Raw genomic sequence first — 57,671 nt, 5'->3', positions numbered from 1 at the left:
GAATCGTTCCCGCAGGGCTATGAGACGCAAATTGGCGAGCGCGGCGTGAAGCTGTCAGGCGGGCAGAAGCAGCGGCTTTCCATTGCGCGGGCGATTTTAAAAAATCCGCGGATTATTATTTTGGATGAGGCTACTGCATCACTTGATACCGAATCAGAGCAGCATATTCAAGACGCGCTCGCACAATTATTGCAAGGCCGCACTTGTCTCGTCATCGCGCATCGTCTGTCTACGATTCAGAAGGCGGATCGGATTTACGTGCTGGAGCAAGGAGAAATCGTCGAGCATGGAACGCATGATGAACTGCTAAATCATCAAAGCCGGTACAGTCAGCTCTATGAGCTGCAATTCCCGCAAAAGGATGTTTCGGAACAATAATTTTGAAAAATAGGAAGTGGTCGCTTCTTGAGATCAAAAAGGCTGTTGGCCGATTTTTTTCGGAGTACGTGGCATATTTACCTGTTCTCTCTCTTTTTCCATTTGATTTCTAACCTGATCAACGTTTTTTTTCCAAAGGTACTGGGACAATTCACGGATAAGCTGCAAATTGGCGGATTAACAAGCAAGCTTATTGTGGATTACAGCTTATTGCTGCTGCTTATTGGCGTTGGACAGGTGCTGTTTAACGGCATCGCAATGTATTTGGTTATGTATGTAGGAAGAAAATTTGAATTTGTTGTTCGAAGAGGGCTATTCAAACATTTTACACAAATGGGCGAACGGTTTTATTCGAAAAATGGTGTAGGCAAGCTGCTCAGCTACTTTATGAATGACGTTACAGCTGTAAGGGAATCGATCTCGATGGGGGTCAATTCAACAGCGAATGCGTCGATGCTGCTCGTGGCTTCCATAACGATGATGCTTGTCAGCCATATTCCTTATTATTTGATATTGGCTTCGATATTTCCACTGCTGCTTATCCCTTTTATCGTCGTATATCTCGGACCTATTATTAGAAAAAGGTCGCTTGAGGTGCAGGAATCTCTAGGCCTCATGACAGAGACGGCAGAGGAGCAATTCGGCGGCATTCGCGTAACGAAAAAATTTGCGGTAGAAGACATTATGAATGAACGCTTCGGCAAAACGGTCGACCAGATCAGGCTGAAGCAATTGCGGCTAGTGCGCGTTTCTTCTTTTTTCCAAGCGTTGATTCCGTTTCTAGGAGCAATTTCTTTAATCGTCGCGCTTGCTTTTGGCGGTTACATGACGATCACGAAGCAAATTACGCTGGGCAACTTCGTTGCATTGACGCTTTATATTAGAATGCTGATGAATCCACTCCAGCAAATCGGCAATGTCATTAATTCGATTCAACGTTCTCGCGCTTCACTTGAGCGTCTAAACGGCTTATTGTCGCAGCAAACCGAAATTATGGAGCTTCCTAACGCGAAAGAAGTGAATTTGACAGACGCGGGCATTACGATTCGTAATCTATCCTTTTCATACGATCCATTGTCTAGTCCAGTACTGAAAAATATTAACCTGAACGTTAAACTAGGCTCAACACTTGGCATCATCGGGCGTACAGGGAGCGGCAAGACAACATTAATGAAGCTGCTGCTTCGCACCTACGACCCGCCTCCAAAGACGGTCTGGTATGGAGAAACAGATATAAGAGAAATGACGCTTGAGAGCTTGCGAACTCAAGTTGCCTACGTCCCGCAGGACGGCTTTTTGTTCAGTACAACAATTAGAGAAAATATTGCTTTCTCTAACCGAGAGCTTGAGCTTGAAGCGGTTGAGCAAGCCGCGAAGCAAGCTCAAATTTATAATAATATTGCTGAGCTGCCTGATCAGTTTGAAACGAGGCTCGGCGAGCGCGGATTAACCTTATCCGGCGGTCAGCGTCAGCGCACAAGCTTGGCCCGCGGAATGATTAAGAATGCTCCGATTATGATTTTGGACGATAGTGTCAGTGCCGTAGATGCGGTGACAGAGAAGGATATTATAGAAGCGATTCAAACGGAAAGAGACAGCAAAACGACGATCATTATTGCGCACCGAATTAGTGCAATCAAGCATGCGGATGAAATCATCGTGATGGATGACGGCTTGATTGTGCAGCGGGGCACTCATATAGAGCTGCTCTCGCAGCAAGGACTCTATGCGACGCTTCATGCGATACAGGAGGAGGGAAGTCAACATGCGACCGGCACAAGCCATTCATAATTGGCAGGCAGATCAGAAGGCTGATCCGAATCAACCGGAGCAGAAACCGGAATATGTCTCGGCCTTCCGCACATTGTTCGGGTATGCGAGACCTCATCTATGGGCTTTTATTGGTGTGTTTTGTTGTACGTTAATCGCGATTTTATCTGATTTGTTCCAGCCTTTTTTAATGAAAATAGCGATTGATGACAATTTATTATCCGGCAAAAATGACTACAAAGGGTTGCTAACCATTTGTTTCATCTATTTGGGCTTATCCATGTCCAGTTTGCTGTTTAGCTATTTGCAAAACAATCTGCTTCAAAATATTGGGCAAAGCATCGTGTCGCGCATTCGCAAGCAGTTGTTTGGTCATATTTTGAAGCAGTCTATGCGGTATTTCGATCGGATGTCGAGCGGCAGCTTAATTACGCATGTCTCAAGCGATACAGAGGCGCTGAACCAGTTTTTTAATCAGGTGCTGCTGAGCTTGTTTAGGGATGGGCTTACACTCATTTTTATTATGGTGATGATGTTTCAATTAGACACGGAGCTGGCGCTTTATTGCTTGATTTTATTGCCGATCATATGGGCGATTGCAATCGCCTTCCGCTCCTTTATGCGCACGACCTACCAGCTTGCTAGAACGAGGCTATCCCGGCTTGTAGCGTTTGTTGCCGAGAACCTGTCGGGGATGAACCTTGTACAGGTGTTTCATCAGCAGAAGGAGCAAGAGAAGCAATTCAACGAGAGAAACAGCTTATATTTTAAAGCAAATCTTCGGGAAATTCGGACGAATGTTGTGTTTGGCCGAACCTTTGATATTTTGAGCAATTTATCGATTGCCTTTGTGACATGGATTGGCGGTAATGCTGTTCTTGGCCACCAGCTGGAATTCGGCGTATTGTATGCGTTTATTACGTATATCCGCCAGTTTTTTCAGCCGATTAATACGATTACGCAGCAGTGGAATACGTTGCAGTCTGCTACCGTTGCCATTACGAGAATTTGGGGCGTGTTCGCGAATAAGCCTGACATTACAGATCGCGAGCTTGAATCGATCGAGCTGCATAAGACGGATAGCGATGAAGAGGCGGATGAACGTCAAGCGTCTATATCCAATTTGAGCTTGGAGCAGGTGAAGGGCCAAATTGATTTTAATCGGATCTCCTTCTCCTATGAGGAAGGAATTCCGATCATAAAAGATTTGGATTTGCATATCCATTCGGGTGAGCTGATTGGCGTCGTAGGTACAACAGGAGCGGGCAAAAGCTCGCTGATCAGCTTATTGTGCAGATTCTATGATGTGAAGGAAGGCAGCATACGAATAGATGAGATCGATGTCAGGGATATCCCGCAAGCAACCTTGCATCGTCTAGTCGGCTTGGTTCAGCAGGAGCCTTATCTGTATTCGGGTAGCATTATCGAGAATATAAGAATGTTCGACGAATCCATTTCTCGCGAGGAGGTTATTCGTGCCTGTGAATTTGTAGGCGCGGATACGATTATTCATAAGCTGAGGGATGGCTACGATACAATGCTGTCAGAACGCGGCAGCGGTTTATCCGCAGGTGAGCGGCAGCTGATTTCTTTTGCGAGAATTATTGTGTTCAAACCTAAAGTGCTTATTTTGGATGAAGCGAGCGCTAACTTGGATTCTCATACGGAACAATTGATTCAAAATGCGCTTCAGGTCGTATCGCAAGATCGAACAACCATTGTAATTGCGCATCGCTTGTCGACGATCATGCAGGCGGATCGGATTATTGTAATGAGTCACGGTGAAATCGTGGAGCAAGGCAATCATCAGGAACTGCTGGAGCATGATGGACATTATAAGGAGCTGTATGAGCATTCGCAAGGCAATATTGCTGTATAAAACTCTTTTTGCGCCATATTTACTTTTTTCGGCACGAGCCGCTAGGCCATTCATCATATAGGAGGCAGATTAGATGAGTCATGTTGTCAATCATATTACGGATTTGATAGGAAACACGCCTTTGGTACGTTTGAACAGGGTCATGCCGGAAGGAAGTGCAGAAATTTATTTGAAGCTGGAGTTTTTTAATCCAGGCAGCAGCGTAAAGGACCGGATTGCCATCAGCATTATTGAAGAGGCGGAGCGGGAAGGGAAGCTGAAGCCGGGCGATACGATCATTGAAGCGACGAGCGGCAATACGGGTATTGGCATTGCATTGGTAGCCGCAGCAAGAGGCTATAAAGCGGTGCTTGTTATGCCGGAGACGATGAGCTTGGAGCGCCGCAATCTGCTGCGGGCATACGGTGCGGAACTGGTGCTTACGCCCGGAGCTGAGGGGATGAAGGGAGCGATTCGCACCGCGAAGGAGCTGCAAGAGAAGCATCCCGATTATTTTCCGGCGCTGCAATTCGATAATCCGGCAAATGTGAAAATTCACCGGGAAACGACTGGCCCTGAAATCGTAAGAGCGGTGGAATCGCTTGATGGCAAGCTGGACGGTTTTGTAGCAGGTGTGGGCACAGGGGGTACGATTACGGGCGCTGGCGAAGTACTGCGCGATCGCTTCCCTGATATCCATATTGTAGCTGTTGAGCCGTCCTCATCACCGGTTTTATCGGGAGGAGCGCCTGGCCTGCACAAAATTCAAGGCATTGGCGCGGGTTTTGTACCTTCGATATTGGATGCGGATATTTATAACGAGATCATTCAAGTGAGCAATGATGATGCATTCGAGACAGCTAGAAGAGTGGCCAAGGAGGAAGGGATCTTAGGTGGCATTTCCTCAGGAGCAGCTATATATGCTGCTATTCAATTGGCGCAGAAGCTGGGCACCGGCAAGCGGGTAGTTGCTGTAATCCCAAGCAACGGCGAGCGCTACTTGTCAACGGTGCTGTATCAACAGGAACAGCAGCTTTAAAGGTTTGGTCATAGTAGAAGGACAGACAGCCAGAGGCGATATAGCCAATGGCTGTCTTTTATTTGCTGCTGCGGATGGTGGGAGCGTAAGGCAGCAACAGGCTCAGATTGTTTTGGAGTGAGCGGTTAGGTTAACATGATTGGTTAATTGACTAAACGATTGTTTGCTTTGTTGAATGAGCTCCATATGGGGTGTAAGTCTGGTTTCTAGACTTATTTGCACGTATCAAGCTGGATTGGTGGGAATAGATCTATTTTTTAGTTCTATTTTTGCTGAATTGGTGTTTGGACGGGGATTGTGTGGCGATTTATTTATAGATAAGACTAGTTTTTAGTCTTATATGCACGAAACCAGCTAATTTGATGGAAATAGATCTAGTTTTTAGTTCTATTTCTGCTGATTTAATACTTTGGTGGGGATAGTGGAGCGATTTACTTACGGATAAGACTAGTTACTAGTCTTATTTGCACGAAACAAGCTAATTTGATGGGAATAGAACTAGTTTCTAGTTCTATTTATGTTGATTCGCCGATTAGATGAGGATACTGGGGCGATTTACATTAGGTTAAGTCTAGTTTCTAGTCTTATTCCCACGAAACAAGCAAATTTAGTGGAAATAGAACTAATTTCTAGATCTATTTTTGCTGATTTGCTACTTAGACGGATATATTCGGTCGATTTAATTATGGATAAGACTTGTTTTTAGTCTTATATGAACGAAATAAGCTAATTTGATGGAAATAGAACTAGTTTCTAATTCTATTTCTGTTAATTCGCCGATTAGATGATGATATTGGGACGATTTTCATTAGGATAAGTCTAGTTTCTAGTCTTATTCGCACGAAACAAGCTAGTTTGATGAAAATTGAACTAGTTTCTAGTTCTATTTTTGCTGATTTGGTACTTTGGCGGGTATATTGAGGCGATTTATTTATAGATAAGACTAGTTTCTAGTCTTATTTGCACGAAACCAGCTAATTTGATGGAAATAGAACTAGTTTATAGTTCTATTTTTACTGATTTAGTACTTTGGTGGGGATATGGGGCGATTTATTTATAGATAAGACTAGTTTTTAGTCTTATATGCACGAAATAAGCTAATTTGATGGAAATAGAACTAGTTTCTAGCTCTATTTCTGCTGATTTGGTACTTTGAGGGGGATATGGGGCGATTTACTTACGGATATGACTAGTTATTAGTCTTATATGCACGAAACCAGCTAATTTAATGGAAATAGAGCTAGTTTCTAATTCTATTTCTGTTGATTCGCCGATTAGATGAGGATAGTGGGGCGATTTACTTACGGATAAGACTAGTTCATAGTCTTATTAGCACGAAACAAGCTGATATTATGGAAATAGATCTAGTTTTTAGTTCTATTTTTGCTGATTTGGTGTTTTGACGTGTATAGTGGGAAATTTACATCAGGATAAGACTAGTTTCTAGATCTATTTCAGACGATTAACGGCTTAGAAGGAAGATGGACTGATTCGCCGCATGGATGTGTATATGAATTGATTTGTAGTATCGCACATCACAACAAGTCACAGCTACTCACTGAAGACCAAACTCTCTATCAAAACAACAGCCCCACATGAATGCTTGCCTTATCAAGCATGAACCTATTAAAATGAGGAAGCAATCTTAGTCGCAGTCATGGCCATTTCCGACACTATCATTTTTCACACTATATAATAGAAAGAAGCAGATGCAGCGATGAATATTTTCTTTCACATTTTAATGACAAACGTGCTTCCGATGGTCATCATGATTGGGCTTGGCATTATTATTCAAAGAGCGTTCAAGCTGGATATTAAAACGTTATCGAAGCTGAATTTTTATTTATTTTCACCGGCTATTATGTTCGACCTCCTATATAAAACGGACATTTCTGCCCAAGTAATAGGGAAAATATTATTGTTTTTTGTGCTGTTTATGGTTACGCAATATATTATCGTTGAGCTGGTTATTAGAATAAGAGGGTATCAGCCAAGCATGAAGAGCGCGATGCGCAACAGCGTCTTATTCTATAACAGCGCAAATTACGGCATTCCGCTCAATCAGCTGGCTTTTGCAGGAAACGAGAAAACACTCGCTATTCAGATATTAATTATGATGATGCAATCTCTTATACCGAACACGTATGGCATATATAACGTTAACGCGCACAAAGCCGATATGCGGGCGATTTGGCGGACAATTATCTCAATGCCGATTATATATGTCATCCCGCTTGCCTTCCTGCTCAGAGGGTTCGACGTTCCCATCCCGCAGCCTATAGCTACACCGATCGGTTACTTATCAGCAGCGTTTATCGGTACAGCGCTTATTACGCTGGGCGTACAGCTGGGCAATATGGAGTGGAAAATAAAGCGGTCACTTCTCATTGATGTCAGCATATCGGGCATACTCAGACTGATTGCCGGTCCTTTGCTCGCGTGGCTGATCGTCTGGCTGATGGGACTCGACAAGATGACGGCAGCTGCACTCATCGTTTCATCAGCTGTCCCTACTTCACTCAGCAGTGTGCTTCTCGCTGTAGAGTTTGACAACGAGCCAGAGTTTGCCTCGCAATCTGTTTTTGTTTCTACTATTTTAAGTATAGTCACGGTTACCGCAGTTATTTTTTTCTTAAATCTTGATATCTAGAAACTAGTAAACCTATCAACCTCTTAATTTTGAGTTTGTTAGGTTTTTTATTTCTTGTACAACAAGATGGACAAGGTTAAAATGGAAAAAGATACAAGGGTAATCGATTTATTGGAAATGGAGGTCTATTACTAGATGCTGCCTATCACGCATGATATTATTCATGCAAGCGCTTTAAAAAGAACATTTGGACGTGGAAACGGTGCAGTTACCGTACTAAAAGGTGTCGATTTGTCGATACCATCCGGCAAGCTTATTGCATTTAAAGGGAGATCAGGTTCTGGAAAAACGACGCTTATTAATTTGTTAAGCGCATTGGATCGTCCGACCGAAGGGAATATTACGTTTGCTGGACGCGATTTGACGGCGATGTCGAATCAAGAGAGAGATATGGTACGCCGCAAGGAAATGGGGCTTATTTTTCAATCCTTTGCACTCATTCCTCTAATGTCCGCCTATGAGAACGTGGAGTTTATATTAAGAGTTTCAGGTATGGCGGCAAACGGCCGCAAGGAAGCAGCGATTAACGCTTTAGAGCAAGTTGGCTTAAAAAGCCGCATGCATCATCGGCCATTCGAGCTATCGGGCGGAGAGCAGCAGCGAACAGCTATAGCACGGGCAATTGCCCATAAGCCGAAGCTTCTTTTGGCAGACGAGCCTACAGCTGAACTGGATAGCCGCACAGGCTTGCAAATTATGAAAGTGTTTCGTGATTTGGTAGAAATGGCAGGAATGACAATTATCATGACGACACATGATCCTGCAATAATGGAAATTGTTGACCATGTTTATGAATTGGAGGATGGACAAATTGTCGCAAAAGCTTAAGCCGATACTCGGCTGGTCATTCGCGCTGCTTCTTAGCGCTTCACTAACAGGGTGCTCCTTGCTTCCTGCCGAGGAGGCTGCCTTAAAACCTCCTCTTGTTAAGCCGGCGCAAGAAAATTACCGCACGGTAACGGTCGAGAAGGGGACAATTACACAAGAAATTAAAGGAAGCGGAAGCCTGGAGTCGACGCAATCGGAGATTGCGCAGTTTAAAGGACAAGGCGGCCGTATTGCGAAGATGATGGTTACCTCGGGAGCGCAGGTGAAGAAAGGAGATGTCTTGGTTCAGCTTAATGTAGATGGACTGGACATTCAATTAAAGGAACAGCAGCTCGCCCATGCCAAAGCTAAGCTTTCATTTAAACAGGCTAAATTAGGCGGAGACAATGATGCGATTGATATCGCTAAGCTGCAAATGGATATTGAGCAGTTAAAGCTGGATCGTTTGACGGCGACCTTTAACAGCAAACAGCTTGTTGCCGAAATGAACGGCCAAGTAACTTTCGTTGAGGATCTGAAGGAAGGCGATTTTGTTGAGGCTTATCAAACGCTTGTTGTCATATCCGATCCATCACAGCTGCGCCTGGCGCTGCGAGTTGAATCAGGTGCGGAAATTAGCAGCGTTGATGTTGGTTTCCCGGCAATGGTTACCTTCGGGTCTGAAGAAGTGAACGGGAAAGTTGTACAGACACCATCATCGGCTCCTTCAACGCTGAACCAGCAGCTTCAGGATCGTTACTCCAAAACATTGTTTATTGAAGTGCCGAAAGTGCCTGGAAACGCCACAATCGGAGCGTTTGCTGATGTCAAAATTATTTTGCAGCAGCGTGATGATGTACTCAAAATCCCACGCAGCGGCGTGCGCAGCTTCCTTGGCAGAACATTCGTAAGAACGCTTGAGGATGGCAATAAAATTCGTGAGATTGATGTCGAAACGGGCATAAAAGGCTCGACGGAAATTGAAATTACGAAGGGCTTGGAAGAAGGCGCGATTGTTGTACTTCAATAATGAGTCTGTATAGAACGATTGATAACCATCAACTAGCTTCATAGGAAAGGTTATGAGCCGTTTACGCTTGGGAGGTTTTGAAGTGGCTTTGTTTATTATGATTATTCGTAAAATGGTGCAAAATAAGTGGTTGGTCGGGAGCTTGTTTATTGGCTTAGTCATGTCCGTAGCCTTGGTAAGCAGCATGCCGATTTATTCGGAAGCCATTTTATCGAGGATGCTGGTCAAGGATTTAGAGACTATGCAGAGCGAGCGGGGGATATATCCCGGCAATCAATACAATAAACTTTTTTACACGAAAGAAACACCGGAGCAAGTTAATAAGATTTATACAAAAGTAGATCGCTACATACGTGAGCAAGCACAATCCAACTTTGGCATACCGGTGCAGGAGCTTATCGTTGATTTTCAATCCAGATCAATGAAGATCAGACCGGAGAATGATCCTGAGCCAGATACGAAAAAAAATCTCAAGACGATGTCGCTTCGCTCCTTCAGTGATCTTGAAGAGCATATTACGCTGACGGACGGCAGAATGCCGGCTGAGCAGCAGCCAGTTGATGGCGTTTATGAGGTTCTTGTTACAGAACGAAGCCTGGTTCAGTTCAAAACAGTACTGGATTCTAAGTTTTATGTGAACGACGATAAAATTGCCGGGGAAATAGCATTTAAGCCGGTAGGCGTATTCAAGAAAAAGCAGGATGACGACCCCTATTTTAGAGATACGGATCTAAGTGAGCTAAGCTCAAGCTTTGTCATTAGTGATAAACTCGCTAAGCAACAGCTCATGCAGGAAAGCCGGATTCCGGTAGCGTCCGTTGGTTGGTTTTTTGTATTGGATTATTCTAAGCTTGAGCTTAGCTTGGTAGATGGCTTCATACAAACAACGAATAAAATTCGCAACGTTATGCTTAATAATGTAACGATGTATCAAGCCGTCTCGGAAACACCGGCTCTGGATACGATTTCGAAATACATGGTACGGGCAGAACAGTTGAAGACGCTCATGTGGTCGCTTAATGTTCCTGTTTTGATTATGCTCGGGTTCTACATGTTCATGGTATCCAATCTAATTGCGGATCGGCAAAAAAATGAGATTGCTGTTCTGCGAAGCAGAGGAGCTGCACGTTGGCAGGTTATTAGCTCTTATGCCGTGGAAGGCATTATTTTATGCGGCATCGCCTTTGGTGTGGGTCCTTTGCTTGGCGTCATGCTGACCGAGATGCTTGGTGCATCCAATGGTTTCCTTGAATTTGTACAGCGCGTTCGGCTGCCTGTCAAACTTACGGACGAGTCTTTCCGTTATGGAGCGATTGCCTCCGGCGTTTGTTTTGTCATTATGATGATTCCTATCATTATGGCTACTCGCGTCTCTATTGTTGGTCATAAGCAGCAGCTGGCTAGACTTTTGAAATCACCGTTATGGCACAAAATGTTCCTTGATGTGATTGCATTAGCGTTGGCTATTTATGGCTTATACACATTCCGGAAAAGGCTTGCTGATTTGCAGAGCTTAGGTTTAAATGCGGATGATCTGAACATCGATCCGCTGCAATTTGTTGTTCCTGCTTTGTTTATTATGGGTGCAGGTTTGCTCTTGCTTCGTTTGTACCCGTGGGTTCTTAGACTCATCTATTGGATCGGCAAGAAATGGTGGCCGCCTTCCGTATATGCCACATTAATTCAGGTTGGACGCTCCAGTTCGCAATATCAGTTTTTAATGATTTTTCTTATTATGACGATTGCTACCGGCGTATTTAGCGCTTCAGCGGCAAGAACGATCAACAATAACACAGAGGATCGAATCAGGTATGGAAATGGCGCAGAGGTCGTATTGACTACACAATGGATGAACGATGCACCGCCGCCTCCGCCTCCGGGAGCACCGTCGACGCCAGCGCAGGATTTAGCTATGCTCGCGCCTGTTCATTACTTGGAGCCGGCATTCGAGCCCTTTAAAGCACTCAAAGGCGTAGAGCATGCAGCTAAAGTATTCAAGAAAGAAGTCGCCTTTAGCGTAAATGAAAGTAATGGCCCTGCAACGTTAATTGGTATTGATTCCGATGAGTTTGGAGAAACAACGTGGTTCCGTGACAGCTTGCTTGACTATCCGCTTAATGATTATTTGAACCTGCTTGCAGCAGATCCGCAGGCTGTTCTCATATCGCGGACGTTAGCCGATCAGAACAAAGTGAAGCCTGGCGACACGATTTGGGTAGGCTGGAGCGATGTACCGCAGCAGCCGTTCAAGGTGTATGGCATCATTAATTATTTCCCAACCTTTAATCCGAACCCTGCGGTAGGCAGCGTAAATGTTAGTGAAGATAAAGATACATCGGGTGGCCGAGCACCGATGCTGATCGTTGGCCATTTGCCGCGTATTCAAGTTCAGCTTGCACTTGAGCCTTACGACGTATGGCTTAAATTAAAGCCTGAGGTGAGCACTTCCGAGTTTTATGAGGGGCTTAAGGAATCGAAGCTTCCGATTACGAATATTGTCAATACAAGAGAGAAGCTGGTGACTGCCAAAAACGATCCGTTCCTTATGGCACTAAACGGTATTTTGACTTTAGGTTTCGTCTTGTCGATTCTTGTTAGCTTTATCGGGTTTTTATTATACTGGGTATTATCACTCCGAGGCCGGACCTTGCAAAATGGTATTTTGCGCGCGATCGGTCTATCGCTGAGACAGCTCATCGGCATGCTTGGGGTTGAGCAGCTGTTAACTTCGGGCGTTGCTGTTCTTATTGGAATAGGTGTCGGAAATATTGCGAGTCGATTGTATGTGCCTAACTTCCAAATTGCGTTCAATCCAAGCAGCCTTGTACCGCCTTTCAAGGTTATGTTCGATGCGACGGATTTAATACGGATTTATGTGCTTGTCGGCTTTATGTTGGTCATCGGACTTGGCATATTAGCTTATATGCTATCGAAGCTGCGTATCCATCAAGCGATCAAGCTAGGGGAGGATTGACGGATGATTCATTGCGAAGGGCTTGTCAAAATATACAAAACAGCCGACCTAGAGGTATTCGCCCTGCAAGGCCTCGATCTTCAAATTGAAAGCGGCGAGCTGATGGCCATTATTGGCAACAGCGGCAGCGGCAAATCAACGCTGCTGAATATGCTTGGCGGACTGGACCGTCCGACGGCAGGCAAGCTGACCGTTGACGGAAGAGACATGCTGAAGTTTAAGGAGCGCGACTTCGTTCGGTATAAGCGAGAGAGCGTAGGTTTCGTCTGGCAAAATAATGCAAGAAACTTGATTCCTTATTTAACCGCGCTTGAAAATGTAGAGCTGCCTATTTTGCTAACAGGCAGTCGCAAGCGCTGGAGAGCGAAGGAGCTGCTTGACGCCGTTGGCCTAAGCCACCGTGCTTCAAATAAGCTATATGAATTATCAGGGGGAGAACAGCAGCGGGTGGCAATCGCCATTGCGCTCGCCAATCATCCTAAGCTGCTGCTTGCGGATGAGCCTACTGGGTCGGTAGACTCGCGAATGGCTAATCAGATTTTGGACTTATTCCGTGAACTGAATCGTACGATTGGCATTACCGTTGTTATCGTTACGCATGATCCAGAGCTTGCGAAGAAGGTAGATCGTGTAGCAGCCATCCGAGACGGCAAGATTTCATCCGAAATGCTGCGCAAACGTTCATATGCGGAAGAACTGGCGGAGCTTGAGCAGGAGGATGAGGAAGGCACGCATGTAGAATATGCGGTGCTTGATAAAGCGGGTCGATTGCAGGTGCCTTCCAACTATTTGGAATCCATCGGTGTGAAAAACTCGAATAAGCTGCGCGTAGAGCTTGGAGAAGGCAAGATTATCCTGCTGCCTCCTGAGGAGAAAGAAAAAGCCGAGTAAAATATTCAATGGCAAAAAGAGCTGTGCTTGGTCTGCAATGACCGTTGCACAGCTCTTTTTCTTGCAAGCTTACGAGTTAGATAAGCTAGAGAATGAGGCGTTCGATTGGCTCACTTCGGTAAACTCGTCGTTTCCCCATTCATCCCAAGAGCCTTCATAGGGGCGAATATGAGGATAACCCATTAGTCGTAAAGTAAAATAAGTATGCGCTCCGCGTTGATTTGTCTGGCAATAAGGCACGATTGTTTTTGCAGGGTCAATGCCAAGAACATCAAATTGCTGCTTTAAATCTCGATAAGCTTTGAAACGAACAATGCCATCTTGATCTGCCCCTTCTAGGGAATCGTTCCACTCTCGATGAACTGCGCCAGAAATATGCCCGCCCTTTCGATTCGAGCGTTGATCAGCTCCGGTGTATTCTAAAGCGGAACGTGTATCGACAAGAAGACAATTCTCGAGCCCAGCTTGGATAGATGCTTTCGTGGCAACCAGCTCTGAATGAGCGGATAACGTCAGTGTACCTTTAGAGGCTGGCGGCAAATCAGTTGTTGTCTCATAACTCGCCGTAGTCCACGCTGCGAAACCGCCATTCAATAGCTTCACTTGATCCTTCAGACCATAATACTCCAGCACATAAAAGACGCGCGCCGCTAACACTCCGCCTCCATCATCATAGACGATAATTGTTGAATCATTGCTGACGCCAACATTTTCAAACAAATAAGCAAGAGCATCCGCGGCAGCAAAAGTGCAGCGTGAGCTATCCTTTAATGCTTTGGCGTCCAGCCAGTACGCCCCTGGAATGTGACCTGATTCATATCCGCGGGCTCTGACATCTAATAAAACGATGTTCTGCTCTTGGTAATGGTTTTTAAGCCAATGCACCTCTGCCAGCAGATGCTCATTAGGGTAATGTAAATCGTTCGTATTCGTTATGTGAGCAGCCTCCACATCTTAATAAGTTACAACGGACTGAAGCCGAGGTTTTCACGCAAATTTTGTCCAGCATACTCGCTAGGAAATAATCCTCGCCTTTGCAGCTCAGGAACGACTAGTTCCAGAAAGGCGTCAATACCGCCAAATGCCAGCTGAGGCATAACGCTAAAGCCATCAGCAGCACCATTCACGAACCAATGCTCCATAATATCAGCTACTTGGTTAGGTGTTCCAGCAATGCTTAGCTGACCGTTGCCTACCCAATATTTCTCGAGCAGCTCCCGGAGTGTCAGCTGTTCATTATCAACAATCTTTTTGACCATCTGATAGAAGGTTTGATACGCATTAACTTGGCCCATATCAGGAAGCTTCGGAAAAGGATCATCCAGTGCACATCCCGAAAAATCGATGCCAAGCAAATTGGAAAGAGACATGACCGAACGTTCTATTGAACCGAGCTGCTGCAGCTCTCTCGCAATGTCACGAGCTTCAGCCTCCGTTTCACCAACAATAACATGAATGCCCGGCAATACTTTAATATCATGCGGGGAACGTCCGGCTTTGACTGTTCTTTCTTTGATGTCTTGATAAAACAGCTGCGCGTCTTCAAATGAGTTTTGGACGGTGAATATAAGCTCGGCATATTGAGCAGCTAAATTTCTGCCATCCTCTGAGGCTCCGGCTTGGATAAGCAGAGGTCTTCCTTGCGGTGGACGCATCATGTTAAGCGCACCGCGTACGGAATAATAATCCCCCTGATGCTGTATATCATGAACCTTGTTGACGTCGGCATACACACCGGATGTTTTGTCTTGGACGAGCGCATCGGCTTCCCAGCTGCTCCACAATTTGAGTACGACCTCTGTGAATTCCCGCGCTCGCTCGTAACGTTCTGCATGAGCTGGCAATTGCTCCAGCCCAAAGTTGAAGGCGGTACGTTCTACGCCAGTGGTTACAATGTTCCAACCAGCTCGCCCGCCGCTTATATGATCAAGCGAGGCGAATATTCTAGCTGTGTTATAGGGCTCGGTGAAGCTTGTAGAAACGGTAGCAATAAGGCCGATTCGCCCCGTTACGGTGGCAATGGCAGATAACAATGTCAGTGGTTCGAAGCCGAAGATCGGACCATGCTGGACTGCTTTTGCCTCAATCGACAGACCATCCGCGATAAATAGGGAGTCTATCCGGGCGGCTTCCGCTTTTTTGGCGATCCGCAGGAAATGACTGACGTCATGAATTTCATCCAGCTTCGTGCTTGCATGACGCCAAGCTCCTTTGTGAGCGCCCGCATTGTGTAGAAATAAATTTAAAATCATTCTGCGATTAGGCTCGCTCATCTGGATCACCTCCTGTTTATTTCATGCCGCTAAGCGCAATTCCACGAATGATTTGCTTCTGGAAAATAAGAAAAATAACAATAAGCGGAGCGATTGATATCGTTGTTCCTGCCATAATTAAGATCCAATTGCTCGTATCCTTCAGCTCGCTGGAAAAATAAACAATCCCAACGGGCAGTGTGAATTTCTCCTCCGTTTGCAGCACGATGAGCGGCCAGATGAACTGGTTCCAGTTCCCGATAAAGGTAAGAATAATCAAAGTGATAATAGCGGGCTTCACTAATGGGATGGCGATATGCAGCAGGATACGCCATTCATTAAGTCCATCAATGCGAGCCGCATCCAGCAAATCGGAAGGAATGGAGTCCATAAACTGCCTCATAAGAAAGATGCCGAAGGCCGTAATAATGCCGGGAAACAGCACGCCCCAATAAGTGTCGGACCAGCCTAATTCATTCGCAATTAAATACCACGGGATGATGAGCATCTCTGTTGGAACCATTAAGGTGCTGATTATGAGCAGAAAAATGAGCTGTTTGCCGACGAAAGAAAATTTGGCGAGCACATACCCCGCCGCTGTATCGAAGATTAGAACAGTAGAGGTTGCAATCAGAGAGATGATGAGCGTATTTTTAATCCATTGTGCGAAAGGAGCCTTTTTGAATATGGCAGCGTAGTTGTCAAAGGTTATCGTCTCAGGAATTAAGCGTAGATTGTAAACGTCCTGAGGAAGCTTGAAGGAGGTAGCGACCATCCATAAGAACGGAAACAGCATGATGCCGACGCCAAGCGTTAGCAGCAAATAAATGACAAGCGTGCGCAGCCTCTCTGCGGGGGACTTTGCGTTTTTCTGTGTTTTGTAAACGCTTTGTGTGCTCACTGATTCGTCCTCCCATCAATATTCTACTTTTTTGTTCAACACTTTTAATTGAAGCAGCGTAAGCACCAAAATGACGACGAACAAAATAACTGTAGCAGCTGCGGCGCTGCCCATCTTAAACTGCTGAAACGCTAAATTGTAAATATGGAGCACCATCGTCGTTGTCGCATTCAGCGGTCCTCCATTTGTCATGCTCAGCACCTGTCCGAACGATTGCAAATAAGAGATGACGCCAATGACAGCCGAAAAAACGATGACGGGATTAAGCAGCGGAAGCGTAATATGACGGAATTTCCGCCATGCGCTTGCACCATCGATAGCTGCCGCTTCATAATACATGCGCGGTATCGCTTCAAGCCCTGTCATAAAGATAAGCATTTGAAAGCCGGTGCTTTGCCATATCATCGTTAATGTAATGAGAATAAGCGCCTGACGCGGCGATTGCAGAAACAATTGCGGTTCTAGACCGAGATTTAATAACATCTCGTTTAACCAGCCGTTGCGCATGAGAATCCACCGGAATACCCAGCTTACTGCGACGATGCTTGTGACGTAAGGGATGAAGTACACGGTACGGAACAAGCCGCGCAGCCGCTTGATATTGTGAAGCAGCAATGCGACAAATAGCCCAACGATCAGCTGTCCGGGAACACCAATAACAACAAATTTGAACGTATTGGCAATCGACTTGAGGAAGATTTCATCTGTGAACAGCGTCTTGAAATTCGCCAGTCCAACATAAGGTTTGCTCGGGGACAATAAATCCCATTCACGAACGCTCACATTGAAGGCATACAGGATGGGGAGCAACCGCGTGCTGAGGAAATAAAGCAGAGGAATTCCGAGCGTAATATAAATAAACAAATAACGCTGCGTGCGGTAGGATAGACGTGTGAGGAACAGTTCTCGGCTTTTGCGTACGGTTAGCTTTAAGGCATGTGCAATCATAATGGAACTCACCTCCATTTCATCAAAAGAAAGGCGCTCGCTCTAGGCCGAGCGCCCTTATTATTACTTTTTGTCTGCAGCAGCCCAATAGTCGTCATAGAGCTTTTGCGTTTTGGCTACAAGGTCTTGGAAGGCCTTCTCGACCGGAACTTTATTGAGCAGCACTTCATTTGTCGCATCAACAAATAATGTTTTTTCTTGGGTTTCGTCGATGAAGAAATGCGCGCGGCTATCGTCCAATTGGGAAATAAATGGCCCTAGCTTCTCGTCGTTTACGTATTTATCCTGCGTCGCAACAGCTTTCTGTGCTGGAAGCTCTCCGATTTGCTCTACCCATTTCTCCTGAACCTCTTTGCTCGTTAGAAATTCCAAAAATTCAGAAGCAGCCTTCAGCTTGTCGCCTTCAACATTTTTGGGAATGGCGTTCGCCCAGAAGGAGGACGGAGCTGATTTGGTTTTGTAGGACGGTAGAGGTGCAACGCCATAATTTAAATCTGGAAAGTCCTTCTTAATGGAGCCAAGTCGGAAGGAACCGTCGATATTAATAGCTGCATGACCGGTCATAAAGGCATTGCTGTCATTCTCATAAAATCCGTTAATCCCAACCTTATGCTTCACGGCAAAATCGATTAAATATTGAAATGCCTCCAAACCTGCAGGTGTTTCTGCCCATAATATTTTGCGACGATCATCACTTAAGTCTTGACCGCCTGCTTGATGCAGCAGACCATCTCGATACCAGTGATGCAGCTGCGCGCCGGGCTCCCATGCGAAACCTTCAGTGACAAACTGTCCTTTGGCATCTGTTTCTGTCAATTTCTTGGATACGTCTACCAGCTGCTCCCATGTTGTAGGAAGCTCAGTAATATTGGCTTTGGACAATAGATCCTTATTGTAGAACAAGGCGAGTGTGCGTACGGCAGTAGGAATAGCGTAATAGGAGCCATTAATTTTTGCGGCGCTCACTAATGGGTAAAAATTGCTTTCAATTTCCGCAGTTGGAAAATGATCCTCAGGCAGCGGCTGCAAATAACCAGATGAGACGTATTTCGGCAGCCAGCCATAGTAGAGGTTAATAACATCTGGTCCTTTGCCTGCTGGCACCAGCGTAGCAACCTTCTGATTGTATTGATCATAAGGGAAGTTGGTTTGTTTTACGGTAATGTTCGGATGTAAGGTTTGAAATTCTTTTATGAGTTCGTTGATCAGTTCAACCTTGGCTGGAAACTCATATTGCCAATATTCAATCGTCACTTTTTTATCTGTTTCTTTGTCTGTTGCCTTATCGGTTGGTTTTTCCGTTGCTTTATTTTGTTCTGTGCTGTTTGCTTGATTGTTGCTGCCGCAGCCTGCTAGAGCAAGTGCGATGATAAGTGATCCTGTAACGATAGAAACTGAGCTTTTTTTCTTCAATGGTATCCACTCCTTTTTTTATAAAAAAAACGGTGCTTATGCTTGGCTTGCGATGTCGGATTTCTTGGTAATCGTGTTAGGCGGCAATTTAAGACCGAGCAGGCGCCTAGCGTTATTGCCGAATATATTCTCGATATCTTCCTCTCCGAATCGCAGCTCGCGGCAGGCGCGAACTTGATCCTGCAGGTAACGATAAGGGTAACCTCGAGGAAATCCGCTGGCGTCCGTTCCAAAAATAATACGTTCAGGCCCGATCAGCTCATAGGTTTTGCGAAGCGCGAATTCCAAGGTGAGCTCATAAGGCATCCAGCGCATCCATTGATTGGAGCCGGAAGTATCGACATATACATTCGGGCAGCTCCAGCACAGATGAAGCAGCTCTTGGAAATAACCTGCGCCAAAGTGAGGAATGATGAACGGAATGTCCGGAAATTCTCTTGCTGTGTTGAAAATTGCTAGAGGACTTATATTCGGATGATGGGCAATTCCTCCCGCATGGCCGAGTAAACCGAAGTGGATCAACACAGGAAGCTTCTTCTCTGCGAGAAAGGTCCATACGGGCGTGAGGGACGGATCATCAAAAGGGATGGAAGTCAGCGGGCCGAACAGCTTATAACCTTTAAGCCCTAACTCATTAACTGCCCTTCGAAGTTCTTCCTGTGCGCCAGCATCCTCGATGGCGTGATGGGCAAAGCCGGTAAAACGATCAGGATGACTGGCCAGATGGTCGGCCAAATTGTCATTATCAAGCGCGGTGAGGAAGTTGAGTCCTCCGATCCCGTACTTATCAAGCTCCTTCACCCATCGGTCAATTAACGGCGTGTTTTCATTTTCACTATCGTTGTCTGCAATCGTTGCATCTGGAAAATCCCAAGTGAGCCGCATTCGCTCGCTTCTCTCTGCACCATAGCGAGCAACGGATTCATGTCGTTTGTTATTTCCTAGCACTAATCGGTAAGGAAGATGTCCATGCACATCAAATACTTTAAATTGGCTGCGAAACATAGCTTCACTCCATTCATAATTCCTTGATGATCCAATCAGTCAAAATCAAATCAATATCGGCAGCGCCAGCTGCCAATCGTGATTCTCGTTCCTCCAGCCATAGCGCAAGCTCGGATAATCTATCTTGCTGAACAGTAAGTGCCCGGTTCATCTCGGCAGGGCTAGGGCCGCCCCGCAGCCTGCGTATATTTACAAAATGCGTAGGCTCCAACGCTTGCTTTAATTGCTCCTCAGTCAGCCCAAGCGGGAAGCCAATGGTTTGGATCGCAGCTTCATTTAATGCTTCAAGGTTCAAGTCAGTTATCTTGTTGCCATGCTGAACGGCATGCGTGACGAGCTTGCTTACGATTGAATGTGCTTTATGAAAAGATAATCCTTCATCTCTGACGATTGTATCAGCAAGCTCGGTAACAGTAGCGAAGCTTGCAGCAGTGCGCTGCCTCAGAACATCCTCGTTTAGCTGCAAGGTGGAGATGACCTTGGACAACAATCGGTATACAACTTCAAGCGTCTCTAGGCTGCGCCAAGCATAGGGCTGCATATCGTCTTCGGTATCCACAATATCGCCAAAAGGCGTATTGTGAATCATCGTAAGGACGGTCTGAGCATTGCCTGCAATGCTGGATAAGAGTGAACGGATATGCTCAACAGAAACGGGATTTCTTTTTTGCGGCATAATGGAGCTGATTTGGACGTATGGGGCGGCTATTTGAATGACTCCAAATTCCTGTGTGCACCACAGCAGCAGCTCCTGCGTAAATCGTCCAAGATTAATCGCTGCGAGCGAGATTCCAGCGGCGATTTCACCTACATAATCTGCTCCGCTTACAGCGTCATATGAGTTTTCAATTAACCCGTCAAAAGCAAGCAGCTCGGCAACGCGTTCCCGGCTAATGGCAAAGCCCGACGTTGTCAGAGCGGCAGCTCCCATGCTGCTTAAATTACAATTTGCGTAGGCCGCTTGCAATCTGCGTATATCCCTTGCGAGCGAGTCGGTTACCGCTGCAATGTAGTGGGCGATTGTCGTCGGCTGTGCTTGCTGGGTATGCGTATGAGCGATAAAGATCGTTTCTGTATGCTTCTGGGCGAAAGCAAGCAGTTCAGTGTGCAGCTTCAGGGCAGACGAGATCGTTTTAAGCAGTTTTTCTCGTAAAGTGATTCGGTATATGGCGATACCCATGTCATTGCGGCTTCGAGCCAAATGAAGGCTGCCGGAGGCTTCATCCGATAATTTAAGCAGCTGGTGTTCCACTTCAAAAAACAGATCCTCAAATTGGCCGGTATAGGTACCGCTGTTTAACTGCGCCAAATCAACAGAAAATAATGATTTGGCGATTTTATGGCCTTCTTCCTTGCTGAGCAGCCCTTGCTCAAGCAGCATGATGAGATGCGCTTTATGCACGGAGATCATTGGAAGCAGAAGCTCCTTCTTGGCTTGGTCATAGGCAGGCGCAAGTACCGCTTCAGCATAGGTTCTGCCAGGGAACGAGCTGCCTTCCGCTGTGTCGCTCCGTCTAATCGTCATCGTGTACGCCCTCCTTCGTAAAATAACTTTTTATTTGGCAGATGTTGAGATTGCATGAGAATATAAAAACAGCCGGAGCTATCGCATAAAGCGATTTCTCCGGCTGTCCGGTCGTTTTCCATATTATTCCTAGTGGAATTGTATGATTAGAATAGTATCACGGTTTTATTTGGAGCGCAACTCTTTTTATTGTCCGTTAGATCTTCGACATTTCATCGCTTGGTACAGGCAGAAGCTCGCTCGAGTCAAGAGGTGTATACGAAAGTAAAGACTAGTATATGGATCAACATTGCTCACCTTTCTATACTAGAACTAAGAAGGAAAGCTGCATAAAAGCAGCCGCATTATTATTATGAAGACCATGTGGAGGGGTAGTATGAAGAAGAAAAGGAAGGCGCTTTTGAGTATCGCATTGGTTCTTAGCTTGGCCGTAGCTGGATGTGGCAAAAACACGAATGAACCGGAAAAATCGACTAACACGCCTGTTGAAAAAGGAAATGAAGTAATTGAAGTATCGACGGTTTCGCCAAGCGATCAATATTTGAAGTTTGATGAGGGCGAGAGTTTCGAGAAAAATTCCGTATACGATGCCTATGAGAAAGACATTGGCGTCAAGATTACGAACAAGTGGGTAGCCGATACGAGCCAATTCAAGGAAAAGGTAAAGATTACGATCGCATCCGATGATCTTCCCGATTTCCTCTTAGTTAATGCAACGCAATTGAAAGAGCTGACTGAAGCGGATATGATTATGGATTTGACCAAAGTGTATGACGAGAATGCCACAGAGGAAACGAAAAAGTTTTTGACGATGGATGGCGGCATGCAGATGAAAACAGCGATGTTCGACAACAAGCTGATGGGTATTCCGAGCTCATACAATCCGTACCAATATCAGTTTTTGTATGTGCGTACAGACTGGCTGAAGGAGCTGAATTTGCCTGAGCCGAAGACGATGGAAGATTTCATGGCGATTGCTGAAGCTTTCAAAGCCAAAGATCCAGGCGGCACAGGCACATCATACGGGCTTGCCGTAAGTAAAAATCCATTCAGTATGGATACAGGAGTAACGGGACTACGTGCATTCCTCAATGGTTATCATGCCTATGAAAATATTTGGATTGAAGATGGCAAAGGCGGCTTGGTTAACAGCGACATTCAGCCGCAAGTAAAGGATGCGCTTGCTGCACTGCAGGATATGTTCAAAAAAGGGCTGATTGATCCTGAGTTCGCTGTAAAAGATGTGGAGAAAGCGGCAGAACTCGTTTACAACAATAGCATTGGCATGGTTTACGGTGCATCTTGGACACCAGCTCAGCTTGTGAAAGGTGCTGTGAAGGACGGAAAAGTGGTTCAGGAGTGGGGAGCATTCCCGATTCCAACAGTAGACAGCAGCCCTGCATTATCCCAAATCGGGCTGGGTGTTGATGAATATTATGTCATCTCCAAGAAGGCGAAGCATCCAGAAGGCGTTATTAAGCTGTTGAACCAGTGGATTGCCGTCGATAATCATCCAACCGATGAGCAAAAGGTATATGAATTCGGTAAAGACTTGAAAGAGAAGGGCAACAACTACTGGCTGCTTAGTCCGCTGCGCGTAGGTAAACAACTGGATAACAACGGCGAAATACTGCCAAAAGCGATTGCCAATAAAGACACTAGCATTTTGGTAACGAAGGATCATAAAACGCGGTATGAGCGGGCAATGAAGTATGTTGACGGTGATACGAGCATGTGGTGGGAGTATTTGATCTCAGGCCCAGGCGGCGCGTTCTCTCATGTACCGGAAATCCAGAAGAATAAGCAATATTTGCAAAATAAATTTTACGGCGCGCCAACTCCAACTATGGTAGACCGACAAGAAATTTTGCTCAAAAAGCGGGATGAAGTTTTCTTCAAAATCATCATGAATCAAGTATCGGTGGATGAATTCGATAAATTCGTCGTGGAATGGAAAAAGCTTGGCGGCGATGAAATTACAAAAGAAGTAAACGAGTTTTACGCTGCTCTGAAATAATTGCAAAACGAATGAGTAGAGGGATTGGTTGAAGCAATCCCTCTTTTTATTAACCTTAAACAACGAGGTGAATGGCTTGAATGTACTAACACGGATGTGGAAGAGGGAATGGCCTCTTCATCTGATGCTGCTACCGGGAATCGTTTTGGTTTTGATTTTTAGCTATGTCCCAATGGTCGGCATCATGATGGCTTTTCAGAAATATGTACCAAACAAAGGGTTATTCGGGTCCCCCTTCATTGGACTGAAAAATTTTCAGCTGTTAATTGATTACCCTGATATCGGGCGTATTTTCTTTAATACGGTCTATATCGCCGTGATGAAAATCATAGTAGGTCTCATTGTACCGATCACGATTGCGATATTGCTTAATGAGCTGCGGAGAGAATGGATAAAACGGACGTTTCAGACGCTCGTTTACTTGCCGCATTTTCTATCATGGGTACTGCTAAGCGGAATTATCGTTGATGTTTTTTCTCCATCCTCAGGCGTTTTCAATCAAATATTAGGCTTGTTCGGGATAAAGCCTATTTTTTTCTTAGGGAGCAATGATTGGTTTCCATATGTTATGGTCGCCTCGGATGTATGGAAGGAGTTTGGATTTGGCACAATTGTGTATTTGGCTGCGCTGACGGGCATCAATCCCTCGCTTTATGAAGCAGCCGAAATTGATGGTGCAGGGCGTATCAAACAGACCTTCCATGTCACACTGCCTGGAATGATGCCGATTATCGTGCTTATGTTTACGCTTAATATCGGGAATGTACTGAACGCAGGCTTCGAACAAATCTTTAATTTGTATAGTCCGCCTGTCTATGAAAGCGCAGATATTATTGACACCTTTGTCTATCGAATGGGTGTGCAGCAAGCGCAATTCGGTTTCGCCACGGCAGTAGGCTTATTGAAATCTATCGTTTCTTTTATATTCATTTCTCTTTCTTATCTATTAGCTTATCGTGTAGCGAATTACCGCATTTTTTAACGATGCGTTCGTAATTCAGAAGGGAGACATTACGTGATTACAAACCGATCATTTAGCAGACGACTATTTGTAGCGTGCAACTTTACTTTTCTCATGCTGACATCCTTCTTATGCCTCATGCCTATCATTCATATTTTGGCGATCTCATTCAGCTCTGGAGCTGCCGCGGCTGCTGGGAAGGTTATTTTATGGCCGGTTGAATTCACCACTGCAGCTTATGATAATGTATTTGGAAAACCGGAATATTTGCGTGCGTTCTGGGTATCGATTCAGCGCGTTGTTCTAGGAACCTCCATTAGTATGGTTTTGATGATTATAACTGCTTATCCATTATCCAAAGATCCCCGTCAATTTCGGCTTAGAACCTTATATGCATGGTTATTCGTGTTTACGATTTTGTTCAGCGGCGGTCTGATTCCTTCTTATTTGACTGTAAAATCGCTAGGTTTAATCGATACGATGTGGGCGCTCGTCCTGCCAACGGCTATTCCGGTGTTTAATGTTATTTTATTGCTTAACTTCTATCGTAATTTGCCTAAAGAACTAGAGGAATCCTCGCGTATAGATGGTGCAGGTCATTTCACTACATTATGGAAAATATATGTACCGCTATCGTTACCAGCTTTGGCAACGACGGGACTTCTTACGATGGTGGGGCATTGGAATAGTTGGTTTGACGGCATGCTGTATATGAATCATACTGAGAATTATCCGCTTCAGACGTTTCTGCAGACGGTCATTATCAAGATGGATTTCCGCTTTATTAAAGCGGAGAATGCCGAATTGATGCTTAAGCTGTCTGATCGCACAAGCCGAGCGGCACAAATTTTTGTCGCAGCATTTCCGATTCTGATTGTGTATCCTTTTTTACAGAGGTTTTTCATCAAAGGAATCGTAATGGGGAGCGTAAAAGAATAGTGCCGGAATGGTCTACTACTACTAGCAGGAGTAAAAACGATGAAAAACCTATTCTTTTTGCATGATTCCTCCATATTCAAAAAAATTATGGCTGCCTTTTTGGCGGCCTTGCTGCCGCTGATGGCTATTACTTGGATGATTATAGAGAAGGGCTCGGAAAATATTCGCAGCGAGATCTCAGAATCGATACTGAATACGACTAGGTTTTATATGGACTCTCTCGACAAGGAAGCGGATCGAATTAGCCGTTACTTGCCGAACTATGTGATGGACAAAGATTTGATGGAAATTGCTACAACGGGCAATGACATGAGCTCATATGAGCGTTCGCGCAAAATATTGGATATCCAGCGAAGGCTTGAGCTTATGAAAAATTCAAGTCCGTTTATTAAAGAAGCAAAGGCGTATATTCCATTAATCAAGCGCACGATTCTGAGCAATGATTTTGAGACCTCTTTGAATGAATCGGAGTATACCGCGATGCAGGCTAATGTGAAATTGTATGAAGAGCCCTTTATTTATTGGGAAAACCGATTGTTTATAACGATGCAATATCCTATTATTTCAGTTAAAAATCCGTTGTATATTGTAGGGGTTGAGCTCTCAACGAGCAAAATAAAGGACACGTTATCGCAAATTGGCGGAACGCGAGACGGACACAGCGTGCTGCTTAATTTGGAACGCGGCTGGGAAATTGAAAGCGGGGTAGACCCGGCTTTACTGGGGCAAATGAAAGCTTTAGCTGTAAAAAAGCAGGAATCAAAGTCCAATGAAGGTTACGAAACGGTTATCTACAATGGTAAGCGCTTTCTTACAGTATATAAATATTCTACGCTTTGGAATTCCTATTCGATTACCTGTATTCCCGAAGAGAAGGTTCTTGGATCATTGCAAATGTACAGAACATTATTTTTATGGGCTTGTGCTCTTTCGGTAGGTATCGTCTTGTTTTTCACCTATTTCCTATTGCGCTTTATTTACCGGCCTCTTATGAAGCTGGTGCAAGCCTTCCGCCGTGTTCAGCAGAATAGGTTGGAGCCGATTGTGATTGACCGTGGAGGAGATGAATTCGGATATTTGTACAAAGCCTTTAATGACACGGTACGATCGCTCAATACGTTAATTAAGGAAAATTACGAGCAGCAAATTCGGAATCAGCGCTCGGAGCTGAAACGACTGCAATCGCAAATTAATCCTCATTTTTTATATAACTGTTTTTTTGTTCTATGCCGATTAATTAAATTGGACAGTCAGAAGGAGAAGGCCTATCAATTTTGTTTATACATTGGGCAATACTTTCAATTTATTACTCGCGATGATGAGGATGAGATCCCTCTCGAGCTTGAGGTAGAGCATTCGCGTACTTATGTTGACATGCAATCGATCTGTTACGGGGAACGGATACAGGTTTCTTTTGCAGGAGATGTCCCAGCTATTCACGTACCAAGGCTGATTTTGCAGCCTATTATTGAGAATGCCTATAAGCATGCTTTAGGCAATATGGTACAGCGCGGCGAATTGAAGGTACACAGTGACCAAACGGAAAATGAATTCACGATTTATGTGGAAGATAATGGCCAGAGCATTACGGATAAAGAGATTGAACAGCTTCAGAAGAAGCTGCGGCATTCAACCAATCATATCGAGGAAACAACAGGAATTATAAATGTTCATCGTAGAATTCAACTGCGTTACGGAGAGGATTACGGCATTGCGCTGTCACGATCTGATTTAGGCGGATTAATGGTCACAATCAAACTGAGTGCAAGCTAGAGGAGGAAACACCATGTACAGACTGCTCATTGTAGATGACCTGCCCATTATTGTAGATGGTTTAGTAGAGCTGTTCGAGCAGACAGAGCATTTGCAGCTCGAAGTGATGAAAGCTTATTCAGGGGAAGAAGCATTGGAGGTATTATCCCAGCATCGCATGGATATCGTCGTATCCGACATTAAAATGCCGGGAATAGAAGGAATCGAGCTGTTGCAGGAAATAAAGGCACAGTGGCCTGCCTGCAAAGTTATTTTTCTAACGGGATATAACGATTTTCAATATGCAAGAAACGCCATTACCTATGGTGGTTTTGATTATATTCTGAAAATAGAAAGCGACGAGAAAATCATCCAGTCTGTCGAACGAGCCATCGAGAAAATAGAAGAGGAACAGGATCAAGTACAGATGATTACGAGAGCGCAAACCAGTATGAGACTGGCATTGCCCTCATTGCAAAAAGAGTATATATGGGGGCTTCTGCAGGGCAAGCATGCAGCGGAGAATCAGTTAAAGCAGGCCTTCAATGAATTAAATATTCCGCTCGATGCTGCCCTGCCGGTTTATGTACTCATTGCCAGAATCGATGTATGGAAGGAAATGTTCACTGCGCCGGATAAAGCTTTGTTAACTTATGCACTGCAAAATATTGGCGACGAATATTTGTCTGCACAGGTAAAAAGCTATTCCGTTGTATTTGAGCTGTCAAAGATTGTCTGGTTGATTCAACCGAAAAGCTCTGATGAGTTATCTACCGATACCAGTTCCTGCAATTTGGATTTTGTTAGAGCCTATCGCTATACGAGCGGCATATTGGAAACGATTCAAGGCACATGCAAGAGGCTGCTGGGAACGACCGTTTCTTTTCTCCTTGGCAGCGAAGTGACGGAATGGAATGATCTATCGGATCGTTTTCATGCGAACAAATATGGTTTGGTGCAAGGGCATGGATTGTTTAATGAGGTCATTATGACCGACAAGGACATTCAGAACCAAGAGACAGACGATAAAGCCGGCGGCATTCATGATAGCTTTTACCATGCTCGGGTGCAATTGCTGATGAGCTGTCTAGAAAATAACAATCGGGAGCAGTTCAATAAATTGTATGTGGAGCTTACTGCAATTTGGAATGTCCCTGGAACGCCAAATGAGCGCAAAATAGAAATGTATCATTCCCTCTCGGCAGTGTTTCTTTACTATATACACAAAAACCGGGACATTCGGGATTACATGAATACGCAGCTCGACATGGAGAAGTTATACCGCTACGGGGACTCTACCTCATGGACGGAACTGATTCAGTATTATAGGCAAATGGCGGACTGTTTTTTTGAATGGAATACGCAGCGCGGCTCGCAATTGCCGACTGAGGTTATAAATAAAGTACATCGCTATATTGAGGAGAATTTGTCTACCGATATTTCCTTAACCGCTTTAGCGGATTACGTAAGCTTAAATCCTTCTTATTTGTCCAGACTTTATAAGCAAATAACGGGCATAGGCTTATCAAAATACGTGAACGACTATCGGAATTTGGTTGCCAAAGACATGCTTCTGAACACATCCATGAAAGTTAATGAAATTGCAGCTGCGCTCGGGTACAATTCCGCGCTTGCCTTTATTCGCTTTTTCAAGAAGCAGAATGAAACGACGCCGCAGGATTTCCGCATGGCAAGGTGCCAGTCGCAAATGCAAGGTCAACAATAGTATATGGATTGTAAACAACGATCTCTGTCTCCTCCTGAACGCTCCCCTTACAATTGAGGTATAGATAGCGCACAAGAGGAGGAGAAATTTTGAGAACATTAACAGCCGTATTACTAGGCGCAGGCAGCAGAGGGAGATACATTTACGGGCCGTATGCGGAGAAATTTCCGAATGAATTAAAAATGGTTGCTGTAGCTGAACCAAATGAAGAACGCAGAAAGCGGTTTGCAGAAATCCATCAAATCGACCAAGAGCATGTGTATGACAGCTGGGAGAAAGTATTTGAGCAAGGGCGTATAGCAGATGTCATGATCATCTGTACACTCGATCGGATGCATTATATACCGGCGATGAAGGCAATGGAGCTCGGTTATCACGTTCTGCTTGAGAAGCCGATGTCGCCTTCACTTACGGAATGCATTCAGCTTGAGCAGGCGTCACTGCGGCATAAAAGGCTGCTTGTTGTTACGCATGTGCTTCGGTATTCACCATTTTGGTCTGGGATTAAAAAATGTATCGAGGACGGCGAGCTTGGCACGGTGGGTACGATTCAATTAACGGAGAATGTTGGTTATCAGCATATGACGCATAGTTATGTGCGCGGCAATTGGCGGAATTCAGAAGAGACTAGTCCAATGATTTTAGCCAAATCGTGCCACGATCTGGATATCATCTCCTGGCTTATGGATCAGCCTTGTACAAGCGTTAGCTCGTACGGCTCTTTACTGCATTTCAAGTCGGAGAATGCTCCGGATGGTTCAGCGGAACGCTGCATTGATGGCTGCGCCGTCGAGAAGGAATGTGCTTTCTCAGCGATAAAGATGTATATGCAGGCGCCGGATCACGCGTGGGCGAGATATATGACGAATGATTTGTCACAAGAGGGTATTCTGAAAGCGCTGAAGGAAGGACCGTTTGGACGTTGTGTATACCGCTGCGATAACAATGTCGTTGACCATCAGGTTGTGAATATGCAATTCGAGAATGGAGCGAATGCATCGTTCATTATGTCAGGATTGACGCAAAGCGGTACACGCCGTGTTCAAATGATGGGCACAAAAGGTGAAATTATTGGCGATATGGAGAAAGGTTCTTTTACGCTGTATCGTTATGCAACGGGAGAACAGCTTGAAATTCGCTGCAGCGTCCAAGGGGATGGCCACGGAGGCGGAGATGATCGGATGGTCAGCTCGTTTCTGCGAAACGTTTGCCAGTTCGACAGCAATCCTTCACATGGCTTGACCTCTGCAACGGCGTCGCTGCAAAGCCATCTGATCGCATTTGCGTCGGAGCATTCGAGGCTGCATGAGGGGCTTGCGATCAAACTGTCGGATATGCTTGAGAAGCAAGAGCTGCCTGCATAAGGTAAACAGACAGATTGAGATAAGGTGTCTCAATAGTGGTCAGCTCGCTGGAGAAGTAAGTACCCTTTTGTGTTTAATCGTTGTTTCGCCGTCAGCGGCGTACAACATGTTAAGATCACTTCTCTAACGAACTGTATTAAGCTTATTGTACAGAAAATTACCTTTTTTAAGTTTTAACGAACCTTATTGTCGTTATTTCATGCTTTATAAGATGTTATGCCTCATTTTTCTCTATATAACGATTCTGTAGTTCGTTAGAATTTCAAAACGATACGAATAGTCTAAATAAGAGCTGCTAGGTTCGTTAGCGATATATGCTTTAACGATGACCGCTAGCAAGAGAGCATTTTGAGCGTCAACAGTTGAGGCGGATTGTGTGAATACGTCTAAATGCGAAAGTAGACTGCGTTGTAAAATTAAACCTATCGCTCCCGTGCAAGCTGTGCCTCAAAAGAGATAAACTCACTGGAAAGATAGCTCGATTTCATTAATAATCATGCAGCTGATGTAAAAAATGGCGTCACAGAAATTTATTTCTGTGACGCCATTCCCTATTTGGGTCTATTTATTTTTAAGATAGGCCCATTTATTTGTCCATGACAAGGTCAATCTGGGCGGTGAAATGAGACAAGTAAACAAATGTATATCAAAGTCATAAGTTATCTCTTTGAAAGTCGGGTCAAGTTTCTTAAAGTAACAGTAAGAACATGGCTGCAAGCTTCTATATCGGTTGCGATGGAATCTTAGGAAGGGGGATTGAGTGCTGCAAAAGACTTAAAGCAGGCTTGAATGAAACCTATTGTATTACATGTTTAGTAGTCTCTTTATTTGAGAATAGAAAGGGAGCTGTCATTAATGAAAAGAAGTAAAAGCTGGATAGCTATCGCATTGATAAGTGCCCTGTTGTTGACACTGGTTCCGGCAGTACAAGCGGAAGCGGGACAAGATCAGGGACAGGTTCAGGGACAGTCTGCATTCCGTAATCTTGCTGCGGGGCTTGGATATGAATGGTCCGAAGCGCCGGAGGCTAAGTACCCGGATGATCATAATAAGCTGACGGATGGCATTTATGGCAAGTTGGATATGTCGGACCCGGCTTGGGTAGGACATGTGAAGAAGATGACTCGCGAGGTTGTGTTTGATTTAGGGGAGAAAAAATCTATTTCCAGCATTAAAGCGCGATTTTTGCAGGATTGGCCTGACAACACGATGCTTGTGCCGTTGACGGTCTCAATGTACGTCTCCGACGACAAAGAAAATTGGGGAACGCTTTCACACAATTCAACCAAGCTGCTTTGGGGGGATGGTCCGCCAAGAGAAGAGGTATATGACTGGAATGGAAGCAGAGATGGCATCAAAAGCGGGAATTCTGATGCGGAGATGGCTTATGCCCGTTATGTGAAAGTAACCTTCTCGATGCATACGAGAGCTTGGACCTTCATTGATGAAATCGAAATTTGGGGCGCAGATGGTAAAGTGGAAGGAGCGGAAGAAGTTGCCGCTGAGCAGCCGAGCTACTTAGAGCCGGGAGAAGCAACGGCTGGCATTCGTAATCTTGGATTGCTCTATAACGGACAATATGCGAATGATAAGGGTACTTGGACGAAGGATCGGATTATTCCTAATATCAGTTACGTAGATGGGGCCGGAGAACCAGTGGATTGGCTTTTTGACGGCGTTCTTTATCTTGGACTTACATCGCCGGCCGGAAATGCGTTTGGCGGAGGAGCTACACTGGAGGACTGGAAATGGTACCTGAACAAAACATTTGCAGAAACAGGCGATATGCAGCAGCTAAACGAAGCGGCGATGGAAGTTGGAAGCAAGCTGAATCAGCCTGATCATAAGGTGAAGGTTGTTTTAATGATTCCAGACCCAGGCGAGTATGTGAACGATTTCGGAGATATTGACGGTGATGGTATATCTGAAAGCTTCAATGCTTCTGAAGTTGGAGAAATGAAAGCGTATGCAAATAGAGAGAAAGCGATACAGTGGTGGTTAAATGAAGCGGAACAAAAATGGGCATTAAACCACTACTCTCATCTTGAGCTTGCCGGCATGTACTGGCTGGAGGAACAAATCAGTACAAGCGCGACAGGGCCGGATTTAATTCGTTCGACGAGTAATAAAGTGCATGCTCAGAACTTGAAGCTTTTCTGGATACCGCACTTCTTAGCTTACAAAAGCCATATGTGGAAGGATGTTGGGATAGATGCAGTAGCCTTCCAGCCAAACTACTTTTTCGAGCCATTGGATGAGGATCGTCTGGAAGACGCCACGAACATAGCGAAGCAGTATGGGATGGGCGTTGAGCTCGAGTTTGATGATCGTATGGTGACTGATGGCGTGTTTAGGGAGCGATATGTTGATTATTTAAACAGCGGCGTCCAAACCGGCTTTATGCAATCAGCCTTTAAAGCCTACTACCAAGGTAATAATGCTGTATTTGATACGGCGGTAAGTGCTGATCCTGCAACACGCATTTTGTACGATTGGCTCTATCAATTTATAAATGGAACGTATCAAGCGAACAACGCTGCCCCTCCAAAGGCAGAAGTACAAATGAATGGCCAAGTGCTTCAAAGCGGAGTGGCTATTTCGGAAAGAGAACCCGTTTCGTTTACATGGAAATTAATCAATGATGATGGAAGCGGATTGAATAAAGTAACTGCTACCTTTAATGGCAAGCCTTACACAGAAGGAACGGTTGTAAATTTGGCAGGCAAGCCAGGAAAACATGAGCTTGTCATTACCGTAGCAGCAGGCAAATCGGAGAAAACATTTTATGTGATTGAAGCGGGTACCAGCGCATCCGATTTGAAAACATTAATTGAAAGCTACAAGGAAACCAAACAAATCACGAATGACGAAGCAGCTCGCTCGCTGAACAATTATTTGGAGATGATGAGCCGGTTCGAAGGAAACGACAAGACGAAGTTTACCAAGTACTTAAAAGGCTTTAATGCGAAGCTGGAGCTTCTGAAAAAAGAGCATATGATTACAGACGGGGCGTACAGCACGCTGAAGGAAGACGTCTATTACCTGCTTGGAAATTTGGCACAGAATAAGGCCGCGGAAGCATCTACAGTAGAAGCTGATAATCCAAATTATGCTCCGGGGAGAGCAGTTGATGGATTCCCTTCAACAAGATGGGCAAGTGAACTGCTGAACAACACATGGTTCCAGGTCGATCTCGGAGAAGTGACGGAGATGGACACTGTAACGATTGATTGGGAATACGCTCGCGCAAAAACCTATAAATTACTCGTCTCCGATGATAAGCAAAATTGGAAGAGTGTGATCAAGGAAAATGCTGGCGTAATTACGGCGAAAGACGGCAAAGAAACGGTTCATTTTGACCCTATCAAGGCTAGATACATTAAATTTGAAGGGATAGAAAGAGCAACATTTTACGGATATTCGTTCTATGAATTTGGCGTTTATCACTTATCGGGAGCAGAAGAAGCCAAGTCTATTGAAGGAATTAAAACTACGGTAGATGCGGCATCCAAAAAAGTAACTTTAGACGGTCTAGTGATGAATGGCGATCTTGCAAACGTAAGTTTGAAAGTCGTCGATCCACAAGGCAAAGTTCAATATGAAGCGAAGAAGATGAGTGAAGCTGCAGGAAACTTCCAATTCGACTTTACACTTACAGGTGAACTAGAGGGAACCTATGAGGCCTATCTAGCAACAGATGATATGAGTGAGCCGGAGAAGATTACTTTTGAATACAAGAAAGAGATTGAGCTTATTAAGACGATAGAAGGACTTAAAGCAGGACTAGATACTGCGGCAAAAAAGGTAACAATTGATGGGTTAGTGGTGAATGGCGATCATACAAAAGTAAGCTTGAAGGTGCTTGATCCACAAGGCAAGGTGAATTACACAGCTGAGACGACGAGTACAGAAGCAGGAAACTTTCAATTCGCCTTTACATTGACAGGTGATGCAGAGGGTATCTATGAGGCGTATCTAGCATTAGATGATATGAGCGAGCCTAAGCGGGTTACTTTTGAATACAAGAAAGCATCGACTGGTGGAGGAGGCGGGGACTCGGTTATTTCCACTCCTGACTTGTTCCAGCTGCAAGCAGATGGTTCTGTCAAAGTGGAAATGAGCACTAAGCTTGATCCGAGCGGAACGATGGCTGTCGGTGTGGTCAGTGAACAAGACCTGCAGAAAGCGATAGCTCGGGCGAAAGCAGATAAAGACGGAAAGCTGAAAGCAACGATTGTGCTTAAGAAAAACGGCGAGGCAGCGAAATATGCATTGGATCTTCCTGTATCCTTCTTATCTGACCATCCTAACTTGCTTATTGAAGTAACGACGCCTAAAGCAACGATTTTGCTTTCTGGACAGATGCTGGTTAAGTCAGCAGAGCTTGGCAAGGAGCTGCGTCTTATCATTGGCGAGCGGGACCTTAAAACGTTGAAGCAGGATGTACAGATCCAGGTAGGTGAAAGAGCAGTCGTTGAGCTTTCGGCGCTATTGGATGGAAAGGCTTATACATGGAACAATGCAAAAGCACCGATTATCGTTACGGTTCCGTATTTGTTAACAGGCAGCGAGACAGCGTCAAGAATCGGTATTTTGTCCATTAATGAACAAGGAACAGCATCAGCAATTGCTTCAGCAGCCTATTCAGACTCAGATAAACGTATCAGGTTCCAAACAGACCGTATGGGGATCTATGCAGTATTTTATAAACAGCCTACAGCAGCCTTTACAGATCTCGGCAAATACTCTTGGGCGCAGGAAGCGGTTGAGAAGTTGGCTGCCTTAGGTATCGTAAAAGGAACATCGGCTGCAACCTTCAGCCCGGCTGTACAGGTAAGCCGAGCAGACTTTATTCTAATGCTTGTAAGAGCGCTAGGCTTGAAAGCGGAGGCAAGCGATACATTTACAGATGTTCAGCCACAGGATTATTATTATGATGCAGTGGCTATTGCCAAGAAGCTAGGTATCGTTACCGGCATGGAAGGTGGACGATTTGAGCCGAAAGCAAAGATGACAAGGCAAGATATGATGGTTATGGCAGCGCGGGCATTAAAGGCAGCGGAAGCGTTAGAGCTACCTAGCGATATTGCATCGCTCAGCAGCTTCAAGGATGCAGATAAGGTGCCAGATTATGCAGCCGGCAGCATAGCAGGCATGATTGAGCTAGGGCTCATTCAAGGCGATGGCGGCATGATCAAGCCAAGCAGTCATACTACTCGTGCTGAAACAGCAGTTTTTCTTTACCGAATATTGAATTTGCTATCAGAGAAAGAATAGATTAACGAGGCAGTATGACAGGAAGCAGCTTAATCAAGATAAAGAAGAGGAGCCCCAAGCGGGGCTCCTCTTCTTTTCTTCGTATCTAGCAGATTAGACGGTTGTCCGATCCTCTTGCGCCAGCTTCGTATAGTACAGCTTGAAAATGAGATCCTGATTATAGTTTCCGAAACCAGAGCCGAATAAAGTAAAGCCGCCAATATGCTCAGCATCCTCCAAAATCGCAATGCGGAACGTCCAGTGACTGTTGCTAATATCAATCTGGTCGAGACTTACATCCGAGAGCCTAAGGCCGTCCATGTAAGTGCCATCCTTCTTAATAATCAACCGCTTCAATAACCCGAATTGGTTGACATCATCAAACCACCAAGGTGGGTTAAGCTTGCCTTTTCCTCCATAATCGGCAGGGCTCGTCCACATGCCAACATTTACACCATTAAAGAAAAACGTAAGATCCGAAGGCCAGTTCATATTGGTGAGAGGCGCTTCAGACGAAATTTCCATCGAAATTTCGAGCTCGTCTGGACTCTCGCTCGTTAATAGGAAGTTAGGAATTTTGTATTCGATATAACCTTGCGAGAACCATAATATTTTGGCGTTCACGCGATCGGGATCAAGAAAGTAGCGGGGGTCGTCGAAAATTCCGATAACCTTTTCCGTCGTGCAAATGCCGCATGTAGGAACGATGTTGAGATCGGTATAGTGTCCGATGGAAACCTCGGTTCTTCTTGACTCGCGCTGTACGACGTCCTTGCGGGGGAATGCTATTTCAAGTCCATCCATGCTAAGCGAGCACACCTTCTGAGCGGCACCGCCTTTGCCAGGAGTCATTTCGGATTTGATGATTCCGGCCTTCTCGAGCTTTTTTACGTGCATTGTCATGATTGCACTGCTTAAGCCTAAAGCCTCTGCCAGCTCGCGAATGTTCATTGATTTTTTGGAGAGCAGGTGAATCATTTGAATACGTACATTACTCGATATAGCCTCAAATATAGGCAGGCTTTGCTCTGATAGCTCGATTTTCAAGGGTTACCTCCGAATAAGAGTTATTATTAATACATATGTGAATGTTTAGAGTAGGCTATAGTCTGTAATATACATGAAAATAGTCGAAATCACAAGGAATATTGCTTGAAATAGCCGCTGAAAGCCATGAAGAAGATAACCATATTGTAAATTAATTCGCCGTATCGTTTACTTGTGTGTACAAATTCATTTTTTTTGGATAAGCTTTATAAAATGAATATTTTTTGGTAGCATAATTATTAGCAAATGATCTAACAAATCTGTTTCCATAAAGAAAGGTGACCTTATTCATGCAAATTGATCTTTCTAATAAAACAGCTTTAATCACAGGAGCTACTGGCGATTTAGGACGGGTTATGGCACGTACACTGGCAAGCTGCGGCGCTAACATCGTTCTGCACTACAATAATAACGAAGCAAAGGCCAAAGAATTGCAGACGGAAATTACAGCTATGGGCAGAAAAGCGATGATCGTACAAGCAGACGTAACGAATGAACAGCATATTAATGAAATGAAAGCTAAGGTAACAGAGGAGCTCGGCCATGTAGACATCGTTGTCGCTAACGCGGTCATTCAGTACCAATGGACAAGCATACTAGAACAGCCTGTTGCTGATTACGTCAGCCAATTCGAATCCTGCGTATTGCAAAGCGTCTTTTTAGCAAAAGCTTTTGTGCCAGCGATGATCGAGCGGGGCGGCGGTAGAGTCATTGGCATCAACACCGAATGCGCGATGCAAAATTTTGCGGGACAATCAGCCTATACAGCTGGGAAACGCGGGATGGATGGCGTCTATCGTGTGTTAGCGAAAGAAGCTGGGGAGCATCAAATTACGGTTAATCAGGTGGCGCCAGGGTGGACCATCAGTGATCGCGATCGTGCCACCGGTACGGAGGAGAACCTTGCTTATTCACAAAACGTTCCGCTTAAACGCAGAGGAACGGACCAAGAGATTGCCAATACGGTCGCTTTTCTAGCATCGGATCTAGCAAGCTTTATAACTGGCGCTTACATTCCTGTAAACGGCGGAAACGTTATGCCTGCCATCTAGAATAAGGGAGAGTTAAGAGGATGAGCCCCAGAAAACGATTGTGGCGCATATGGGCAGCTTTAGGCAGCATGAGAATGGAGGGGAAGCTTTTTATCGTTTTCCTGCTTCTAATCACGCTGCCGTTATCGTTTATAGGCTACATCTCATATAGCAATTACTCGCGTTCGATTGAGGAGAAAACGATTGTTTATTCGACCAAGATGCTTGAGAACATGATGGTTCGTGTTGACGATTATATCGAGGATATGATACGTATTTCCTCCATTCCAGCGTACCAGAACGATATCAAACAAAATCTGATTCTCTCAAACAGCTATTACGAGAAAAGGCAGCAAACGTCGATCGATAATAGCAATCAGGTGCCTGACGATTTTGACCTTCTGCTCTTGATCCAGCGAGGCATAGAGGGAAATATTTCGTTCATCAATACGATAAAACGCGGCGCCAACTCGGTTTATATATTTGATCAGTTCGGCAATGGCTATTATTCAACAGCAGGCGGCGGCATTCGGCTGAACGTGAAGGAGAGCTATGAGAAATGGCGAGAGCTCATTAATACTTCCGGCGGTGAAGCGAGACTGTTCAGCACGCAAAAATATACGAGCAATTTGCAGAGCGTCAAATATGCGTTTACCGTCGTTCGCAAGGTGATTGATAAATCGCTTAAGCCTATCGGCATGATTGCGGTGGATGCGAATATTAGCGTCATTGAGGATCAAATGAGTGAGCTCGACAAGGTGACAAATGGAAAATCGGTCATTATCGATGAGCTCGGCAATGTCGTTTATGATAGCGACAAGCAGCGAATGGCCACAAACATTATGAGTGATCCTACGGTAGCCCAAGCAAAGGGCACGAAGGGGAGCTTTTATTTTGAGCGTGATGGTGTTAATCGTTTATACATTTATACGACCTCGCCCAATACGAAATGGAAGGTAATGACCTCCATTCCGGATAGTGAGCTGACGAAAGATGCCGTTGTCATTCGCAACGTAACTTGGATTGCTACGATTATTACGATTATCGTCGCGCTTTTCATATCGGTTGTGTTTTCCTTTGCACTAACGAATCCGCTCCGCAAAATGATGCGATTGATGAAGAACGTGCAGGAGGGTGACTTTAACGTTCAGTTTCAAGTGAAATATCGGGACGAGGTAGGCCAGCTAGGCAATCAGTTCAACCGAATGATTGTCCGAATTGATCACCTCATTCAGGATATTTATTTGATGGAAACAAAGAAGAAGGAAGCTGAACTGCACGCGCTGCAAAGCCAGATCAATCCGCATTTCATGTATAATACGCTCGAATCGATACGAATGGCGGCTGAGCTGAACGACGATCAGATCGCAGCCGACATGATTGCCATACTCGGGAAGCTGCTGCGATACAGCATAAGCGATTTGCATGAGGAAGTAACGCTGGAGAATGAGGTTCTGCATATGCGCAACTATGTGGAAATGCTTAATTATCGTTATCCGAACCGCTTCCATTTAGAAACGCATATAACCGATGACATGCTGAAGTATCCTATGATTAAGCTTGTGCTGCAGCCCATTGTCGAGAATGCAATTTATCACGGCATGGATGACAATAAGGCTTCGATGAGAATTGTGATGAGCAGCGAGCGTACGCCGCATGGTGTGCTGCTTCGGATAAGAGATGATGGGCTTGGCATGGATGAGGATACATTAGATCGCTTAAACCGTTCACTTGCAGGATCGGAGGAAGCGGTCGTCAAGCGCAAATCAGGCGGAATCGGCTTGAAAAATGTAAACGAGCGTATCAAGCTCCACTACGGAAACGCGTATGGCTTGAAGGTGACCAGTGAACGGGATAAAGGCACCGAGGTTATTTTACAGTTTCCATTATAATGAGGGAGAGACGCTGCATGAACAAATACATTTGTATGCTGCTGCTTATTGTTCTTTTGTCCAGCATAGGCTTGACGGGATGCCAGAAGACACAAGTCAACAGCGAAAAGGAAAAGGAGCCTGTTAGCAAAGAGGAACAAGCTAATCAAAATGTGACGATTAACGTAATGACCAATCGTGTTGATCTGATGGAGAATGGCGTGTTTCAAAAATATGCGGATCAATTTGCACAGCTGAATCCTGGCGTAACGGTCAAGTTTGAGGGCATAACCAATTATGCCAGCGATATTATGCTGCGCTTATCCACTCGAAGCTTAGGCGATGTGCTGCTGCTTCCGAACAATATTAAAAATGAAGATTTGCCTGATTATTTTGAGCCGCTAAGCGACAGTTTGTTTGAGCATATTCATTTTGCAGACTTTAAAGCATATGCTGGACAACGCTTTGGCATTGCTACCGGCGCTTCCACGACAGGGATCGTATATAATAAGCAAGCTTTCAAAAAGGCAGGCATTACACAAATTCCAACGACCTTGGAGCAGTTTTATGCAGCATGCGAGAAGCTAAAGAAAGCCGGCATTGTGCCTGTCTATCTGAACTATGGCGCTCAGTGGCCGCTTATGACTTGGGGAGAGGATTTAGTCAGCTATATGACTGGCAATGCCGACTATTTAAATAATATGGTCAACACGGACGAGCCGTGGACTATTGATAATGCATGGGGACAGTCAATTTCCATCGTCAAAACATTAATATCAAAAGGTTATGTGGAAAACCAATTGCTCACGAATCAATGGGAAACATCCAAAAAAGAGCTTGCTGACGGTAGAGCCGCCATGTATTTAATGGGTAACTGGGTCATTAATCAAGTTATTGCAGCGGGTGCGAAATCGGAAGATATCGGATTTTTCCCATTCCCTTACGACAATAGCGAGAAGCGCTTCTCGCCGCTAAGCCCGGATTGGTTTGTGGGCGTAAGCAAATTTAGCGAGAATAAAGAGCTTGCCGAGGCGTGGGTCAAATTTTTTGTAAACGAATCTGGTTATGTTGATGATTCGGGTTTCTTGCCTGTGATTGAGGATAAGCAGCCTTCCTTGCCGCAATTTCAACAGTTTTTATCGTTCAACATCGAATTTCTGGAGCGAAGAGTGCCAGACGACCTCTTGCTTGAAATTGCGAATACAGCTCAAATTGCATTTTGGTCCGGCGATTATATTCAAGAGTGGATTGCCTCTCCAGATTTGCAGAAGGTGTTTACCGAATACAATAGGCGCTGGAAAGAAGCGCGAACCATTACTGAAAGCTAAGGTGGACTACCGATGTCAAACAAGGTTACAATGCAGCAAATTGCTGATTATTTAAGCGTATCAAAGTTTGTTGTCTCGAAGGCGCTCTCTGGCAAAGGCGGCGTCAGTGAGGCAACACAGGAGCGGGTTATTCAAGCGGCATCGCAGCTGGGTTATTTTACGCAAAAGAATGCTTATGTGAAAACAATGAAGCTTGAGCAGCTTCCCAAAACGCCTGCCGCCCACAAACAATCGGTGCTTGTGCTTATGCCTAATATTCGCTTCCAAACGAAGGAGTCGCTGTATTGGGGAAGAATCCTCGATGGGATTGCTTCCCGATTGGAAGAAGATGGTTATGGCATGGTCATTGTGTCAGAGCAAAGCGTCGATCATTTCCTTCATTTCTTGAACCCGAATGGCATATTGGGGCTTATCGGCGTGGGAGAAATTTCAACTCCGCTGCTGCTAGAGGTGCATCGCATCGGCTTGCCAATGGTGCTCGTGGATCATGAGGATATGTTGATTCCTAGTGATACGGTGTTTACGAACAATTATGATTCAATGTATCGCTTGACGAAACATTTGATTGGTAAAGGACATACGCAGCTGTGCTTTATTGGGGATATGAATTATTCGCGGAGCTTTAAGGATCGGTTTCTTGGGTTCCGAAGTGTATTGGAGGAGCAGGCTCTGGTAGAGCCTAAGTTTCAAATGAGCAATGACTGTTATCTTCCCGTTGAAGGTTTTGAGCATGAGCAGTTTCAAGAGCCGATAAAACAGTGGGCAATCAAAAGGCTCAAGGCAAAGACGATGCCAACGGCGCTTCTTTGTGCAAATGACATGATCGGTATCGGTGCAATTGACGCCATGAAGGAGCTAGGTATTGCGGTGCCGGAAGAGGTGTCTATTACAGGCTATGACAACATTGACGATTCCTATCGCATGACACCTTCTTTGTCGACGGTGCATGTGCCTAAGGAGGCGCTTGGCAAGCGGGCGGTAGAGAGGCTGATTAGCAGAATAGCGAACAAGCAGGAGCCGATGGAGAAGCTGCTTGTAGCTGGAGAGATCTTGTACCGAGAGTCAACAGCGCAGGTGAAAGCATGACTTAGGACATAGGTTGATGCATGAACAATGAGGTTTAAATGGATAAATTGCGTATGATTTGTCATATTGATAACGATTTCGAATACATTTAAAAATATATATTGTATATATTATATATACAAAATTCGCGATATTCGACAAGAAAAGTGGTTAAAAACGCCCGATGTATAGGAAAAAAGCTATAAATTAGCGTTTTCCTTAGTTCCAAAGAAGGGTGATTTACTTCATTCGACAAAGATGTAGGTATTGCCTAAAAAGAGGCTAACCTATATTATATATTACAAATATTAATATGGAGCTTGGTGATAGCAAATGAATTCAACAGTCCGTACGCCGCTTTACCAGAAAATCCAGGATTATATCCGCGAGTTGATTGCTACGGAAGGCTTGAAGGCGGGGGACCGCATTCCGACCGAAAAAGATCTAATGAAGTTGTTTAACGTCAGTAAAATAACTGTAGTGAATGCGATGGTCGGACTTGCGAACGATGGAATCATTTCAAGGGTACCGGGAAAGGGCAGCTTCGTCAGCAATGATGGGCCGGTAGAAGTTGATGAGATTGTACCGGCTACGCCGACAGTTGGTTTAGAAAGAGCGGCAACCCAGAATAAAACGCGTATGATTGGTCTCGTTATGCCATCTATTTATGATTATTTTGCCATCCGTTTAGTTGAGGGAGTGCAGAGGGCGCTAAGAGAAAAGGGCTACCGAAGCATGATTTTGCTGTCTGAGGGCGATGTGGATAAAGAGAAAGAAGCGTTTAAGACGCTCAAGGAATTTGGTACAGACGGTTTGCTTGTATTTCCCGTAGATGAAGAGAATTATAACGAAGAAATATTAAATATGAAGTTCAATGGCTACCCCTTTGTACTTATCGATCGTTTCCTGCCTGGCGTAGAAACCAATTATATCGCTGCGGATGGAAGGCTTGGAACAAGCCTTGCAGTCGAATATATGTGGGAGCTTGGGCACCGGGAAATTGCGATTTGCTCAGATTCTCCGCTGCAAACGGTTACGGTACAGGAGCGGATTGAAGGTTATATGGACGCTTTGAAAAACAAAGGCGCACTCATTAATCCGGCTCATATTATTACCGATTTTAATGTTAGTAGTCTTGAGGATGCGGAGAAGCACCCGTTATACCGCTATATTCGCAACCGAATGGCTACTGCTTATATTACGCTTAACGGAAGGCTGGCTGTTCGAATTTATCAAATGGCTAGGCAAGCGGGGCTTCGCGTGCCTGAGGATTTGTCTATTATCAGCTTCGATGACCCGACATCTATCGTAGATGAGTTCAGCTTATTTACACATATCAATCAGTTTGAGCATGATATGGGTTATCGTGCAGCAAGCACGCTGATCAATATTATTGAGAATGGGGTAGACCCAAACAATAGATATAGCAAAACGCTGCTTAATCCTGAGCTGGTTATCCGCCAAACGACTGGACCAAGACCTGTTCAATAATTGAATAAGCGATAAAATTGAGAATCTTTTCCGCTAAGGAAAAGATTTTTTTATTTATATATTGAATATATTGAATCTATATATTATATTATGAATAAGACGAATGTTTATAAAGCTTGATTGCAAAAGTCATATAGCGAAGTTTTGAATAGATTCGCGAGTACGATCTGAAAACGCTAACAATTTGAAGTCGATAGGCATGTATGGGAAAAAGCCTGTATGAAATATAGAACTGGATGATAAAGGAGACCTACAAATGCCATACGAAAAAGTGAGAACGGAGCAGTTGAAGTCGCTGTTGGATCGGTTGAAGGAACAAATCTACAAGCCGCTTACGGATTTGAAAGTAACCGCTTGGGTTACTGAGGAGCCGGTTTCTTACGAGGATAGGGAGTCAGGCCGGAAGATTGAACTCGCTGCGGGAGACCGTTGGGGAAATCTTTGGGACTGCGCTTGGTTTCACTTTAGCGGAAAAGTACCGCAAGAGGCGAAGGGCTCCAAAATTGTACTTCTTATCGATGTGAATGGTGAGCTTTGTTTAGTAGATGAAGAGGGAACACCTACTCAGGGTTTAACGAATATTAATTCTGAGTTTGATTATAGCCTTGGCCTTCCTGGCAAACGTGTAGTACACATTAGTGAAAGCGCGCAGGGAGATGAAGAAATTGATTTGTGGGGCGACGCAGGCTGCAATGATTTGTTCGGTCGCTTCCGCAGCGGCACTTTGAAGGAAGCCCAAGTCGCAATCTGCCACGAGAACATCCATCAGCTTTATTATGACGCTGAGGTACTGCTGGAGACGGCGGATCGTTTGCCTGAAGGTTCAGCACGCAGAGCACGCATTTTGCAGTCTTTGTATGAAGCCTCTCATATCCTTACATCTTTGAGTGAAGAAAGAGTAGCTAAGGCATCGAAACTGCTGCGCGAGCAGCTTGATAAACGCGGCGGAGATTCAGTGCTTACTATTAGTGCCGTCGGTCACGCGCATATGGATCTGGCTTGGTTATGGCCTATCCGTGAAACGATCCGTAAGGGAGCACGCACATTTTCAACGGTGCTGCGGATGATGGAACGTTACCCTGACTACATCTTTGGAGCAAGCCAGCCACAGCTTTATGATTGGATGAAAATTCATTATCCGAAGCTGTATGCAAGCATCAAAGAGCGTGTGCAAGAAGGGCGCTGGGAGCTGCAAGGTGCAATGTGGGTTGAATCGGATACAAACGTACCTAGCGGGGAAGCGCTGATTCGTCAAATCCTTTACGGAAAACGGTATTTCCAAGCAGAGTTTGGTCAAGAGATGAAGTCGCTTTGGATGCCGGACGTATTTGGATACACAGCGAGCCTGCCTCAAATTTTGAAAAAATCAGGCGTTGATTACATGATGACGCAGAAGCTGTCATGGAGCATTTACAACCGTCATCCCCACCATACGTTCCACTGGGAAGGAATCGACTGCTCGCGTGTCCTGACTCATATGCCGCCTGAGGATACGTATAACAGCCCGGCTGCACCTCGTTCCATTGTGAAGGCAGAGAATGAATATATGGACAAAAACGTATCGGAGAATTGTCTCATGTTGTTCGGAATCGGCGATGGCGGAGGCGGTCCTGGCGAGGAGCATCTCGAGAGATTGCAGCGGGAGAAAAATTTACTTGGCCTTAGCCCAGTTGTTCAAGAGCATTCTTCACAATTTTTTGAGAAGCTTGCAGTTGGTTCAGATCGTTATCAAGTGTGGTCCGGCGAGCTTTATCTGGAGCGCCATCAAGGAACGCTGACGAGTCAAGCACGCAATAAACGGTATAACCGAAAGCTTGAGAAAGCATTGCGCGAGCTTGAATATGCAGCTGTTTTGGCTGAAAGAACAAAGGGCAAACCTTATCCTGCGCAGGAGCTGGAAACGATATGGAAAGAAGTACTGCTCTATCAATTCCATGATATATTGCCAGGCTCCTCTATCAAGCGCGTATATGATGAATCGCTGGAGAGATACGCTATACTGCTGGACCGTGTCGAGCAATTAATTTCCGAAGCGTACGAAGCGGTTGCACAATCCGTAACTGCTGAGAAAGGCTCTGAAGTAATCTTTAACTCCCTGTCATGGGATCGGGAAGAATGGATTGAAAACAATGGCACATGGCAGCGGGTTCGTATTCCTGCTATGGGATATGCCGTTGCAAATGGTTCACTAGCGCTTGCTGAAACGGCAGCAGCTGAAGCAGGAATTGCAGCTGCCCGGACGCAAGAGAAAACAGCGGCAAATAACCTCTTTCCTGATATGAGGTCATCGGCTATCGATCGGATAATGGAAAATGATTTGTTATCGGTTACGTTCGCTGAAGACTTCACGATTATATCCATCATTGATAAAGAGCTTGGCCGGGAAATCATCCCGCATGGCCAGAAGGCGAATGAACTCAGCCTGTATCATGATGAGGGCGATGCATGGGATATTAAACAAGATTATCGCCTCTCGGGAGGAGTGCCGCTTGAGCCATCTGAATCATCAGCTTTCCAAGATGGTCCAACGGTAGGCTTGCTGCTTGTATATCGGTTTGGTCAATCAACAATGACGCAGAAGGTCATCCTGACACAAGGCAGCCGCCGCATCGATTTCGTTACGGACGTTGATTGGAAAGAATCAGCGAAGATGCTGCGTACATCCTTCCCTGTCAATATTCGTTCGGACAGCGCGAGCTGTGAAATTCAGTTCGGCTACTTGAAACGCCCTACACATCGCAATACGCTGTGGGATTATGCGAAGGATGAAATTTGCGCTCATCAATGGATCGATCTTTCGGAGTCGGATTATGGCGTCGCACTTCTCAATGATTGCAAATACGGACATCGTGCTTGGCAGAATGTGCTGGATTTGAATCTTTTGCGCAGTACATCGTATCCAGATCCAGAAGCCGATCAAGCAGAACATCAGTTTACGTACTCCTTGTACCCGCACAAAGGTGATCATGTTCAGGCAGAGGTTTATAAGCGTGGATATGAGCTTAACGTACCACTGCGTTCGGTAAGCATGCCAGCAAGCGACGAGGCACAGTATCTGCCAGCAGCAAAATCATTTTTCAGCGTTGACCATTCCAATGTAATGGTTGAAACGGTGAAGCAGGCAGAGGACGGAGATGATCTCATCATCCGTTTATATGAAACCGCAGGAACACATCTTAAGGCAAAACTCATTGCAGCTATGAACGAAGCGGATGCTTGGCTTACTGATTTGATGGAAACACCCATCGATAGAATCCATGCGGAGGAAGGGGCATACCACCTGGCCTTTACTCCATTTGAAATAAAAACGATCCGTTTGGCAAGGAGGTAGAGCATATGACAGAGTCAGTATTGTGGAAACGAATTTGGCGGCACAAACTATTTTATTTGTTTATGCTGCCCGGCATCATCTGGTTTTTCCTCTTTTCCTACGTTCCACTTTTTGGCGTACAAGTGGCATTTCGTGATTTCATGTTCTCTGGGGGCTTCACTGGAAGCCCCTGGGCAGGACTGAAATACTTCCAGCAGTTTTTCTCCTATTATCAGTCATTCGAGTTGATCCGCAACACGATTATCATCAGTCTCATGAAGCTTCTTATCGGATTTGCAATGCCTATATGTCTCGCAATCCTATTGAACGAGGTTCGAAACATTAAATTCAAGAAAACCGTGCAAACGCTTTCTTATTTACCGTATTTCGTTTCATGGATTGTAGTTGTTACGCTGATGCAGCGTCTTCTTACTCCATCTGGAGGTCCAATCAATGAATTGCTTGGTGTGTTTGGTGTAGAACCGATTCAGTTCTTGAACAATACAACATGGTTTTATCAAATTGTTGTAGGCTCAGATATTTGGAAAAACATCGGGTGGAACTCGATCATCTATATGGCAGCAATCGCCGGCATTGACCAGCAGCTTTACGAGGCGGCTAAGATCGACGGCGCTGGGCGCACTCGCCAAATGTGGCATGTAACGCTTCCTGGTATTCGCAACATTGCCGTTATTTTGTTCATACTCTCGGCCGGCAGCTTAATGAGCGCTGGTTATGAGCAGCTGCTCCTGCTGAACGGTCCGGCTACCGCCGCAATCGGCAGCGTACTCGATGTGCATGTTATCAGCTCCGGTATAGGTGAAGGCCGATTAAGTTATGCGGCTGCTGTAGGATTATTCCAGAGTGTCATTGCACTCATTCTCATCGTGACTGTCAACCGAATTGCTCGCAAGGTTAGCGACGTATCCCTGTTTTAAGGAGTGGTTTGATATGGCGAAAAGCCGATTTTCTATATTTAGCATTTGTAATTATATTTTCTTAACATTGTTCGGATTGTCGATGATCTACCCGTTTATTTACATTCTGGTCTACTCGCTCAACGACGGAAAAGATTCGATGATGGGTGCGCTTTATTTCTTCCCTCGTAAATTTACACTCGACAATTACGTAGAGGTTTTTGATAATGCCCGCATTTGGCAGGCCTACAAAATTACGCTGCTCCGAACGGTGCTCGGCACATTCCTGCACGTAGGGCTTTGTACGCTGATGGCTTATGCGCTTTCCAAAAAATCGCTGCCAGGAAGAACATTTTTTACGTATTACATCTTTTTGCCAACGATATTCAGCGCTGGATTCATTCCGTATTTCATCACTTTGCAGAAGCTGCATCTGATCAACAGTTTTTGGGTATATGTCATTCCGATGTTATTCAATTTCATGCATATCGTCATTCTTCGAACGTTCCTGCAAGGCATACCGGAGGAGCTTGAGGAATCGGCACGAATTGACGGCTACGGTGACTTTCAAATATTCCTTAAAATCATTTTACCGTTATCGGGTCCAGTTCTTGCGACTATCGCTTTGTTTATCGGGGTTTCACATTGGAACGACTGGTTTACAGGCGCCTATTATGTGTCGGATAAAAATCTGATACCCGTTCAAACGCTGCTGCAAGAATTGCTGACCGAAGCGGAAGCGCTATCATCCTCCATGCAAAGAGCGGCGCAGCAAGGCGGTCAGACCGTCAGCGTCAATGTGGCTGGGGCAACACCGGAATCGCTTCGAATGGCTTTGCTCGTTATCACGGTGTTTCCGATCTTGTGTATTTACCCGTTTTTGCAGCGTTACTTCGTCAAGGGCGTTATGATTGGCTCGGTCAAAGGATAATCGTCCGCATTCGGGACTTTATCATATTTCATTACAGTTCACGGGAGGGTTTTTATGAAGAACAAAAGAGCAAAAAGCACTTCGTTGTTACTCGCAGTAACTCTGATGGCGGTTACGCTGTTTGGCTGCAGCAACAACAACGGTGGCGCCGTCAATAAGCCTTCGGACAACGCAGGCACAACTAACAGCGGTACAGAGCAAAAAGAGGTGAAACTCAAAGTTCTTCACAACTGGAACGGCTCCAGCGGCAGCGACACAGATACGACGGCGATCGAGAAGGTTATTAAAGAAAAAACGGGGATTACGATTGAGTGGGAATATACAAAGGGCAGTGAAGTTGAGAAAGTGAACACCATTTTTGCAACTCAAGATATGCCTGATATTTACACAGGTCCAGCTTGGGGCGGAGAGCTAGATGGAATTATAAAAGCAGCGAAGGAAGACCAATTGGTTGATCTTTCGGATAAGCTGGACAAATATCCAAATCTAGCAAAAGCGATTCAGAAAGACAATGTTCCGCCAGCGCTTTATGAGAAAGCTTTTGATGTGTACGGTGGCAAGCAGTTCTTACTTTACCAGAACCACCCTGCAACACCTGAGGATGCAATGGATTGGCTTTATGGCTTCTACGTCCGCAAGGATATTGCTGAGAAGGTTGGAGTAGATCCACAATCCGTACGTACAAAGGAAGAGCTTTATAGCTTCCTGAAAAAAATCAAGGACGCTGACCTGAAGGAAAATGGCATGTCTGTTATTCCTCTCGGAGGCTTTCATAACGGCTGGGCTGTCGGTATCGGCAATACGATGTTCTATGGCTCTGGTTATGTAGATAAAGGCGATGGAACGCTGGAAAACAGCTTCTTCTCGAAACAATACGAGGATTATACGCTGTATTACCGCAAGCTGATCTCCGAAGGTCTGCTTGATCTTGAAGCGTTTACGCAAACCGATCCAATCGCGAATGAGAAAATCAAGCAAGGCCGTATTGCAGTGCTGGCTGCTCACTATCCAGCGATTCTCGATGCTTCTAAGGACTATGTGAAAGCGCATCCAGGCAGCGATTATATTCCAGTTGGCCCGCTTGAGCGTGCTGGCGCTGCTGCAGACCGTCCTGCTGACCTTTCTATTCAAGGAAACAACGTAACCGTTATTCCAAAAAAATCGAAAAACGTAGATGCAGCGCTTCGCTTGCTGGACTATCTTGCTTCTGATGAAGGTTTCCTTCTCGTACGTTACGGCATTCAAGGCGAACATTGGGATATGGAAAACGGCAAGCCTGTAGCCAAAAAAGAATGGTTTGATAAATTCTCAGCGGACACAACGGGCAAGATGAAGAAAAACGAAGGCATGGGTATTGGCCTTGAGAGCATGTCTGGCCAAGACCGCATCAACTCCGTTGGCGCTGGAGACATCTGGTCTGATCAGGATCGTCTGGCAGCAATGGATAATGCGCGTAAAATTTTACGCCCTAACGGTATTAGTGTTATTTCGGCATACAATCCTGGCGACGTTATGATTAAGTCTCCACAGTGGGAAATGCTGAAGCCATCCATGGACAAAATAGGCGACGTCTGGAAAGAAGCGATTTATGCGAAATCGGATGAAGCGGCACTGAAAATCATTAATGATCTTCGCGGACAGATGAATAAAACAGGCTATAAAGAAGCAATGCAGTTTACTAATGACAACTTGAAAGGCAAGGAAGTTGCTTTGTTTGGAATGGCAAACTAAAGGAGGCTTCTCGCTTTGACGAAGGGTTTGGAACAACGAGCAGAGTGGACCGGTTTTCAGGAATCAAGGCCGTATGGCCCGAAGTATGATTTGCGGACCGATTTTGTCATGGTATACGGAATATCTGATGATTTGCCTGAGCGGATCGAAGGCTGGAGAAATGCTGGCTATAAGATTCATTTGATGACAGGTGTATCTTGGGGGGAGTATCAGGACTACTTGTATGGTCGATTCGACGGACGGGAGCACTGGGATGAAGCTCAAATGGACCGCAGCGGAAATCATCTGCTTCATGGCAAGGATGTTCCTTATATGGTTCCGACCATTGCCTTCGCTGAATATTTGGCTTCTCATATTAAACGGGCAATCGACTCTGGTGCAGAAGCGATTCATTTGGAGGAGCCGGAATTTTGGGCGGCATCGGGTTATTCCGATGCGTTCAAGCGGGAGTGGCTGAACTATTACGGGGAGGATTGGATTCCTCCCCACTCCTCGCCGGACGCTCAGTACAGAGCATCCAAGCTGAAGGCGGCAATGTACTATCGTGCGCTTGACCGGCTTTGCAGTCAAATGAAGGAATATTCGTTAGTAACCTACGGTAGAACGGTACGTTTCTATGTCCCAACTCACAGCTTGATTAATTACACGCAGTGGCGAATTATTAGTCCTGAGGCGCTGCTCGTGTCGATGCCTGGCTGTGACGGTTTCATTGCTCAGATCTGGACGGGAACGGCTCGTACTCCGAACGTTTATAAGGGACTGCGCAGAGAGCGAACCTTCGAGACGGCATATTTGGAATATGGAATTATGCAGGAGCTCACGCGTGGAACGGGGCGTGAAATGTGGTTCCTTCACGATCCGATTGAGGATAACCCTAGATACAGCTGGAGCGACTATCGTAAAAACTATCGTTCTACTGTTGTTGCTTCCCTGCTGCATCCTGAGGTGAAGCAATACGAGGTATGCCCATGGCCGCGCCGTGTATTCGAGGGCAGCTACCCGACTGAGGATGGGAAAGGAAAAGAAATGATCCCGGGTGACTATGCGACCGTGCTACTGACGGTCATGAATGTGCTGCGCGACATGCATAACCATGATGAGGTTGCTGGAGACGACGCCTACACAGCTGGCATTGGCCTTTGCTTATCCAACTCCGCGATGTATCAACGCGGGGACGTTATCCGTGAAGGAGAGCAGGAAGGCGAAGCTGCCAAATATGACGGAACGAGTTCAGCTGAAGAGCTGAGTGCAGAGCAGAAGGAGCTTCTTGACTGGTCATCCTTTTACGGACTCGCGCTTCCGCTCGTGAAGGTAGGCATTCCGCTAAGACCGGTACAGCTGGACAATATTTTGACCTTCCCAGGATATTTGGATCATTACCGGGTACTGCTGCTCAGCTACGAATTTATGAAGCCGGAACATCCGGGCATTCATCAAGCTATCGGACAATGGGTGAGGGAGGGCGGCATACTCATCTATGTCGGTGATGGATCGGACCCCTATCATGAAGTGCGGGAATGGTGGAACCGTGAGAACAGCCGCCGCTCTTACATGCGTCCGGAAGAACATTTATTCGAGTCGCTTGGCTTAGGTAGAAACCCGGAGCAAGGAGAGTTTGCGGTAGGCAGCGGTGCTGTTTTATTTTACCGTGAGAATCCGGCGGAGTTGTCCCGCTCTGAAGCTGGTGCAGCTCTTATACGGAGTGCTGTAAAAAGGTCACTCGAGATCCGCGGAGAAATGGTTGATTATAAGGAAAGCACCTCGCTGCATATTAGACGGGGGCCTTATGTCATTACTCATGTGCTGGATGAGAGGGAAGCGGATGATTCAATCGTTCTGGAGGGTCTGTTCGTTGATTTGTTCGAAGCGAACATGCCTGTGAAACATTCCGTGGAAATCAAATCGGGCGAGGACAGCTTGTTGTTTGATTTGAACTACTCTGATAACCAGCAAGGGGAAACAAGTATTCTTGTTAGTTCATCTCGCATTCGTGAGGAGCTGTCTGCTGAAAACCGAATTTCCTTTGTTTCAGAGTCACCGCTGGACATCACGGTTAGTACGCGCCTGCGTGTTCCAAGTGAGCCTAGCAGCGTCACAGCTGGTGATCAAACGGCATCATACGAGTATGATGGAGAGTCAGGAACGGTGCTTCTTCGCTATCCGGGCATTCCGGAAGGAATTGCAGTAAGCGTGGAATGGTAATGCGATAATAACCGAACGATCGAAGGGGCTGTCCCAAAAGTGATGAACTCACTGGAGAGATAGCTCGATATGAATATTGAAAAAATGGCGTCACAGAGATTTATTCCTGTGACGCCATTTTTCTATTTTGGTCTATTGATGTTTGCTTAAGCAAATGATGGACAAGCGAATTTTGGCGTGTGATCGAGGTAAGAAATTGAGCAATAAGCACGTATATGTTCTTACAGCTAGAGAAAGGGCTAGGTTTGTTGTCTGTAAGCACATATATGCGCTTATAGAGTAGCGGCGGCGTGTGATCGAGTTAAGAAATTGAGCAATAAGCACGTATATGTTCTTACAGCGAGAGAAAGGGCTAGTTTTGTTGTCTGTAAGCACAAATATGCGCTTATAGAGTAGCTGCGGCGTGTGATCGAGGTAAGAAATGGAGCAATAAGCACGCATATGTTCTTACAGCGAGAGAAAAAGCTGGGTTTGTTGTCTGTAAGCACAAATATGCGCTTATAGAGTAGCTACGGCGTATGATCGAGGTGTGAAATGGAGTAATAAGCACGTATATGTTCTTACAGCGAGAGAAAGGGCTAGGTTTGTTGTCTGTAAGCACATATATGCGCTTATAGAGTAGCTGTGGCGTATGATCGAGGTGGGAAATGGAGCTGGAGCTCAGACAGAGTGAACGTTTTCGGACCTATAACTTACGAACCTAGCAGCTCTTATTTTAATCAAAAGTAATAGATTAAAAGTTTAACGAACTCCAGAATCGTTATTTCGAGAATAATAGCTTATGACACCCAATTCAGCATGTTATAACGTTCATGAGGTTCGTTAAAACTTAAATAAGCTAGTTTTCATCACAATAAGAATAATACAGTTCGTTAGAGAATTGATCTTGGGATGTCTTGGGATGCCTTGATATGTTATGCGCAGAAATGGCTGAAAAAAGTTTGAGCAGTGGATGGGTACAAATTGCTGAGAAACGGTTATACTTAAGCACTTGAACAACACGGAAGCCATATTATTATACGATTAGGAAGCGATTTGATGATAAAAACCCATTCCAAGCTCAATCGGCAAAATGTGTTTACTGGTATATTATCTGCGATGCTGGCATGTACAGGCGGAGCCGTACTCATCGTGAGCAGCGCTGAAAAAGCAGGTTTTTCAACCTTAGAGCTCGTCGCGTGGCTGTTCGCCGTTTATTTTTTTGGCGGACTGCTGAACATAGCTTTGACGTTGATATATAAAATTCCGTTTGGCGGCGCGCATTCGATAACCGCCGTTGCTTTCTTAAGCACTTCTGCGACACAGTTTACCGTGCAGGAGTTAGCTGGTGCGAGCATTATTTCCGGGATTATTATCGCTGTATTTGGTTTATCTGGTCTGTCCGATAAGCTGCTGGCTTTCCTGCCCAAGCCGTTGATGGACGCGATGCTTGCCGGTTTAATATTCAACCATATTGTAAAAATCGTTCCCGCGGTCAAGGATGCTCCCTTTGTCGGGTTCATGGCATTGGTCGGTTTTTTCTTATTTCCCTGTTTATTCAAGGGCTTTCCGCCTGTGCTCGGCGTCGTTTGTATGGGGCTGCTTGCTCTATGGATTGGCTACGATTTGCCTCCTATGGAGGTGCTGCCGTTTGCGCTGCCGCATGTGGTGAGCCCTGAGTTTTCGATTAATGGGCTGTTATCGTTAGCTATCCCTTTGTCGATACTCGTGCTTAGCAACGATTTGTTTGTAGCTTTGGCAGCACTTCGCAAAAATGGCTATGAGCCATCCGCTTCCAAGACGATTACGATAACTGGTTTTGCCACGACTGCTGTAGCGTTTCTTGGCGGTCATAGCGTAAATGTTGGCGGAATGATGAGTATGCTGTGCAGCAGCGAAGAAGCTGGTGCACAGGAATATCGTCCTTATGCAGCGATTGTCTCGGGTGCATTAGTGGCGCTGTTTGGATTATTTGCTTGGAAGGTTATTGCCTTTATTAATATTCTGCCGTCTTCATTTATTTGGCTTCTAACGGGTTTTTCATTGATGGGGGTATTCATTCAAAGCCTTCAATCAGCTTTTTCGGAATCTACCTACCGCTACTCAACGGCCTTTACATTTGCGATTGCGGTAGCGAACGTCGCCTTTCTCGGCGTTTCTGCGCCTGTTTGGTGCTTGGCAATCGGCATGGTTACGATGAAATTGCTGGGCGAGGGAACGCGCAGCAATAGCAATGATGCCGTTCGTCAAAATAAACAGTAATAAAAGGGGACGATTATTCCCACGGAAACTTCGTCAGCAAAAAGTCAGCAAACTTTTTGCTCTCTTCTCTGCGCTGCTTCCTCATTGCCGTGCGATGCTCGGCTGTTTCATATAATTTAATTTCTTCTTCCGTTTCAGGGACAATACGAGGTACAAGTATTGTCTTATTTTGTTCATCTAAGGCAACGAAAGTAAGAAAAGAGGTTGCTGCTATTTTTCGCTCGCCGCTTCTTAAATCTTCTCGTATTACTTTCACAAAAACCTCGATTGAACTTTTGCCCGTCCAAGTAACGAAGGACTCTAGGGAAACGGAATCTGTTGGCCGGATTGGATGCAAGAAATCAACGGAATCCGTCGAAGCGGTTACCGCGGTAACTCTGCATAATTTGGAAGCGGATATCGAAGCGATATCATCGATATAAGACATAAGTTTGCCGCCGAACAACGTATTATGATTGTTTACATCGGTTGGGAATACTCTCGAAACCTTAAAGGATCGCGTTTCTTTGACATATTTATTTTCCAAAGCATTCACACAACTTTCTAGAAAGTGGCTGATCTTTGGGTATTTTCTCCCCTTTATGGATAGGTTATGCTTCTAAAATAAAACTTAAAAGGGTTCCACATATAAAGCTTGATTAGTATGTGGAACCCTTTATATATAGTTACTCTTGGCTGAGCTTTAACAACTGATCATTAACATTTTCGGTACTTAATCCCCCGTGATAACAAACGACGGATGCAATATCGAGGTCTACGTATTTTTTCAAAGAGAGACGAGCCTCTTTTATATGAGATTTTTTTTCACAAAATGAACTTTAATAGCCTCTGTGATCTCTTATCTATGAAAGGGGTGAGAACATGAATGTAAGCCGTCTTGTCAGACAAGCTCAAAAAGGCAACAAAGAAGCTTTATTACAACTAATCATAGCCGATCAGGACGCTTATTATCGCCTTGCCTACAGCTATTTGAGAAATGAGCATGACGCGATGGATGCCATGGCAGATATGATTGTTACGCTTTATGAAAAGCTGGATCAATTGCAAAAGAGTGAAGCCTTCTACAGCTGGAGCAAAACCATTCTCGTCAATCGTTGCAAAAAACTGCTCCGCCAAAAAGAACGATTTGTTCCACTGGGAGACGAGGGAGAATCATCCTTTGCTGGATTAACTGAAGATAACCCTTATCGCAACACGGAGTCTGAGATGAACATGCAGGTGCTGCTTTCTAATCTAAATGCACAGCAGCGGGAAGCTATCGAGCTTCGCTACGTACATGATCTTCCGTATCAGACGATTGCGGACATGACCTGTTCGCCGATTGGAACAATCAAATCAAGAATTTCGCAAGGCATACAAAAACTGAAAGCGATGATCGGAGGGGATCGTAATGAAAACGATCGAGGAGAGATTACAGGAGCACAAACAGAGCTTGAATATCGTGCAGGCACCGTCAGGACTTGAGGACAGACTTCGAAATGCACTTGAGCATGTTCCTGCTAAGAAAAGAAAGTTAAATAGAGCGATGACATGGGTTGTCGCATCAGCTGCAGCACTCCTATTAATTGTAGGCACTTATCAATATCCTGCATTTGCTTTTTACGGAGGCAAGTTGTTTAACAAAATCGAGCTGAACTCTCTTAGCTTCTCCGAAGTGGCGGAGCAAGGCTACGGACAATCGGTCAACAAAAGCAAAACGCTAGAGGACGGTACTGTCATTACCATCAACGGAGTTATTGCGGACGATAACGCTTTGCTTATGTATTATAGCATTGATAGAACCGAAGGCTCTGTATTTACTGACAATAGTTCACTGCGTTATAACGTGGGTCAAATGGAAGGATTTTTGACGGATTCCGATCCCAAAGAAGGAAGCGGCAATTATAGCAAAGACGAGACCCAGTACGAGGGTGTCTATAAATTTGAATCGGTTAGTCCATTCTCTAGAACATTAACCGTTACATTTAGTGAGTGGCTAGAAAATGGAGAACGGGCATCTTACCCAATCTCCTTCAAGTTTGAAGCGAATAAAGCGATGAAAAGCATGCTTAAAGAGGATATCTCAAAATCCGTTTCGGTCGATGAGGGAACGGTCCACTATGACGCCATCACAGCTTCACCTACTTCTACCATCGTAAAGGGACATTATGAAATGAATGATGGGGGATACCCGAGGTTCTCAGGCAAAACAAAGCTTTATGTGAATGGAACAGAAGTGAAATCATGGGGAATGCAGTCGGATCATTCCGGTGAAAAGGGTAAAGCAGCATTTGAACTTGAATTTGATGTGCTGCCGACAGACAAGCTGGAAACCATTGAGCTCGTACTTGAAAATTTTGCTGGCTATCAGAAAATAGAAGAACCGATCTCCCTAGCTTCACCATCAGATCTGTCCATAAAGATTGGGAATGAAAAGTTATGGATTCGCAGCGTCACAAAAACCGATACAGGTTATGATATCGTTATCGCCAGAAAACAATTTACAATCTTGGAAACGGAAAACTTATCTGTTCAATCGGGTGATAGTGTAGTTCCTATCTCATCCATTTCCTCATCACGCCCGTGGGATTTGAAAAATGGCAATATCTTGTGGGAGCAGACGTTTTCTTTTAACACGGAGGAGGAACCGGAACAGCTGCTGCTTAACGGATTTTCCTATATTAAAACCTACGATAAGACCATCTCTATTCCTATGGATATCAAAAAGTAATTTGTATCAAACCATAAATGAAAAAGGGCTTCCCAAAAGCAGAAATGCTGCTCTCTGGGAAGCTCTTTCTTTTAGGCTGAAAAGACTAAAAGTTTCTCGCTATGGCGAAGAGAATTGGATTATAGCTGCAAGTTGCGATCAATTAAAGCGATGCGCTGCTCTACACATGCGTAGGAGCGAAGCGGATCTTCCGGTGTGTTTAAGCAATAGTCGAGCAGTTGATCGACGGTCGTTGCAGCAACGTGACAGCGTGTGTCGGAGGAAGCATAGTAAATATACACGTCACCGTTATCCTGTGCGATAACACCATTGCAGAAAGCTACGTTCGATACGTCGCCGA

The 57,671-nt window shown here is 45.1% G+C and carries 39 protein-coding genes and 1 pseudogene (2 of these 40 running past the window's edge); 29 read left to right on the top strand and 11 right to left on the bottom strand.

Annotated elements, in window-relative coordinates:
- From BK120_RS18675 to BK120_RS18635, 9 genes are all read left to right on the top strand, one after another.
- Positions 1–378, top strand: the 3' portion of a protein-coding gene (locus tag BK120_RS18675; RefSeq protein ID WP_083682178.1) for an ABC transporter ATP-binding protein. 1,464 nt of this gene lie to the left of the window's left edge; 378 of the gene's 1,842 nt are visible here — the last part of the coding sequence; its start codon lies beyond the left edge, outside the window; the stop codon is at positions 376–378.
- A gap of 27 nt (positions 379–405) precedes the next feature.
- Positions 406–2,169, top strand: a complete 1,764-nt coding sequence (locus tag BK120_RS18670; protein ID WP_076269017.1) for an ABC transporter ATP-binding protein — start codon at positions 406–408, stop codon at positions 2,167–2,169.
- Positions 2,144–4,027, top strand: coding sequence for an ABC transporter ATP-binding protein (locus BK120_RS18665; protein WP_076269016.1), 1,884 nt, complete (start codon positions 2,144–2,146; stop codon positions 4,025–4,027). Before BK120_RS18670 ends, BK120_RS18665 begins: the two co-directional genes overlap by 26 nt.
- Before the next feature lie 73 nt (positions 4,028–4,100).
- Complete coding sequence (cysK, locus tag BK120_RS18660; RefSeq protein ID WP_076269015.1) at positions 4,101–5,045, top strand: cysteine synthase A; 945 nt, start codon at positions 4,101–4,103, stop codon at positions 5,043–5,045.
- Positions 5,046–6,762: 1,717 nt separating this feature from the next.
- Complete coding sequence (locus BK120_RS18655) at positions 6,763–7,695, top strand: AEC family transporter (RefSeq protein WP_076269014.1); 933 nt, start codon at positions 6,763–6,765, stop codon at positions 7,693–7,695.
- Between the two features lie 135 nt (positions 7,696–7,830).
- Positions 7,831–8,523, top strand: a complete 693-nt coding sequence (locus BK120_RS18650) for an ABC transporter ATP-binding protein (RefSeq protein ID WP_076269013.1) — start codon at positions 7,831–7,833, stop codon at positions 8,521–8,523.
- A complete protein-coding gene (locus tag BK120_RS18645; protein ID WP_179089824.1) occupies positions 8,507–9,532 on the top strand; it encodes an efflux RND transporter periplasmic adaptor subunit in 1,026 nt (341 codons plus the stop codon). Before BK120_RS18650 ends, BK120_RS18645 begins: the two co-directional genes overlap by 17 nt.
- An 82-nt stretch (positions 9,533–9,614) precedes the next feature.
- Positions 9,615–12,506 (top strand): ABC transporter permease, encoded by a 2,892-nt coding sequence (locus tag BK120_RS18640; RefSeq protein ID WP_076269011.1) that lies wholly within the window; start codon positions 9,615–9,617, stop codon positions 12,504–12,506.
- A 3-nt stretch (positions 12,507–12,509) separates the two neighbouring features.
- Complete coding sequence (locus tag BK120_RS18635; protein WP_076269010.1) at positions 12,510–13,397, top strand: ABC transporter ATP-binding protein; 888 nt, start codon at positions 12,510–12,512, stop codon at positions 13,395–13,397.
- 69 nt (positions 13,398–13,466) lie between these two features.
- Here BK120_RS18635 and BK120_RS18630 read toward each other — a convergent pair whose 3' ends face one another.
- From BK120_RS18630 to argH, 7 genes are all read right to left on the bottom strand, one after another.
- Positions 13,467–14,282, bottom strand: coding sequence for a sulfurtransferase (locus BK120_RS18630; protein WP_256710945.1), 816 nt, complete (start codon positions 14,280–14,282; stop codon positions 13,467–13,469).
- Between the two features lie 77 nt (positions 14,283–14,359).
- A complete protein-coding gene (locus BK120_RS18625; RefSeq protein WP_076269009.1) occupies positions 14,360–15,670 on the bottom strand; it encodes an LLM class flavin-dependent oxidoreductase in 1,311 nt (436 codons plus the stop codon).
- 16 nt (positions 15,671–15,686) lie between these two features.
- Complete coding sequence (locus BK120_RS18620; RefSeq protein WP_256710944.1) at positions 15,687–16,550, bottom strand: carbohydrate ABC transporter permease; 864 nt, start codon at positions 16,548–16,550, stop codon at positions 15,687–15,689.
- A 15-nt stretch (positions 16,551–16,565) separates the two neighbouring features.
- Positions 16,566–17,498 (bottom strand): carbohydrate ABC transporter permease, encoded by a 933-nt coding sequence (locus BK120_RS18615; RefSeq protein WP_144376795.1) that lies wholly within the window; start codon positions 17,496–17,498, stop codon positions 16,566–16,568.
- Between the two features lie 63 nt (positions 17,499–17,561).
- Positions 17,562–18,911: a sugar ABC transporter substrate-binding protein gene (locus BK120_RS18610; RefSeq protein WP_256710943.1), complete on the bottom strand. Its 1,350-nt coding sequence runs from the start codon at positions 18,909–18,911 to the stop codon at positions 17,562–17,564.
- Between the two features lie 36 nt (positions 18,912–18,947).
- Positions 18,948–19,916 carry an amidohydrolase family protein gene (locus BK120_RS18605; RefSeq protein ID WP_076269006.1) on the bottom strand — a complete coding sequence of 323 codons (969 nt, stop codon included), beginning with the start codon at positions 19,914–19,916 and terminating at the stop codon, positions 18,948–18,950.
- A gap of 13 nt (positions 19,917–19,929) precedes the next feature.
- Positions 19,930–21,441 (bottom strand): argininosuccinate lyase, encoded by a 1,512-nt coding sequence (argH, locus tag BK120_RS18600; protein ID WP_076269005.1) that lies wholly within the window; start codon positions 21,439–21,441, stop codon positions 19,930–19,932.
- 376 nt (positions 21,442–21,817) lie between these two features.
- Here argH and BK120_RS18595 point away from each other — a divergent pair, with 376 nt between their 5' ends.
- The 7 genes from BK120_RS18595 (at position 21,818) to BK120_RS18565 (ending at position 35,477) form a co-directional block, all read left to right on the top strand.
- A complete protein-coding gene (locus BK120_RS18595; RefSeq protein ID WP_083682174.1) occupies positions 21,818–23,458 on the top strand; it encodes an extracellular solute-binding protein in 1,641 nt (546 codons plus the stop codon).
- Between the two features lie 94 nt (positions 23,459–23,552).
- The gene (locus tag BK120_RS18590) at positions 23,553–24,440 is read left to right on the top strand and encodes an ABC transporter permease (protein WP_179089829.1); all 888 of its coding nucleotides are present in this window, start codon (positions 23,553–23,555) and stop codon (positions 24,438–24,440) included.
- 93 nt (positions 24,441–24,533) lie between these two features.
- Entirely contained in the window at positions 24,534–25,358 is an 825-nt protein-coding gene (locus tag BK120_RS18585) for a carbohydrate ABC transporter permease (RefSeq protein ID WP_372239007.1), read from the top strand.
- A gap of 39 nt (positions 25,359–25,397) precedes the next feature.
- Positions 25,398–27,131, top strand: coding sequence for a sensor histidine kinase (locus BK120_RS18580; protein ID WP_076269003.1), 1,734 nt, complete (start codon positions 25,398–25,400; stop codon positions 27,129–27,131).
- Positions 27,132–27,144: 13 nt separating this feature from the next.
- A complete protein-coding gene (locus tag BK120_RS18575; protein ID WP_076269002.1) occupies positions 27,145–28,836 on the top strand; it encodes a response regulator transcription factor in 1,692 nt (563 codons plus the stop codon).
- An 89-nt stretch (positions 28,837–28,925) separates the two neighbouring features.
- Positions 28,926–30,200 carry a Gfo/Idh/MocA family protein gene (locus BK120_RS18570; RefSeq protein ID WP_076269001.1) on the top strand — a complete coding sequence of 425 codons (1,275 nt, stop codon included), beginning with the start codon at positions 28,926–28,928 and terminating at the stop codon, positions 30,198–30,200.
- A gap of 855 nt (positions 30,201–31,055) precedes the next feature.
- On the top strand, positions 31,056–35,477 hold the full coding sequence (locus tag BK120_RS18565; RefSeq protein ID WP_076269000.1) for a DUF4855 domain-containing protein: 4,422 nt from the start codon (positions 31,056–31,058) through the stop codon (positions 35,475–35,477).
- 93 nt (positions 35,478–35,570) lie between these two features.
- Here BK120_RS18565 and BK120_RS18560 read toward each other — a convergent pair whose 3' ends face one another.
- Positions 35,571–36,503, bottom strand: coding sequence for an ArsR/SmtB family transcription factor (locus tag BK120_RS18560; protein WP_076268999.1), 933 nt, complete (start codon positions 36,501–36,503; stop codon positions 35,571–35,573).
- Between the two features lie 290 nt (positions 36,504–36,793).
- Here BK120_RS18560 and BK120_RS18555 point away from each other — a divergent pair, with 290 nt between their 5' ends.
- The 11 genes from BK120_RS18555 (at position 36,794) to BK120_RS18505 (ending at position 54,621) form a co-directional block, all read left to right on the top strand.
- Positions 36,794–37,555 carry an SDR family NAD(P)-dependent oxidoreductase gene (locus tag BK120_RS18555; protein ID WP_076268998.1) on the top strand — a complete coding sequence of 254 codons (762 nt, stop codon included), beginning with the start codon at positions 36,794–36,796 and terminating at the stop codon, positions 37,553–37,555.
- A 20-nt stretch (positions 37,556–37,575) separates the two neighbouring features.
- A complete protein-coding gene (locus BK120_RS18550) occupies positions 37,576–39,426 on the top strand; it encodes a cache domain-containing sensor histidine kinase (RefSeq protein WP_076268997.1) in 1,851 nt (616 codons plus the stop codon).
- Between the two features lie 17 nt (positions 39,427–39,443).
- On the top strand, positions 39,444–40,733 hold the full coding sequence (locus BK120_RS18545; protein ID WP_076268996.1) for an ABC transporter substrate-binding protein: 1,290 nt from the start codon (positions 39,444–39,446) through the stop codon (positions 40,731–40,733).
- 12 nt (positions 40,734–40,745) lie between these two features.
- Positions 40,746–41,819, top strand: coding sequence for a LacI family DNA-binding transcriptional regulator (locus tag BK120_RS18540; RefSeq protein ID WP_076268995.1), 1,074 nt, complete (start codon positions 40,746–40,748; stop codon positions 41,817–41,819).
- Between the two features lie 312 nt (positions 41,820–42,131).
- On the top strand, positions 42,132–43,289 hold the full coding sequence (locus BK120_RS18535) for a GntR family transcriptional regulator (protein WP_076268994.1): 1,158 nt from the start codon (positions 42,132–42,134) through the stop codon (positions 43,287–43,289).
- 256 nt (positions 43,290–43,545) lie between these two features.
- Complete coding sequence (locus BK120_RS18530; RefSeq protein ID WP_076268993.1) at positions 43,546–46,620, top strand: alpha-mannosidase; 3,075 nt, start codon at positions 43,546–43,548, stop codon at positions 46,618–46,620.
- A gap of 5 nt (positions 46,621–46,625) precedes the next feature.
- Positions 46,626–47,537, top strand: a complete 912-nt coding sequence (locus tag BK120_RS18525; protein WP_076268992.1) for an ABC transporter permease — start codon at positions 46,626–46,628, stop codon at positions 47,535–47,537.
- 13 nt (positions 47,538–47,550) lie between these two features.
- Positions 47,551–48,447, top strand: coding sequence for a carbohydrate ABC transporter permease (locus tag BK120_RS18520; RefSeq protein WP_076268991.1), 897 nt, complete (start codon positions 47,551–47,553; stop codon positions 48,445–48,447).
- A gap of 54 nt (positions 48,448–48,501) precedes the next feature.
- Positions 48,502–50,178 carry an extracellular solute-binding protein gene (locus BK120_RS18515; RefSeq protein WP_076268990.1) on the top strand — a complete coding sequence of 559 codons (1,677 nt, stop codon included), beginning with the start codon at positions 48,502–48,504 and terminating at the stop codon, positions 50,176–50,178.
- A 15-nt stretch (positions 50,179–50,193) separates the two neighbouring features.
- Positions 50,194–52,380, top strand: a complete 2,187-nt coding sequence (locus BK120_RS18510) for a hypothetical protein (RefSeq protein WP_076268989.1) — start codon at positions 50,194–50,196, stop codon at positions 52,378–52,380.
- 1,038 nt (positions 52,381–53,418) lie between these two features.
- The gene (locus BK120_RS18505; protein ID WP_076268988.1) at positions 53,419–54,621 is read left to right on the top strand and encodes a benzoate/H(+) symporter BenE family transporter; all 1,203 of its coding nucleotides are present in this window, start codon (positions 53,419–53,421) and stop codon (positions 54,619–54,621) included.
- A 13-nt stretch (positions 54,622–54,634) separates the two neighbouring features.
- Here BK120_RS18505 and BK120_RS18500 read toward each other — a convergent pair whose 3' ends face one another.
- The gene (locus BK120_RS18500; protein ID WP_076269129.1) at positions 54,635–55,147 is read right to left on the bottom strand and encodes an acyl-CoA thioesterase; all 513 of its coding nucleotides are present in this window, start codon (positions 55,145–55,147) and stop codon (positions 54,635–54,637) included.
- A 139-nt stretch (positions 55,148–55,286) separates the two neighbouring features.
- Positions 55,287–55,403: pseudogene (locus BK120_RS35990) on the bottom strand (MBL fold metallo-hydrolase); the annotation flags it as partial.
- Positions 55,404–55,482: 79 nt separating this feature from the next.
- On the opposite strand from BK120_RS35990, the gene BK120_RS18490 reads away from it, so the two are divergent.
- Entirely contained in the window at positions 55,483–56,085 is a 603-nt protein-coding gene (locus BK120_RS18490; protein ID WP_076268987.1) for an RNA polymerase sigma factor, read from the top strand.
- A complete protein-coding gene (locus tag BK120_RS18485) occupies positions 56,012–57,331 on the top strand; it encodes a DUF4179 domain-containing protein (RefSeq protein ID WP_076268986.1) in 1,320 nt (439 codons plus the stop codon). Before BK120_RS18490 ends, BK120_RS18485 begins: the two co-directional genes overlap by 74 nt.
- Positions 57,332–57,450: 119 nt before the next feature.
- On the opposite strand, the gene BK120_RS18480 is transcribed toward BK120_RS18485, so the two are convergent.
- Positions 57,451–57,671, bottom strand: partial view of a glycoside hydrolase family 130 protein gene (locus tag BK120_RS18480; RefSeq protein ID WP_076268985.1) — the 3' portion only. It continues 949 nt past the right edge of the window; only the last 221 of its 1,170 coding nucleotides appear in the window; the start codon falls outside the window, past its right edge; it ends in the stop codon at positions 57,451–57,453.

It is taken from the genome of Paenibacillus sp. FSL A5-0031, from assembly GCF_001956295.1.
GTDB lineage: Bacteria > Bacillota > Bacilli > Paenibacillales > Paenibacillaceae > Pristimantibacillus.
Note: the sequence above shows the minus strand (reverse complement) of the source record. Positions and strands in the feature narration are given on the sequence as shown.

Coding starts and splice junctions, on each gene's coding strand:
- BK120_RS18520 (WP_076268991.1), top strand. CDS start 47,551: ATGGCGAAAAGCCGATTTTCTATATTTAGCATTTGTAATTATATTTTC.
- BK120_RS18515 (WP_076268990.1), top strand. CDS start 48,502: ATGAAGAACAAAAGAGCAAAAAGCACTTCGTTGTTACTCGCAGTAACT.
- BK120_RS18485 (WP_076268986.1), top strand. CDS start 56,012: ATGAAAACGATCGAGGAGAGATTACAGGAGCACAAACAGAGCTTGAAT.
- BK120_RS18590 (WP_179089829.1), top strand. CDS start 23,553: ATGTGGAAGAGGGAATGGCCTCTTCATCTGATGCTGCTACCGGGAATC.
- BK120_RS18665 (WP_076269016.1), top strand. CDS start 2,144: ATGCGACCGGCACAAGCCATTCATAATTGGCAGGCAGATCAGAAGGCT.
- BK120_RS18625 (WP_076269009.1), bottom strand. CDS start 15,670: ATGAGCGAGCCTAATCGCAGAATGATTTTAAATTTATTTCTACACAAT.
- BK120_RS18595 (WP_083682174.1), top strand. CDS start 21,818: ATGAAGAAGAAAAGGAAGGCGCTTTTGAGTATCGCATTGGTTCTTAGC.
- BK120_RS18535 (WP_076268994.1), top strand. CDS start 42,132: ATGAATTCAACAGTCCGTACGCCGCTTTACCAGAAAATCCAGGATTAT.
- BK120_RS18490 (WP_076268987.1), top strand. CDS start 55,483: ATGAATGTAAGCCGTCTTGTCAGACAAGCTCAAAAAGGCAACAAAGAA.
- BK120_RS18550 (WP_076268997.1), top strand. CDS start 37,576: ATGAGCCCCAGAAAACGATTGTGGCGCATATGGGCAGCTTTAGGCAGC.
- argH (WP_076269005.1), bottom strand. CDS start 21,441: ATGACGATTAGACGGAGCGACACAGCGGAAGGCAGCTCGTTCCCTGGC.
- BK120_RS18655 (WP_076269014.1), top strand. CDS start 6,763: ATGAATATTTTCTTTCACATTTTAATGACAAACGTGCTTCCGATGGTC.
- BK120_RS18605 (WP_076269006.1), bottom strand. CDS start 19,916: ATGTTTCGCAGCCAATTTAAAGTATTTGATGTGCATGGACATCTTCCT.
- BK120_RS18545 (WP_076268996.1), top strand. CDS start 39,444: ATGAACAAATACATTTGTATGCTGCTGCTTATTGTTCTTTTGTCCAGC.
- BK120_RS18540 (WP_076268995.1), top strand. CDS start 40,746: ATGTCAAACAAGGTTACAATGCAGCAAATTGCTGATTATTTAAGCGTA.
- BK120_RS18580 (WP_076269003.1), top strand. CDS start 25,398: ATGAAAAACCTATTCTTTTTGCATGATTCCTCCATATTCAAAAAAATT.
- BK120_RS18525 (WP_076268992.1), top strand. CDS start 46,626: ATGACAGAGTCAGTATTGTGGAAACGAATTTGGCGGCACAAACTATTT.
- BK120_RS18575 (WP_076269002.1), top strand. CDS start 27,145: ATGTACAGACTGCTCATTGTAGATGACCTGCCCATTATTGTAGATGGT.
- BK120_RS18555 (WP_076268998.1), top strand. CDS start 36,794: ATGCAAATTGATCTTTCTAATAAAACAGCTTTAATCACAGGAGCTACT.
- BK120_RS18650 (WP_076269013.1), top strand. CDS start 7,831: ATGCTGCCTATCACGCATGATATTATTCATGCAAGCGCTTTAAAAAGA.
- BK120_RS18615 (WP_144376795.1), bottom strand. CDS start 17,498: ATGATTGCACATGCCTTAAAGCTAACCGTACGCAAAAGCCGAGAACTG.
- BK120_RS18585 (WP_372239007.1), top strand. CDS start 24,534: ATGCTGACATCCTTCTTATGCCTCATGCCTATCATTCATATTTTGGCG.
- BK120_RS18530 (WP_076268993.1), top strand. CDS start 43,546: ATGCCATACGAAAAAGTGAGAACGGAGCAGTTGAAGTCGCTGTTGGAT.
- BK120_RS18505 (WP_076268988.1), top strand. CDS start 53,419: ATGATAAAAACCCATTCCAAGCTCAATCGGCAAAATGTGTTTACTGGT.
- BK120_RS18635 (WP_076269010.1), top strand. CDS start 12,510: ATGATTCATTGCGAAGGGCTTGTCAAAATATACAAAACAGCCGACCTA.
- cysK (WP_076269015.1), top strand. CDS start 4,101: ATGAGTCATGTTGTCAATCATATTACGGATTTGATAGGAAACACGCCT.
- BK120_RS18565 (WP_076269000.1), top strand. CDS start 31,056: ATGAAAAGAAGTAAAAGCTGGATAGCTATCGCATTGATAAGTGCCCTG.